This is a genomic window from Sphingomonas montanisoli (assembly GCF_008274695.1).
Classification (GTDB): Bacteria; Pseudomonadota; Alphaproteobacteria; order Sphingomonadales; family Sphingomonadaceae; genus Rhizorhabdus; species Rhizorhabdus montanisoli.
On the sequence record NZ_VTOU01000003.1, the window covers coordinates 388565 to 443829 of the forward strand.

Sequence of the window (55265 nt, forward strand, 5' to 3'; positions counted from 1 at the left end):
GAGCGGCGGCATTTCCGCCCCGGCATCTTCCCGATCAACAGCCGCACCGGCCGACTGGACGATGTCGGCCACTATACCCAGTTGATCTGGCGATCGACCAAGCGCGTCGGTTGCGCCCTGATCCAAGGGCGACATGACGAGTTTCTCGTGTGTCGCTACCTCGAAGGCGGCAACGTGATCGGCGAGTCTCCGGTCTGAAACCCTCCTCAGCAATAGTCCAGAAATAGACTATTGCGACTCGACTGACATGGTTGTAAACGCTGCCTATGCAGTGATTGCACAGGCAGTCGAATGTCCGATCCGTTTTATACCAAGGCTGATTTCGTTCCCGAACGATCGATCGGCTACCTTGTTCACCGGCTGAAGAAGCTGGGAACGGCGCGCGCCGAAACGCTCTTCGCCGATCAGGACATCAACCTGAGCCAGTGGATCGCGATGTTCCACATCCGCTATCGGATGGCGATCACCGCAGCGGAAATCTCCAAATGCCTCGGCCATAATAGCGGCGCGGTGACGCGCATGCTCGACCAGCTCGACGAGCGCGGGTTGATCCTGCGCACCCGTGATCAGGCCGACCGCCGCGTCGTCAAGCTCGAGATGACCGAAGCGGGCCAGACTATGCTCAGCCGGCTGACGCCGGTGATGATGGACCTGTGGAACGAGCATCTTTCGATTTTCACGCGAGACGAAGCCGAAACGCTGATCACCCTGCTTCAGCGTCTGCTCGGCACCCTCGCCGACGGGGAAGACAAGGCATGAAGAGTTTCGTTGGAGGCGCGGCACTCGCCGCCCTGCTGCTGGCGGGCTGTGCGCCGCGCGGGATCACGCCCGCGCTCAAGCCGATCGGTGCACCCGACGTGGGCCTGACGGGCGGCGTCGCGGGCGTGCCCGTGGCGGTCGACTGGTGGAAGGCGCTGGGCGATCCCCAGCTCGACCGGATCATGGCCGATGCACTGTCGGGCAGCCCGACGCTGGCCGGTGCGATGGCGCGGATGCGGATCGCGCAGGCGGGGATCGAGACGGCACGCGCGGGCACTCTGCCCAGCGTATCGGTAAGCGCGCAGGAACAGCGCACGCGCCTTCCCGAAAACTACATCATCCCGCCCCCCTTCGGCGGATCGTCCCAGTGGGTCGGCAATGCCGCTGCCAATGTCAGCTGGTCGCTCGATTTCTTCGGCAGGCAGAAGGCCGCGCTCGATGAGGCGAAGGCGAGTGCCGACGCCGCTTCGCTCGACGCCGCCGCCGCGCGGCTCGCCCTGAGTTCCGCAGTCGCGCAGACCTATGTCGAGCTTGCCCGCGCCGAACAGCAGACCCGCGTCGCCGCCGATTTCGTGACGGCGCGCCAGCGCTCGGTCACGCTGATCCAGTCGCGGATCCGCAACCAGCTTTCGAGCAATTTCGAGGCCCGCGCGGCCGAGACCCTGCTCGCCCAGGCCCGCCAGGCCGAACTGCGTGCACGGGCCCAGCGCGAAACGATCGTCCATGCGCTCGCGGCGCTCGCCGGTCGCGGCGCCGACTATTACGCGACGGTCGGGACGACGGCTCTCGCCTTCGATCGCGCCGTACCGCTGCCCACCGCTTTGCCAGCCGACCTGCTGGGCCGTCGCCCCGACCTGCTGGCGGGACAGGCGCGGATCGCCGCCGCCAGCGCGGGCCGCCAGGTCGCGAAGAAGGCTTTCTACCCGAATATCAATCTGCTCGGCATGTTCGGTTTTCAGGCGCTCGGCCTGGGCAACATCACCGAATGGGGATCGCGCACCTATGGCGCGGGCCCGTCGCTGAGCCTGCCGATCTTCGAGGGCGGGCGGCTGACCGCCGACTATAAGCGCGCCACGGGCCAGGTCGACGTCGCCATTGCCGACTATAACGACTCGGTCGTCCGCGCCATCCGCGACACCGCCGATGCGATCGCGCTCGTCCGCGCCAATCAGGGCGATGCCGCCGAACAGGCCAATGTGTTGACCGGCCTCCAGGATGTCGTCCGCCTCGATCGCACCCGCATCCAGACCGGCCTCGCGTCGCAGCTCGACATCCTCGAATCCGACACCCGGCTGCTCGCCGCGCGGCAGGGACAGATCGATCTGGCCGCCGACGGCGCGATCCGCCGTATCCAACTCGTCGCCGCAATCGGCGGCGACTTCGCCCCCACTCCCGCGCTTGCCGTCGCGACCCAGACCCCCACCGAGGCCCAGCCATGACCGACAACAGCTCCAGCCGCCCCGACGCCGCCGTGGCCGACACCGACGTGCCCGGCGCCACGCCCCCCGCCGCCCCGCCGCCGGTCGACGAGACGCAGGGCAATCAACGCACCCGCAAGCGCGCCTTCCTGATCCTCGGCGTCGTTGTCCTCCTCGGCCTCATCGCCTGGGGCGTCCACGCGCTGTTCTTCGCCGGCGACGTGCAGGAGACCGACGACGCCTATGTCGCCGGCGACGTCGTCGCGATCACGAGCCGCGAACCCGCGACCGTGCTGGCTATCCACGCCGACAATACCGAGGGCGTGAAGGCGGGCGATCCGCTGATCGACCTCGATCCCGCGCAGGCCGACGTCACGCTCGCCCAGGCGGCGGCCGAACTCGCCCGCGCCGTTCGCGCGGTCCGCTCCGACTTCTCCGCAGTCGACGAAGGCCGCGCGTCCGTCGCGCAGGCTTCGGCCGAACTTGCCAAGGCACGCAACGATCTCGGCCGCCGCCAGCGCGCGGCCGCCGACGGCGCGGTATCGGGCGAAGAGGTCGCGCATGCCCGCGACGCAGTCACCACCGCCAATGCAGCGCTCCAGCTCGCGCAAAGCCGACTCGCCCAGGCGCGCACCAGCGTGCAGGGCGCTAGCGTCGAGGCGAACCCCGCCGTCCTCGCGGCGATTGCGCGCTATCGCACCGCCGCCATCTCACGCGGTCACATGCACCTGACCGCGCCGGTCGACGGCGTCATCGCGCAGCGCAGCGTCCAGCTGGGCCAGCAGGTCGCCCCAGGCACCCCGCTGATGGCGGTCGTGCCGCTGGACAAGGTGTGGATCGACGCGAACTTCCGCGAAACCCAGCTGCGCAACATCCGCATCGGCCAGCCCGCCACCGTCACCGCCGACGTCTATGGCGACGATGCGGTCTATCACGGCCATGTGATCGGTCTGGGCGCCGGCACCGGCAACGCCTTCGCGCTGCTGCCCCCGCAAAATGCCAGCGGCAACTGGATCAAGATCGTCCAGCGCCTGCCTGTTCGCATCGCGCTTGATCCCAAGGAGTTGCGTGAGCACCCCTTGCGGATCGGCATGTCTGTGATGGCCGAGGTCGACGTGGCCGATCGTTCGGGTCCGCTTCTCGCCCAGCCCGCCTCGGGCGGTTTCCAGAGCAAACAGAGCGATGCGCTGGGCGCCAGCGTCGAAGCTGATATCCAGCGGATCATCGCCGCCAACCGCGGCACGGGCCGGTAAGATGGCCGGCCCCGCCGCCGCGGGTGGCGCCGAAATCCCGCCGCTTTCCGGCGGGGCCCTCGGCCTCACCGCCTTTGCGCTCGCGCTCGGCACCTTCATGCAGGTGCTCGATTCGACGATCGCGAACGTCTCGCTGCCGACGATTGCCGGCAATCTGGGCGTCAGTTCGGACAACGCGACCTGGGTCATCACCAGCTTCGCGGTCGCGAACGGCGTCGCGGTGCCACTGACCGGGTGGCTGATGGGCCGCTATGGCGTGGTCCGCACCTTCACCGTCTCGGTGATCCTGTTCACGATCGCATCGTTCCTGTGCGGCATCGCCTGGAATCTATCCTCGCTGATCGCCTTCCGCGTCATTCAGGGCGCGGTGTCCGGGCCGATGATCCCTGGCAGCCAGGCGCTGCTGATCTCGATCTTTCCGCCCCATAAGAGGGCGACGGCGCTTGGCATATGGTCGATGACCACGCTGGTCGCACCGATCATGGGGCCGATCCTGGGCGGCTTTATCTCCGACAATTATCACTGGAGCTGGATCTTCCTGATCAACCTGCCGGTCGGCCTGTTCTGCGCCGCCGTGTCCTGGTTCTCGCTGTCGAGCCGCGAGACGCCGACGCGCAAGCTGCCGATCGACTCGGTCGGCCTCGGCCTGCTGGTCGTCTGGGTCGGTGCGCTGCAGATGGTGCTCGATCTCGGCAAGAATGACGACTGGTTCAATTCGCCGCGGATCGTGATCATGACGGTCGTCTGCGCGGTCGGCTTCATCTCCTGGCTGATCTGGGAACTGACCGAGAAGCATCCCGCGATCGACCTGAGCCTGTTCAAGGAACGCAACTTCCTGATCGGCACGATCGCCTTGTGCGCGGGCTATGCCCTGTTCTTCGGCGCGGCACTGCTGCTGCCTTTGTGGCTGCAGACCCAGATGGGCTACACCGCCACCTGGGCCGGGCTGGTTGCGGCGCCGAGCGGTGCCGTGGCCGTGCTCCTCACACCGTTCGCGGCCAAGTTGTCGACCAAGATCGACGTGCGCTGGCTGGCGACGGTGGCGTTCGTAGCCTTCGCCGCATCCTATTTCATGCGCGCAGGCTACACGACCTATGCCGACTTCTACTCGCTGACGCTGCCGATGCTCGTCCAGGGCATATCGATGGGCACCTTCTTCCTGGCGATGGTGACGATCGCGCTCGGCGGCGTCCCGCCCGAAAAGCTGCCGTCGGCGACGGGCATCTCAAACTTCGCGCGCATCACCGCGGGCAGCTTCGCCGCATCGCTGATCACCACATTCTGGGACCGGCGCGAAGCGCTGCACCAGAGCCGGATGGTCGAAGGACTGAACCACCTTGGCGGCGCTTACCCCTATGCCGCCAATGCTTTGGGTGCGCTGGGGCCGAACGAGACCCAGGCGGCGGCGATCGTCACGCGACAGGTCGTGGGCCAGGCCTATCTGCTGAGCCTGACCGACATCTTCTGGGCGTGCGGATGGGCGATGCTGGTCGTCACCATCCTCGTATGGTTCACCAAGCGCCCGCCCGCACCGACCGGGCCGGTGGCGGCGGACTGAGCACAAACAAAAAGGGCGGCCAGTGGCCGCCCTTTCCGTATCGAGACCCGCCCGTTTATTCGGCGGCGAGCTTGTCCGGCGTCGGCGCCTTGCGGCGGCTGAGGTAGAACTGGTCGGTATATTGCCAGTTGCGGCCGAACGGACCGTCGCCGTCGCAGACGAGCGGGCGCGCCAGGCGGCGATAGCCGTCGAGGATCACCTTATCCTCGTCGAACTGCCAGCAGATGTCCTTGATGATCGCGCGGGCAAGGCCGCCCTTCGGCCCTTCGGCTTCTTCCTTGGGCTGAATGAAGCCGTAGAGATACTGGATCTTGTCGCGCTCGATCGGGACGATCGCCGGGATCATGATCGTATCCGAAATGCCCTGGAAGCGGGTGAAGCCCTGCCCCATGCCGACCGACGAGCTCATGATCACACCATCGACGGTGCCCATCGGCGTACCCAGCTTGGCACGCGCGATCGTCGATCGCTTGATGCCGTCATAGCTGAACTCATATTCGGGCACGTTCTGGGTGCGGTGGACATAGCGGAAATGCGCGATGTCGACGCCATTGTCGGCGACATTGTCCATCGCGCCGTAGATGTGCCACTTCGCCTTGGTGAAGCCGGTCCAGTCGGGGTGGCCGAATTCCTCGATCGTGCGCATCTCCCACATCGGGGCGACGCCCTCGGGGTGATACCACATGTAGATATAGCCGTTGGCTTCCTCGATCGTGTAGCTCGGCACGCAATTGTCGCGCTTGGCCTGCGGCGGGATGTTGCGGGCGTAGGGGATTTCCTTGACCGCACCGTTGCCGTCGATCCGCCAGGCGTGGAACGGGCACTGCACATAATTGCCGTGAACCTCGCCACTGCCGAGATGCGCGCCATAATGCGGGCAATAGGCGTCGAGCAGGCGGGCCTTGCCGTCCTCGCCGCGCCACAGGACCATGTCCTTGGCGAAGTAGCGCACCGACTTGACCTCACCCACCGCCAGCTCATCCGACCACATGATGCCGAACCAGCCGAAGGGGAATTCGTCGGGCAGGTTGCGTGCATCGGGATCGCGCCGCTCGACCGACGGCTCGAGCCGCCACGCCGCGCGTTCTTCCTTCGAAAGCAGCTTGAGCCGCTCCCAGGTTGCCGATTTCTCGGTGCGGGTATCCTGCTGCGGTGCGCTTGCGCCCTGGTCCATGACGAATCTCCTGTGCCGACCTCCGCTGCCCTGGAGGTTTCTATAATGCGTTATAGCATATCTGGCGCAGACACAACGGCCCACGCACCTGCGCGCTCAAAATCGCTGCAATGCGTTTTAATTTAGGGCTTCTTGGCGAGAACGTCCAGCGCGGCGCTCGTCATCGCCTCGGTGGCGGTGCCGATCACGGCTTCCGCGTCGGGCGCCCAGTGGGCGCTATGGATCGACGGCAACTTGGTAACATCGCCCTTCGCCGCATCCCATTTCGCCTTCGGCACGCCGCCGACCCAGAATAGCAGCGCCTGCTTCGATTGATCGGCCAGCCAGAATTCGGAGAAATCCTCGCCTCCCATCTGCGGCTTGTCCATCCTCACCCGATCCGCGCCGAACCGCTTGGTAAAGACGTCGCTCATCCGCGCGGTGAGATCATGGGTGTTGAAGGTCGCCGGTGTGTTCTGATCGGCGATCGTGACGACGGGCATCAGATCGTCGGGCAGGCCCGCGGCGATCGCCTCGCCCTTCGCGATCCGGCCGATACCGTCGAGCAGATGCTGCCGCACCTCGGGCTTGTAGCTGCGCACCGTCAGCTGGAGATGGGCATCGGACGGGATGATGTTGTGCTTGGTGCCTGCCTGGAAGCTGCCGACGGTCACCACCGCCGATTCGAGCGGATTGGTCTCCCGCGACACCAAAGTCTGCAGCGTGCCGACGATGCGCGAGGCAAGCACGATCGGATCGTTGGCGAGATGCGGATAGGCGCCGTGCCCGCCGACGCCCTTCACCACGATGTCGACCGAATTGACGTTGGCCATCACATAGCCGTCGACCAGACCGATCGTCCCCGCGGGGAGGGTCGCCGAATCGTGGAAAGCGATCGCGACGTCGGGCTTGGGAAATTTGGTGTAGAGCCCGTCCTTCAGCATCGCGCGTGCGCCCGATCCGATCTCCTCGGCGGGCTGGGCGATCATCACGAGCGTGCCCGACCACTGATCCTTCATCGCCGCCATCCGCCGCGCGACCGCGATCCATGTGGTCATATGGGTGTCGTGGCCGCAGGCGTGCATCACGCCCTTATTCTGGCTGGCATAGGGAACGCCGGTCGCTTCGGTGACGGGCAGCGCGTCCATGTCGGCGCGGAGCAACAGCACCGGGCCGGGGCCGTTCTTCAGCACCGCGACCACCCCGGTCTGGCCGACGCCGCTGGTGACGGTGAAGCCCGCCTTCTTGGCCTCTGCCGCCAGGATCCCCGCGCTACGGGTTTCCTTGAAACTCAGTTCGGGATGGGCGTGCAGATCCTTGTAGATCGTGAGCAGCCCCGGCATGTCCGCCTTGACCGCGTCACCCAGCGGGTCCGCCAGCGCAGGCGTGGCGGCGATCATGGCGACAAAGGCGATCAGCGGAGCAATCTTCATCATCATCCCTTCGGGGTCAGTTCCATTACGTCGATCAGCGATTCCCAGCGCGGATAGGGGAAGGCGATGCGCCAGCGCGCCTGCCCGACCCGTTCGACCACGCCGACCATGTCGCGTTCGGTATCGCGCCCGTAGCGCAGCGGGCGCGTCTCATCCCCCAGCATGAGCGATCCGAGGAAGATCATGCGGGTGCCGTCGTCAGGATAGATGGTGCCGACATGCCGTTGCGATCCGTCGAGCTTGGCGAAACGCAGCACCGCCCCCTCAGCCGAGACCCGGCAGGTAAAGGCGGGATAAGCGGTATAGTTCGGCATCCCCTTGGCCTGCGCGCCCATCTTGATCACGCGGCAGGCATAGTCGCCGGCAGGAAGCGACGGGCCGGGCATCGAAAGATCGGGCTTCATCAGCATGCCCTGCGCCGCGATCGCCTTTGCCTGTCCGGCCGCGCCCGCCTTTTCGAGCCCCGCCATCCACGATTGTCGCCAGCGCGCGAGCCGATCGCGATCGGCGTCGCTGATGATCTCGCGCCAGTCGCTCGGCTGCGGCTTGGGCGGCTTGCTGGCGGCCGGTTGGCTGGCTGGCTGGGGCCGATCTTCGACGCCGTCGCCCCCACACCCCGCCAGGCAGCCGAGCGCGGCGGGGATGATCAGCATGCGGGCGGCAGTCGTCAGCAGGGTCATGGTCTCCGCCTGAGAATTCGGAGAAGAGTGACGCCCGCCTGCCCAAACCGCAAGCCCGTCGTCGCGATCGAATCGGGACGACAGGAAATGGCGCAAATCCGCGACACGCCGTTCACGTGTTCGGACCAATGGAAAGAGTCGCGACGCTGACGGTTATAGCCCTTTCGCGCGCCCGACATCGGCTGCGCTTTCCGGAAAGGGTCGTGGCGATGGCCGACCGAATGAGAACCCTGCTCGTCGAGGATGAAGACGATATCCGCTTCGTCGTCGAACTCGCCCTCGCCCATCGCTCCAATTTCGACCTCACATCCTTCGCCAGCGGCGTCGAAGCGCTCGAGGCGTTGAGCGAAGGAGGACCGTCCTTCGATCTTGCCTTGGTCAACCTCAACCTGCCGGCGATGAGCGGCGCGACCTTCGCGAAGCGGATGGCCAGCTTGCCATGCTGCGCCGATACGCCTGTGATCTTCGTGACCGCATCCTTATACGGGCGGGACGAGGCACAGCTTCGCGGCGGGAACAGCATCGGCGTGATCACCAAGCCGTTCGACGCCGTCGCGCTGCCGGATCAGATCCGCGACATGCTCGAACAGACCAGGGTCTGACCCCTGCGCATCACTGCGCGGTCCAGCCGCCATCGATCGACATGTTGGCGCCGGTGATGCCCGCCGCATCGTCACGACACAGGAACACCGCCATCGCCGCGACCTGCTCCACCGTCACGAACTGCTTGGTCGGCTGACCCGCGAGGAAGACGTCGTTCATCACCTGCTCGCGCGTCATGCCCCGCGCCTTCATCGTGTCGGGAATCTGCTTTTCGACCAGCGGGGTCCACACATAACCCGGCGAGATGCAGTTGGCGGTGATGCCGAACGTCGCGGTTTCCAGCGCGACCGTCTTGGTCAGGCCGGCCAGACCATGCTTGGCCGTCACATAAGCACTCTTGAACGGCGACGCGGTGAGCGAGTGCGCTGACGCCGTCTGGATGATCCGCCCCCACTTTTTCGACTTCATATAGGGCACGGCAAGGCGGGTGGTGTGGAATGCACTGCTCAGGTTCAGCGCGATGATCAGATCCCATTTCTCGACCGGGAACTCCTCGATCGGGGCGACATGCTGCATGCCCGCATTGTTGATCAGGATGTCGACGCCGCCGAAAGCGTCCGCCGCCTCCTTCATCATCGCCTCAATCTGATCGACCTTGGTGAGATCATGTCCGCTGTAGAGCGCCTTCGCGCCGCTCGCGGCCTCGAGCGCGACCCGTTCCTTTTCGATATCGGCCGCATCGCCGAAGCCGTTGATGACGACGTTCGCGCCCTCGGCCGCCAGCGACTTGGCATAAGCCAGGCCGATGCCCGAGGTGGAACCGGTGATCAGCGCGGTCTTGCCCTTCAGGAACATGGGAAGAAATCTCCTCAGCGTTTGGTCAGGTCGAACGCAGCGCTCGTCCCGTCATAGATATTCTGCGCGATGACTTCGGACCTTGTCATCGTTTCGGCAATCGCCTGCCGGCCTGCCTCGATATGCTCGTTCATCGTGCGCGCGGAAAATTCATAGTCGCGCGATCCGCCCTCCCACGCATTGGCGCGGTAGATAAGCTGGACGAGGCTGAGACTGGATTCGCGAGTGAGGTCGCGCAGCTTTTGCGCATCGGGATCCTCGCGCAGTTCGGGCGGCAGTTTGTCGAGCAGCCGGGCGATCATTTCATGCTCGCGCCGCTGGCGGACGAGCATGTTCGAAATCTGGCGCGTGCGGCTGGAAAACTGAATCTCCTTCTGCCGCGACATCACATCCATGATGTTCTTCGGCCGATCATGCGCGGCCGAAAACAGATCGACCTGGAATACCAGCAGATCGCTGTCCTGATTGTCGACGATCCACGACAGCGGCGTGTTCGACACGATGCCGCCGTCCCACCACAATTTGCCGTCGATCTCGACCGGCGGCAGCCCCGGCGGCAGCGCGCCCGACGCCATGATGTGGCGCTTGTCGATCCGTTCGGTCTTGCTGTCGAAGAAGCGGAAGTTGCCGCTCTCCACCTCGACCGCACCCACCGACAGCCGCATCGGTCCATCGTTGAGCAGATCCCAGTCGACCAACTCGTCGAGCGTCTCGGCCAGCGGCCCGCTTTCGTAGAAACTCATCGCGTCGATCGACCCCGACGGCGCGAGAAAAGGCGACAGGAAGCGCGGGCGGAACATGCCCGGCACGCCGAACAGCCCGACCGTGGCCGCAGACAGCTCGTGCAGCATTTCGCGCCCGAAATCGCCCGTCAGCAATGGGAAGCTGGGCATCAGCCCGGTCGCGCGATCCCAGAATTTATGGAGCCGCTCCATGCGCCGCTCGCACGGATTGCCGGCGATGATCGCGGCGTTGATCGCGCCGATCGAAATGCCCGCGACCCAATCGACCTCGATCCGCGCAGCATCGAGCGCCTCATAGACGCCCACCTGAAACGATCCCAGCGCGCCGCCCCCCTGGAGCACCAGCGCGACATTATCGGGCAGCGGCAGGCCGGTCGCGGCCCGTTTGCGCGCGATATGGCGCGGTTCTGCGTCTGCCATCCGATTCCGACTCCGTTGTGCAGCGCATCAAAGGCCGACTGACGACGAAGTTCCAGTGATATTTGCGCACGCACGAAGGCGCATTACGCACTCTGCGTGATACATGTCGCGTAACGAAAAAGGGCCGACCCTAAGGCCGGCCCTCCTCTCGCGAAGCGCGATCGGAAACTTAGTAGGTTCCCGAGAAAGCCCGGTTCAGATTGTGCGGGCCTTCGTTGCGCTCCTCATCCTTCCAGGCCTGCTTGGCCTGCGCGGCGGTGCGGTTGATCGTAACCTTGTCGGCGACCGATACGATCCACGACGATGGGATCGAATGGTGATGGCCGCCGGCATCCTTGTCGGTCTTCGTCAGCAGGATGCGGTCTCCGCGAACATGATCGACGGTGCCGACATGCTGGCCGTCCGAACCGACGACCTCCTGATGCTCCTGCGCCTGATTCAGCGCGTTGCGCTGGCCGGTGCGATTGGTCCGCCACGACGCGAAGTCATCGTTAAAACGCGACTGATTTTCGCGGCGATAATCTTCATAGTCGTTATCGAGTTCGGCGAGCTGACGGCGGCGCCAGTTCGAATAATTGGGGTCGCGACCCCACCCGTCATGGCTCGCGCCGCCGCCGAGTCCCCAGGTGCTGGTCGCACCGGCACCGCGGCCGACGCCATAGGTGTCGCCCTGCAGCCCGAAGCCCGCATCATAAGGCGCGTAGCCGGCATCGTAACCAGTGAAGCCCGTACGGGCACCCGCATAGCTGCCTGCACCATATTGGCGCTCATATTCGCGCTGCTGGAGCCGTTCATCCCAACGACGACGGCGCTCTGCCTCTTCATCGCCGAACCACGAACGGACCTCGTCACCCGCACGGTCGAAGAAGCCGCGATCGTCATAGTCATAGTCACGAGGCGGACGGCCCTGATCGCGCCCGTAATCGCTGCGCTCGCGATAGCCGTAGCTCTCACGGCCATAGCGCGGATCGCGGTCGCGCGGATCGCGATCGAAGCGATTATCGCGGCGGCCGTAGCGTTCGTAACCCATTGCATCCTCCTGCATTTCTGATGGGACGACCGGACGACGGAAAGGGGGGAACCACCGTCCGGTCTATGGATGCAAAACGCATTTTCTGGATGCGCGTTCCTGCAGGACCGGCGAAACGAGGGCAGCGGGCGACGGGCCGTGCGGCATCGGCGCGAAACCAACGCGCGTTCGTCGATTTGTGCTGTTGCATCGCGGATGCGGGCCCGCTAGGGGGAGCGTCCGGCGTGTGCGGGGCTGTAGCTCAGATGGGAGAGCGCTGCAATCGCACTGCAGAGGTCAGGGGTTCGATTCCCCTCAGCTCCACCAGTCGCACCGCCGGACTATCGTCGAGACGCTAGCCCGCCCGATCGGCCTCCTTCGCCAGGAAGCCATCCCAGTCGCGCGCGCGATCGACCAGCAGGTCGGTGATGCCTTCATCGGTCGGCAGCATGAAGCGATCGGCGAGGATCGCGTCGACCACCATCTGCCCCACCACGTCGGGTTCGAGCAGCGGGAAGCCCGCATGCGGCCCGCGCGTCTCGATCGGCGGGCCGAAGGTCTTGAGGCTGCGGGCGATGTTGGTCTTGACCGGGCCGGGGCACAGGCAGGTGACGCCCACGCCCTGCGGCTTCAGATAGAGCCACAAGGCCTCCGACATCTGCACCACCGCCGCCTTGCTGGCCGCATAGGGGATGCGATCGAAGGCGTAGGTGTAGAGGCCGCCGAACGAGGCGGTGTTGACGATATGCCCCGATCCTTGCGCGATCAGATGCGGCACGAACACCAGGTTCGATCGCACGATCGACATGAGGTTGGTGTCGATCACGCGGCGCCATTCGTCGAACGGGATATGATCGGGCAGGCCGCGCGTCAGCACGCCCGCATTGTTCATCACGATATCGACCCGGCCGAAGCGATCGATCGCGGCGGCCTTGAGCCGATCGAACGCATCGTCCTGCGTCACGTCGCACGCAATGCCGATCGCTTCGCCCGTCAGCCCTGCGGCGGCGCGTTCGGCGCCTTCCCCGTCGATGTCGGCAATCACCAGCTTCGCGCCGGCCCGCGACAGCGCGCCTGCCGATCCCAGCCCGATCCCGCTCGCGCCGCCGGTGACGATCGCGACCTTTCCGGCGACCGCGGTCATGCGATCAGCCCTTCGCCGCGCAGCGCCTCGATCGCCGTCACGCGCGCACTGTTGGCGGCGGGGAAGCCGGCATAGCCGCTGGCATGGTAGATCACCTCCTCCACCTCCTCGACAGTGCAGCCATTGGCGACCGCGAGGGGGATGTGGACACGCAACTCGTCATGCGCCCTGAGCGCGATCAGTATGCCCAGCGTGACGAGACTGCGCGATTTCGCGTCGAGCCCCGGCCGCCCCCACAAAGACAGGAAGACGTTGCTGTGGGCCAGCGCGCCCATTTCGCCCGCGAAGCTCGATCCCTGCGCATCGCCGCGCATCTTCGCGATCACCTTGAGCGATGCGAGCCGTTCGACGATGCCCGTGCCGTCCGCCATTATCCTCTCCATTCATTGGTTTGGCGCCAGCCTATTCAGCCAGAACCAAACCGCGAAAAAGAAAAAATGAAGAACCGTTAGTTAAAGACTAGCGCGTGGCGTTATACGCCAGCTGCTCTTCGGTCAGCTGGAAGCCGACGAGCATTTCGAAGTTCGCCTTGAGCACGGCGTCGCGCACGCTCGGTTCGGTCAGCGGGTCGAGCGCGGCATCGGCATCGCCGACCTTGCGCTTGCGGGTGATGCGCTCAAGCACCTCCCGCGGGAGCGTGGCGAGCGCGCGCGAGACCGAGCCGGTCACGCTGGCATGACCGGTGCCGCGGGTCGCCCCGTCGGCGAAGGTCACCACAACCTGCCCGGTCTGCTTCGACTGGATGTCGTTTCCACCCCGGATCAGCGTCGCGAACCAGGGCAGCACCACCTGGCGTGCCGGGCCGGCCGTGGGGCGGGTCGCCTGTACGTCGAAACTGGCGGTGACGCCGATCGGGTCGGTCTCGCCCGTGCAGCTGGTCTGCAGATTGGTGATCGCGGCGGTCACGTCAATCGCGCCGACGGTGCGCTGCGTGGGCGAGGTGAAGGTGGTGACATCCCCCGTGTAAGTCGCGATCGCGACCGCGGGGCAAGCCGAGCGCGCGATCTTCACCCCGCCGGTCTCGTCGAAGTCCATGCTGGACTTGCAACCAGCGAGAGCAATGGCGGCGAGGAGGATCGCTTGAGTCTTCAGCTTCAGCACGGAAAAGGCATCCTTGAATCGAACGTGCCGGATGCCAGGATCCGGTGGGCTTGCGCGCGATCATAGGAAGCGGCTTCCGCGCAGGCAAGCAATCGCGTAAGCGGCCGGGCATGGACGTTGCCACCGCCCCCTCGAAGCCGCCGCTGACGCTGCTGATCGCGGCACCCCGCGGTTTTTGCGCCGGCGTCGACCGCGCGATCCGCATCGTCGAACTGGCGATCGAGAAATATGGCGCGCCGGTCTATGTGCGGCACGAGATCGTCCACAACAAATATGTCGTCGACGATCTGAAGGCCAAGGGTGCGATCTTCGTCGAGGAACTGGACGAGGTGCCCGACGGCGTACCCGTCGTTTTTTCCGCACATGGCGTGCCCAAGGTGGTGCCGGCCAAGGCCGAGGAGCGCGGGCTGAACTATCTCGACGCCACCTGCCCGCTCGTCTCCAAGGTACACCGCCAGGCCGAGCGGCTCGTGTCGAACGGCCACCACATCCTGTTCATCGGCCATCGCGGCCATCCCGAGGTTATCGGCACGTTCGGCCAGGTGCCCGATGGCGTGATGACCCTGATCGAGACGGTCGAGGACGCCGAGGCGATCACGCCGCCCGCCGGCCAGCCGCTTGCCTTCCTGAGCCAGACGACCTTGTCGGTGGACGACACCATCGAGATCATCACCGCGCTGCGCCGCCGTTTCCCCGAGATCGGAGCGCCGCGCAGCGAGGACATCTGTTACGCGACGTCGAACCGGCAAGCCGCCGTCAAGGCGATCACCGAGCGTTGCGACGCGATGCTGGTGATCGGCGCGCCCAACAGCTCGAACTCGCTGCGCCTCGTCGAAGTCGCCGAGCGGCGCGGCACCCGCGCGGTGCTGATCCAACGCGCCGACGAGATCGACTTCGGCTTTCTCGACGGCGTCCGCACATTGGGCATCACTGCGGGCGCTTCGGCCCCCGAACTGCTCGTGCGCGAGGTCGTCGATCGGCTCGCCACGCGCTTCGCGATCGAGGAGCATGAGGTCGAAAGCGCGACCGAGGACATGCTGTTCAAGCTGCCCCGCAGCCTGGTCGCGTAACCGACATGGCCGTCTATACGCAGGTTTCCACCGAGGAAATGGCTGCCTTCCTCAACCGCTATGATTGCGGCACTTTGCTGTCGGCCAAGGGGATTGCCGAGGGTGTCGAGAACAGCAACTTCCTGGTCGACACGACCAAGGGCCGCTTCATCCTGACGCTGTACGAGAAGCGCGTCGACGCAGGCGACCTGCCCTTTTTCCTCGCGCTGACCGATCATCTGGCGGCCAAGGGGCTGAACATTCCGCGCGCGTTGCGCGACCGGCGTGGCGAGCAGTTGCAGGAACTCTGCGGTCGCCCCGCCTGCCTGATCGAATTCCTGCAGGGCGTCTCGGTGAGCCATCCGACGCCCGCGCAGGCCAAGGCCGCAGGCGGCGCGCTGGGCGACATGCACAAGGCACTGGGCGACTTCCGCCTGAGCCGCCCCAACACGCTGGGCCTCGACGGCTGGCACGCGCTGGCCGACAGATGCGGCAACCAGCTCGACCAGATCGAGGCGGGCCTGGGCGACCGCGTGGCGCGCGAACTCGCCTTCCTCGACGCCGAATGGCCGCGCCACCTGCCGACCTCGGTCGTCCATGCCGACATGTTCCCCGACAATGTCCTGATGCTGGGCGATACCGTCGGAGGGGTGATCGATTTCTACTTCGCCTGCACCGAAATTCGCGCGTGGGACGTGGCGGTGACGCATTCGGCGTGGTGCTTCTCGAGCGACGGGCGCACCTATCGGCCCGAACTCGGCCGCGCGCTGATCGCCGGCTATGATCAGCAATTCGGCCTGTCCGACCTCGAGCGCGCCGCCTTCCCGGTCCTCGCGCGCGGTTCGGCGCTGCGCTTCCTCCTGACGCGCGCATGGGACTGGCTCAACACGCCCGCCGATGCGCTGGTGACGCGCAAGGATCCGCTGGCTTTCAAACGCCGGCTCGATTTCTACGCCGAGGCCGATCCGGCGACGTTGATATGAGCGATCTGCCCCTGGTCGAGATCGCGACCGACGGCGCGTGCAAGGGCAATCCCGGGCCGGGCGGCTGGGGCGCGCTGCTGCGTTTCGGCACGACCGAGAAGGAATTGTCGGGCGCCGAAAACCCGAGCACCAACAACCGCATGGAGCTGATGGCGGCGATCAGCGCGCTGGAAGCACTGAAGAAGCCGTGCCGGGTCAAGCTGTCGACCGACAGCCGCTACGTCATGGACGGCCTGACCAAGTGGATCCACGGCTGGCGCAAGAATGGCTGGAAGACCGCCGACAAGAAGCCGGTCAAGAATGCCGAACTGTGGCAACGCCTGCTCGCCGCCGCGGCCCCGCACCGGATCGAATGGCTGTGGGTGAAGGGCCATGCCGGCCATCCCGACAACGAACGCGCCGATAAGCTCGCGAGCGACGCGGCCATCGGACGGATCGGCACGGACACATAACATTACCGCTACGTAACAAGACTGTCATCGATACGCAGTCGCGGTTTCATCCACCCCGCCTAGGGCGCCCGCAGACAATAAGTCGCTCTGGGGGAAAACATGAAGCCGACCACGTTCGGGCGGGCGCTGCGCGCTGCCGCCCTCTCCACTGTTGCATTCACCGTGTTCGGTGCCGCCGCCCACGCACAGGACGTCGCTGACAGCGCTGCTGCGGAAGGTGACGCGATCGTCGTCACCGGCGCACGCCCGATCGCCGAATCCGAAGCCGCAGCGTTGCAGATCCAGCGCAATTCGGACTCGCTGGTCGCGGTCGCCGCGTCCGACTCGGTCGGCCGTCTGCCGGACCAGAACATCGCTGCCGCCGTCGGCCGCCTGCCCGGCATCAGCGTCGAGCGCGATCAGGGCCAAGCCCGCTACGTCAACCTGCGCGGTGCGCCCAAGACCTGGACCACGCTGTCGTTCGACGGCATCAACGTGGTGAGCCCGGAAGGCCGCGACGCACGCTTCGATTCGATCCCCTCGGCGATCGCGGGCAAGATCATCGTGTCGAAGGCGGTGACGCCCGACATGCCGGGTGAAACCGTCGCCGGCAACGTCAACGTCATCACCCGCTCGGCCTTCGACTATTCGGGCTTCCACACCGCCGGCAAGCTGGGCGGCGGTGTCGCCGAGCTGGGCGATCGGCGCGAATATGAAGCCAATGCCGTCATCTCCAACCGCTTCAAGGCGGGCGAAGGCGAGATCGGCGTGCTGGTTTCGGGCAGCTATTACGAACGCAACATGATCACCGACAATTTCGAGGTCGATTATGAACCCGTTTCTCGCGATCAGCGTCCCGGCAACGCCACCCGCTTCTGGGCGCACGAAGCCGAGAACAAACTCTATCGCCTGACCCGCAAGAACTGGTCGGTTTCGGGCCGTCTCGATTGGCGCCCCGACGACGACAATCAGATCTCGCTGCGGTCGGTCTATACGATCTTCACCGACGACGAGGCGCGCGACAATTACCGCTTCGACCTTGACGACCGCGAATCCGATCTGTCGAACAGCAGCGCCGCCTGCACCCCAACCGTGAACGCCACGCCGACCACGTCGGGCTATGCCGACGTCTGCATCGGCAACACCCCGCAGAAGGGCACAGTGTACGGCATCGACATCCGCCAGCGTTCGACACTGCGCGCCTTCCGCCAGTCGGTGTTCACCAATACCTTGGCGGGCGATCACAAATTCGGTGACGGCGCGTGGACGCTCGCCTGGGTCGCCAATTACACCGAATCGAAGGATGATCGTTCGGTCGTCGGCGAAACGACGTGGGACAGCCCCAGCACGCGCAACCTGCGTCCGACCGTTGCTTACGACTTCTCGAACCCGAACCGCTCGAGCGTGAGCCTGTTCCGCACCAACCAGCTGTCGGGGCCGACCCGCTTTTCGGCTGGTGATCGCGTAGTCGGTGTCGATGCCTTCACCAAGCCGCTGTCATCGTTCAACGTGCTCGACGCTGTCGACACGACCAAGGCCTATACCGGCAAGCTGGTGCTGGGCCACACGGCCGAAATGCTGGGCGGCGAGACGACCTTTAAGATCGGCGCGCAATATGACCAGCGCACCAAGATGGCCGACGAGAAGAACATCAACCTGACGACTGCAGCGCAGTTTGCTCAGGCGGGCCTGCCGACCGACTACAACCAGTTCTCGCTGGACAAGAAGTTCCTCGGCAAAGTCCCGATGGATTACACCTTCCGCTATTTCGATCTCACGAAGATGCGCGCCGCTTCGGACGCGGCGAAGGCCGCCTTCCCCTTCGTTCCCGCTACGGCCAACAATTATGACGTGCGCGAACAGGTGCTCGCCGGCTTCGTGATGGGCACGGTGAAGTACGATTGGGGTTCGGTGATCGGCGGCGTTCGCGTCGAGCATATCAAGAACCGCGGCAAGGCGTTCGCGACGGTGGGCACCGTAACCGGTCCCGTAGAAGCCAACGCCGAACAGACGCTTGCCTTCCCCAGCCTGCACATCAACTACAATGTCGACGACACCAAGAAGCTGCGTCTGTCGTTCAACAGCGGTGCAGCCCGCGCCGATTATGATCAGCTGCGTCCGAACGTCGTGATCAACGACATCGCGCAGACGATTTCCGGCGGCAATCCGGCGGTGAAGCCTGAGCGGGCTTATGGCGTCGATGGCTACTTCGAATGGTATATGAAGCCGCAGGGCTATTTGATGGTCGGTGTTTTCTACAAGAAGATCAAGGACGTGCTGTACAACCAGTCGCGCACGTTCAATTCGAGCGCGCTCGACGCGAACGGCTTCGATCGTTCGACCTATGTCTTCTCGGGCATCACCAACGGCGGCGACGGACGCCTGTACGGTATGGAAGCCGCAGCCCAGCTACAGCTCGAACCGTGGACCGAAAATCTGGGCCTGCCCGATTTCATGGGCGGTTTCGGCGTGTCGGCCAACCTGACGCTTAACAACAGCCGCATCTCCAAGCCGGCATCGGGCGCCATCCCGGCGCGCCGCGTTCGCCTGCCCGGCACGTCGGACTTCGTTTACAACATCGGCGCCTATTACGAGAAGTACGGCCTGTCGCTGCGCCTGCAGTATCAGAACCGTGGCAAGTGGCTCGACTCGATCGCCGACACGCTGGTCGATGCGGGCGATACCTATTGGGCTTCGGACGACGAACTCGATTTCTCGGCACGCTATGCGGTCACCAAGAATTTCGAGGTCTATTTCGACGCTTCGAACCTGCTGAACCACCCGGGCCGCCGCTTCTCCGATCCGGGCAACCTGCTGACCGCAACGGGCATCCCGACCAAGAGCAGCAGTGCGCAGACGATCGAGTGGGAGCGGTTCGGTCGCCGCTACACCGGCGGCATCCGGTTCAACTTCTGATGAACCATCTGTCCGTGACGACCGCGTGGTCGGCGATGCTTCTGCTTGCCGGCTGCGCGACCAGCCGGCAAGCGATCCCGACCTCGGCGGCCACCACCGCCGAGGTTCTCGCGTCCGGAGAAACCGAAGCCGTCGGCACCGCAAATGCCGATGCGGCCGACGATCCCGCAATCTGGCGCAACCCGCGCCGGCCCGCCGACAGCCTGATCATCGGCACCGACAAGAAGGCCGGGCTCTATGTCTATGGCCTCGACGGCAAGCGCCGTGATTTCGTCGATGCGGGCCGCGTCAACAATGTCGACCTGCGCGACGGTGTGGCCGTTGCGGGCAAGCCCGGCATCCTCGTCGCCGCGAGCGACCGCAACGATGTCGCGCATGCCAAAATCGCTTTGTTCCGGCTCGATCCGACCACCGCAAAGCTGACGTCGCTCGGCACCGTGGCGGCGGGCGACGGCGAGGCTTATGGCATCTGCCTGACCCGCGTGAAGGGCGCCGCCCACGCCTTCGTCGTGATGAAGGACGGCACGATCAACCAGGTCGCGCTCGACCTCGCGGCCGCGACGCCGGCGGGCAGGATCGTTCGCACGATGAAGCTCGGCACCCAGTCCGAAGGCTGCGCGGTCGATGATCGCACGGCCAAGCTCTACGTCGCCGAGGAGGATGTCGGCCTGTGGCGCTTCGACGCGCGCGCCAGCGGCCCCGTCGAGCCGACGTCGATCGCCAAGGTCGACGGCACCCGCCTCGTCGCCGATGCCGAAGGCGTTGCGATCGCGCCGATGGGTCGCAGCGGTGGCTATGTGCTGGTGTCGAGCCAGGGCGACAATGCCTATGCGGCGTGGCGCCTGTCGGACGGCGGCTATGCCGGCCGCTTCCGCATCGCGCAGGGTAAGTTCGGCAGCACCGAGGAAACCGACGGCATCGACCTGATGCTCGGCAATTTCGGCCGCGACTATCCGACCGGCATCTTCGTCGCGCAGGACGGGCACACCCCGGACGGCGCCCAGAACTTCAAGCTGGTCCGCTGGGACGCGATCGCCAAGCTGATCAAGTAACTTTGAAATCCTCCCCCGCCAGGGGGAGGTGTCAGCGCAAGCTGACGGAGGGGGAGGATGCGGCCAACTCGTTTTGAGCCGCCGCCCTCCCCCTCCGTCGCCTTCGGCGCCACCTCCCCCTGGCGGGGGAGGATGTAAGTGGTCAGCCCAGCATACCGCCCAACCGCTTCGCGATGATCGCTTCGGCGTCGCGCATGATGCCGCTGATCAGCTCGTCACAGGTGGGGATGTCGTTGATCAGGCCCTGGACCATCCCGGTCCAGACGAGGCCAGCCTCGATATTGCCGGTCTCGAGCGCCTCGCGGCCCTTGGCGCCGGCGACGTAGGGGCGGATATCCTCGAACACCGAGCCTTCCTGCGCAGAGATTTCGACCACCTTGTCCGACACCGGCGTCTTGCCGACGCGGCCGGTGTTGTGGAATTTGCGCAGGATCAGGTTGGTCCCGCGCTCGTCGCTGTCGACGATGAACTGCTTGATATTCTCGTGGATCGGGGCTTCCTTGGTCGCGCAGAAGCGCGTGCCCATGTTGATGCCTTCCGCACCCAGCGCCAGCGCCGCGACGAGGCCGCGCCCGTCGCCGATACCGCCCGACGCGAGCATCGGAATGTCGATCTTGTCGGCTGCGGCCGGGATCAGGACGAGGCCGCCAATGTCGTCCTCACCCGGATGGCCGGCGCATTCGAAGCCGTCGATCGAGATGATGTCGACACCCATCCGCACCGACGACAGCGCGTGGCGGACCGAGGTGCACTTGTGGATGACCGTCAGGCCGTGCGCCTTGAAATCCTCGACATGCTCCTGCGGCTTGTTGCCGGCTGTCTCGACGATCTTGATGCCCGATTCGATGATCGCCTTGCGATATTCGGGATAAGGCGGCGCGTTCATCGACGGCAGCAGGGTGACGTTCACGCCGAACGGCTTGTCGGTCATGGTGCGGCAGCGTTCGATTTCGCGGCGCAGATCGTCGGGCGTCGGCTGGGTCAGCGCGGTCAGGATGCCCAGGCCACCAGCATTCGAGACCGCCGCCGCCAGTTCGGCGCGGCCGACCCACATCATGCCGCCCTGGACGATCGGATGCTCGATCCCCAGCATTTCGGTGACGCGCGTGCGGATGGCCATCGATTCCCTTTCCAGAAAGATATAACTCTATTGCGCGACGCCAAAGCGTGAAGGCGTGGCGCGGTCAAGCGTAAAGCAGCGCGGACGGAGAGGACAAGCGTGTGAGCAAGACAATCGTCGTGAAGGGCGGGCTGGTCGCCGACGGCACCGGCGGTGAACTGTACGAAGCCGATGTGGCCATCAAGGACGGCCGCATAGCCGCGATCGGCCAGGGGCTGAACGGCGATGAGGAACTCGACGCGCGCGGGCAGATCGTCGCGCCGGGCTTCATCGACATGCACACCCATTATGACGCGCAACTGTTCTGGGATCCCGATTGCACCCCGTCGAGCTGGCAGGGGGTCACGTCGGTCGTCATCGGCAATTGCGGGTTCGCGCTGGCGCCGTGCCGGCCGGAGAATCGCGAGACTCTGGTGCAGATGCTCGTCGAGCTGGAGGACATGCCGGCCAAGGTGCTGAATGCGGGCATCCAATGGTCGTTCACCGATTTCGCGGGCTATATGGCGAGCGTCGAGGCGCTTCGCCCCACGCTGAACATCGCGGCCTATGTCGGCCATTCGCCGGTGCGCGTCGATGTGATGGGCGCCGACGCTTATGATCGCGCCGCGACCGATGAAGAGATTGCGCGGATGGCGGCGATCGTGGGCCAGGCGATGGACGCGGGCGCGATCGGCTTCGCATCGTCGAGCGCGCCGACCGGGCGGCGATCGGCGACGGGCAAGGCCGATGCGCGCGAATTGCTGGCGCTGGGCAAGGCGATGGCGAAGGACGGGCGCGGCGTGATGGCGATGGTGCCGGGCGGCCAGCACCTGTCGCGCGAGGCGATGTACGACATGCAGGCCGATATCGGCCGCCCCTTCACCTGGACCGCATTGATGCAGACCGCCGATGGCGGGCATCGCGCGTCGGCCGCGCTGCACGCCGAACGCTATGCGAAGGGCGCTAGGGTGCATCCGCAGGTGTCGTGCCGGCCGATCGTGTCGATGACCACGCTGCGCACCGCCTTTGCGATGCGCGCGGCGTCGATGCTGGCACTCGAAGGCAAATCGGATGCCGAGCGGATCGCCGCCTTCCGCGATCCGGCGTGGCGCGCGACGGTGAAGACCGAACTGGCCAATTATGCCTTCACGATCAGCTGGGATCGCTGGACGATATCCGAATCGCCGACGTCGCCCGAACTGGAGGGGATGACGATCGAGGCGCTGGCGAAGCGGCTGGGCGTCGACGGGCTGGATGCCGCGATCGACCTGGCGCTGGCCGATGGGCTGGCGACGCGGTTCACCGTGGTGCAGGTCAATTATGAGGAGGACGAGGTCGCCAAGCTGCTGCGGATCGACGGCGCGGTGCTGGGTCTGGCGGACTCGGGCGCGCACCCCGATCAGATTTGCGACGCGATCCTGCCGACCGATCTGCTGGGCAAATGGGTGCGCGATAAGAAAGTCCTCCCCATCGAAACCGCGGTGCGCAAGCTGACCGGCGAACTGGCCGATCTGTTCGGGCTCGATCGCGGCTATCTGAAGATCGCCGCGCCCGCCGATATTACCGTGTTCGATCCCGCGACGATCGGGCCGGGGCCGGTACGGCGCGTCTATGACCAGCCGGCGGGCGGCGAGCGGCTGATCGCCGACCGCGCGACCGGGCTGACGCACATGCTGGTCAACGGCGTGCCGATCCGGCGCGACGGCGCGGCGCTGGCGCGCGGTGCCGCGGGCGGGCCGGGTCGGATGTTGCGGGGGTAACTTGATCCTCCCCCGGAGGGGGAGGGGGACCGCCCGAAGGGTGGTGGAGGGGTAAGCGTCGCAAGGAGTGCGCTGGAGACGATAAGTACCGTTGCCGGCCAATACCCCTCCACCGCTGCGCGGTCCCCCTCCCCCTCCGGGGGAGGATCTGAAGAGGACGCACCTGTGGCGTAGAATCAGGACAGGGATCGGTCGGCGCGTCCTTCCGCGGGCATCCGGGTTGGACATGTCGTGTGTTCAGGGCCGGCTTTCATGGGGTCCGGGGGCGGAGCAAGCCCCGCGTGCGGAATCGAAAGCCGATTGTCAGGCGGCTTTCCCGATATCGGTGGCGTCCGGTGGTCGGATCGGGGCTACCCGGGATACGCCCGAAGACGCAGTGGATCGGCCCTGTCTTTTCTTCGCACCATAGCCGCCGCGATCGGCGGACAGTCCCAAGCCGGCCGGATGTTGCGAAGCTTCGGCTGAACCGGATGACTTCGCGCCGACCGTTCGGCCCGGTGCGGAGCAAGCGCTAAGCTCCGGGCCGGTCCTGCATCCCGTTCGCTTGTACCGAGCGACAGGATGAGCGTGTAAATAACCCATTAGGTTCTTTTTGTCAAGAGATCGTTCCTTAAATGTTCCAGGACAATCGGGAAGGATTGAGGTGGGGGCAAGCGGAGCCTAAAGGTCCGCCCCATGAAGACGATCCTCCTCGCGCTGGCCGCAACCGTCGCCGCGCCCGCCCTCGCCCAGAACACCGACCCTGCCCGCATCGAACAGACGGTGCGCACATTGGCGTCCGACATTTTCGAAGGGCGCGCGCCGGGGACGGCGGGCGAGGAGCGGACGATCGGCTATCTGATCGCGCGTTTCCAGGATCTGGGGCTGGAGCCGGCGGGGCCGGACGGGCAGTGGACGCAGACGGTGCCGTTGCTCCACACTAAGCTGGGTACGGGGCTGGGCGCGGGCGCGATGCGGTTCGACAGCCCCAAGGGCGTGGTTCCGGCCGAGCAGCTGAAGGACGTCTATGTTTCGACGATCCGCCCCGACGATGCCGCGAAGATTGCGGGTGCGCCGGTGGTGTTCATCGGCCACGGCGTGAAGGCGCCCGAGCGCAAGTGGGACGATTTCAAGGGCGCGAACCTGAAGGGCAAGGTCGTGATCTTCCTGGTCAACGACCCCGATTTCGCGGCGCAGCCGGGCGAGCCGGTGGCGGGCAAGTTCGGCGGGCGGACGATGACCTATTATGGCCGCTGGACCTACAAGTTCGAGGAAGCGGCGCGGCAGGGCGCGGTCGGCGCGCTGATCGTCCATGAGAGCGCGGGTGCGGGCTATGGCTGGAACGTGGTGGTCAGCAGCGGGGGCGAGAATTACGACATCGTCCGCGCACCCGACAAACTCAGCAGCCTCGCTTTGCAAGGATGGATCACGGGCGATGCGGCGACGAAATTGTTCGCATCGGCGGGCCTTGACCTCGCCAAACTGCAGGTCGCGGCGCGCAAGGCGAACTTCAAGCCGGTGCCGCTGCCGGGCGTGACCTTCACCGCCGACGTGCCCGTCGCCCATGAGGAGGTCGCGAGCCGCAATGTGCTGGCGAAAATCCCCGGCACGACCAAGGCCGACGAGGTGGTGATGATCGGCGCGCATTGGGACGCTTATGGCCGTGGCAAACCCGATGCGCAGGGCCGCGTGTTCCGCAGCGGCGCCAACGACGACGCGCTCGGCATCGCGGGCATGTTCGAGATTGCGCGCGCAATGAAGGCGAGGCCGGCGCCGAAGCGCAGCGTCGTCTTCGCCGCGTGGACGGCGGAGGAGCGCGGGCTGCTGGGATCCGAATATTATGCCGCGAACCCGACGGTGCCGGCGGCGAAGACCGTCGCCAACCTCGCGATCGACATCCTGCAGACCGCGGGGCCGGCGAATGACGTCGTGCTGGTCGGCAAGGGCCAGAACAGCCTGGAGGACGACATGGCGCGCGTCGCCGCGACCCAGGGCCGCCGGGTGACGCCCGAAAGCCTGCCCGAGCGCGGCCTGTTCTACCGCGCCGACCATTTCAGCTTCGCCAAGCGCGGGGTGCCCACCCTGCTGCTGATGGGCATTGCGGGCGCATCCGACCTGAAGACCGGCGGCGTCGCAGGCGGGCAGGCGTGGATCGATGCCTATACCGGCCAATGCTATCATCAGGCGTGCGATGCGTGGAGCCCCGAATGGAATCTGGCGGGCGCGGTGCAGGACATCGATCTGGTCGGCACGATCGGCGCCGAGCTGGCCAATTCGGATAAGTGGCCGACGTGGAAGGCGGGGTCCGAATTCAAGGCGATCCGCGACAAAAGCCTGAGCGCGACGGCCAAGTGAGGATGCGGGCGGCGATCATCGCGGCGCTGGCGATCGGGGCGCTGGCGACGCCGCTGCATGCCGCGCCGAAGCGCATCGTCTCGCTCAACCTGTGCGCCGACCAGCTGATCCTGACGCTGGCCGATCGATCACAGATTGCGGGGCTGACGCGCAACGCCGCCAAGGCGAACATGTCGGCCGAGGCGGCGCGGACCAAGGGGCTGCGCATTCTCGGCACGTCAGCGGAGGAGATATTGGAGATCGATCCCGATCTCGTCGTCGGCATCCCCGCGCGGCGCAACGCGATCCTGCGCGCGCTCAAGATGCGGAAATATCCTGCGGTCGACCTGAAAAGCGCCGACACGCTGGAGGATATCTACGCATCGATCCGCACCGTATCGGAGGCGGTGGGCCATCCCGATCGCGGCGAGGCCATGATCGCGCAGATGGAGCGCGATCTGGCCGGCACGCCCGGGATCGGGCGACATCGGGTCGCAGCTTATTATCAGCGCCGGGGCTATATGACCGGCGCGGGCACGCTGGTCGACGACCTGATGACACGGATCGGGCTGGTCAATCTTGCGACGAAGCTCGGCAAGCCCGCGCTCTCCCAGCTGAGCCTGGAGGAAATGGTGGCGGCGCGGCCCGATTTCCTGATCGTCGAAAGCGCGACCGACAAGATCACCGATCAGGGCACCGAGATGCTGCACCACCCCGCACTCAACGCCATCCCGCGCCTGCACATTCCCGAGGCGTGGACGGTGTGCGGCGGGCCAGCCTACACCAAGGCGGTTCGCACCCTGACCGAGCAACTCCGGCGCTACCGCTGAAGCGTGCGCCGCGCGCGCCGGATTGACGCAGCGCACCCAAAGGCGTAGTCGCCGCGCCGCGACAGGTTCCCCCTTAAGACGGGGATGAAAAGGGAACGGGGTTCAAGACCCCGGCTGCCCCTGCAACTGTGAGCGGCGAGCTATCGCGCCATCAAGCCATTGGGACTTCGGTTCTGAGAAGGCGGCGCGAAACGGCGATGACCCGCAAGCCAGGAGACCTGCCCGTCGCGGTCGTCTTTCGTGCGGACAGGGTGTGCCGGGCGGACGGGGGTTAACCCGAGTGACGACAGATCCGGACCGTGTTCGCGCGGGGGATAGGTCGTGCCCTGCCCCCGAACGAACGCGATCCCTTTGTCTTGGGGCTAGACGTTCGATGTTGAAATATTCGTTTCTAATCTCCCTCCTGCTCTCCACCACGGCCTATGCCGAGGAGCAGCAGGCGGCGCAGCCCGACGCGGCAGCGGAGGCCGACGCCTCCGACATCCTGGTCACCGCGACCCGCATTGCCACGCCCGCCGAAAAAGTGCCCGTTTCGGTCACCGTGCTCGACAAGGCGGCGATCGACCGCAACCAGGATATGGGCGTGACCGAGCTGCTGCAGCGCACGCCGGGCGTCAGCATGTCGCGCAACGGCGGCTATGGCACCGCCACCTCGCTGCGCATCCGTGGCGCCGAAGCCGACCAGACCGTGGTGGTGATCGACGGCGTGAAGCTGAACGATCCTTCGTCGGCGGGCGGCGGCTACAACTTCGCCAATCTGCTGGTGGGCGATGCGTCGCGGATCGAGGTGCTGCGCGGGCCGCAGTCGATCCTCTGGGGCAGCCAGGCGATTGGCGGCGTCGTGAACGTCGTCACCGCGCTGCCGCAAAAGGAGCTCGAAGGCAGCTTCGACGTCGAGGCCGGATCGCGCCAGACCGCAAGCGCACGCGCCGCAGTGGGCGGCAAGCAAGGCGCGCTGACGTGGCGCCTGGGCGGGCAGGCCTTCTCGACCGACGGCATCTCCGCGATCGCCCCGGCCTTCGGCGGACGCGAGAAGGACGGTTACACCAACCGCAACCTGTCCGGCCGCGTCGAAGTGGCTATCACCGAGAACGTCACCGCCGACTTTCGCGGTTATTTCTCCAAGGGCCGCACCGACATCGACTCGACCACTGCCGACAACCCGACCTATGCGCTGAGCCGCGAGTTCGTGGGCTATGCGGGGTTGAAGATCGACCTGCTCGACAAGCGCCTGCGCAACCGCATCGCTTATGGCTACACCGACACCAACCGCGACAATTTCGATCCGCGCAACCAGCGCACCAAGACGTTCGACAGCGCGGGCCGGAACAAGCGTTTGGAGTATCAGGGCGCCTTCGCGATCGCCGATGGCTGGACGGCGCTGTTCGGCGCGGAGAATGAACGCTCGCGCTTCCGCAGCGTTTCTCCGCCCGCTTCGCTCGCTACGCCCATCCCCGCAGCGGCGCGCGGCAAGGCCGAGATCACGAGCTTCTACGGCCAGCTGCTCGCCGAGCCGATCGCGGGGCTGAGCCTCAACGTCGGCGTGCGCAACGACGATCATAGCCGCGCGGGCAACAAGACGCTGTTCTCGGCGGGTGGCGCGTGGTCGCTGCCGACCGGCACGATCATTCGCGCGGCCTATGGCGAGGGCTTCAAGGCGCCGACGCTCTACCAGCTCTTCTCCGAATTCGGGAACGAAGCGCTCGCTCCCGAAGAGGCCGACGGCTGGGAAGCGGGGGCCGAGCAGAAGCTGCTCGACGGCAAGCTGAGCTTCGGTGCGACCTATTTCGAGCGCACGACGACCAACCAGATCGTGTTCAACAGCTGCTCGGCGACGTCGACCCTGGCGCTGTGTCGCCAGCCCGGCACGACGATCCGTCGCTCGGGCTATTACCTCAACGTCGCGCGCGCCGAAGCGCATGGGATCGAGGCGCAGGCTTCGCTTCAGCCGATCGAAGGCCTGATCGTCGACGGCAACTATAGCTGGACGGTCGCGGAGGATCGATCGAAGGGCACGACGACGTTCGGCAAGTGGCTGCCGCGCCGCCCACGCAACCAGGCGAACGGATCGATCAGCTATCGCTGGCCGGTGGGCCTGACGACGGGCGGTGCGATCCGCTGGTCGGGCCACAGCTTCGACAACGCGTCCAACGCCCAGCGGCTCGACAGCTATACGCTGGTCGATCTGCGCGCCGAACTGGAGCTGTCCGAACAGTTCCGCCTGTTCGCCCGCGTCGAGAACCTGTTCGACAAGGACTATATGACCGCGTTCCGCTATGGCACGCTGGGCCGCAGCATATACGCCGGCTTCCGGGGCCGCTTCTGATGCCCGCGCTCGCTGTCGATCGGCCGATCGAGAAGCGGGTGACCAAGGTGGACGGCCGGACCGAGGAGGTCTGGCCGCTTCCCCTCGATCGCGACTGGCTGTTCGCCATGTTCTCCGAACTGTTCGACGATCATTGGGACAAGCTGACCTGGGGTCCGCTGATCCCGGGCGCCGCCTATGAGCTGAAATGCCCGGGCAAGCCGGAGAAGATCACCCTCTCCAAGCTCGGCTATTTCACCGTTCACTGGGGCGCGAAGGGGCATTTCCACCTGTGCCTGGGCGCGGGCCCGGCGATGGCGCCCGAGGATGCAATCAAGCGCAGCCCCGCGCGGGTCGAACTGGTCCGCCGGCTCGATGCCGACGAGATGCCGATCTCGTGGAGCATCCGCATGTTCAACGGGGCGGGCGATCCGCAAATCTCGATCTACCTGCCCAACCCCTTCCTGCGCCCCGAAGACCGGATCGCCGACGAACCCGACTGGGATCGCCTGACGCTCTGGGACGACCTGTTTCCCCGCCTGACCGGCCAGCCGACCGACGGCCGTGACCGGATGGGCAAGGGCTATGTCAAAACCACGACCAACTGAAAGGACCGAGACTATGACGACGACGCTCTCCAAATCCGGCGCCTCGATGCTCTGGATCCTGTTGCTGACCGCCGCGAGCACGGTGACCACCCTGGTGCTCGCCTGTGCGACGCCCTTCCCTTCGCTCGCGGCGCTCGCCGCCGTCCACATGCGCCGCCGCGACGGCATCGCGACGATGCTGCTCGCCTGGGCGGCAAGCCAGGCGGTGGGATTCGGCCTGCTCAACTATGCGCACAAGGCGACGACCTTCGCCTGGGGCGGCGCGCTCGCGATCGGCGCGGTCGCTTCGGTGCTGGCGGCGCGCGTGCCGCTGCCCCGCTTCGCACAGGCACCGGTCTGGGCGCGACTCGCGATCGCTTATGTCGCGGGGTTCCTGGGCTTCAAGCTGGTGATGCTCGCCTCGGCGCTCGTCCTGGGCGGGGTGCACACGGCGGTCGATCCGATGATCATGGCCAACCAGTTCGTGCGCAACGCCGCGATCCTGGCAGGGCTCTATGCGCTCTATCGCGGTCTGCTGGCGCTCGGGGTCCCGGCCCCGGTCGCCGCGACCGCGTGAACCTGGACTCGCGGGCTCTGCGTGAGATCGAAAGGCTGGAAGACGAAAATCGCCGGTTGCGCGACCTCGTCTCGACACTGCAAAGCGATCTCGCGCAGTTGCGCGAACTGAAGCGACGGGAGGGCGGGCGATGCTCCGGCCAGTGAAGAACGGCCCGGCGGTGGTGGCATGCAACACATGCCGCCATTCGGCCGAATCCCGCGACGACGGCGAAGGCGTGCGCGGCGGCGCGCGCCTGGCCGCCGCGCTCCATGCGGTGAAAGCCAGCGACGATCTCTATGCGGGGGTCGAGGTGCAGGAAATGGCCTGCCTGTTCGCGTGCAGCGACTATTGCACCGTCCACCTGCGCGCACCCGGCAAGGTGAGCTATATCCTCGGCCGCTTCACACCCGATGAGGAGGCTGCCCGCGCCATCCTCGATTATGCCGTCCATTATGCGGCGAGCGAGCATGGCCGCGTGCCCTTTTCGCAATGGCCGGCGGGAGTGAAGGGCCATTTCATCACGAGGTCGCCCCCCGAAGGGTTCGTCGCCGAATGAGCTTTGCGAGCATCGACACCTTCGAAAGCGCGCTGGCCAGCCTGACGCGGCCGGACGGTGCGGCGATTGCAGCGGCGCAGGCGCGACAGGCGCAGCTGACCAAGCCGGCAGGGTCGCTCGCCCGGCTGGAGGAGATAGCGATCTTCTTCGCGGGCTGGCAGGGGCGCGAACGGCCGCGTATCGATCGCGGTCGCGTCGCGGTGTTCGCGGGCAATCATGGCATCACCGTCCACGGCGTGAGCGCCTTTCCGGCCGACGTGACCGTGCAGATGGTCGCCAACTTCCGCGCCGGGGGCGCCGCGATCAACGCGCTGGCGAAGGCGGCGGACCTTGAGCTGATCATCGTTCCGATCGATCTCGACACACCGACGGCAGATTTCACCGTGGCGCCGGCGATGAGCGAGGCGGAATGCCTCGCGGCGCTGTCCGCAGGGGCCGAGGCGGTCGAACCCGGCCTCGACCTGATCGTGGTGGGCGAGATGGGGATCGGCAATTCGACGGCAGCCGCCGCGCTGGCCACGCGCAGCTTTGGCGGCGCGGTGGCCGATTGGACCGGGCCGGGCACGGGCCTCGACGGAGCAGGAATCGCGCGCAAGATCGACGTGATCGAACGCGCCTTGCAGCACCACGGATCGGCGCCGATGACGCCTTTCGAAACTTTGCGCCGCGTGGGTGGGCGCGAGATTGGGGCGATTGCGGGCGCGATCCTGCGCGCGCGGCAATTGGGCATTCCGGTGGTGCTCGACGGCTTCATAACGACGTCCGCGATTGCGCCGCTGGCGGTCGCCAATCCGGACATCACCGCGCATTGCATCGCCGGCCATTGTTCTGCCGAGCCGGGGCATCAGAAATTGCTGGATCAGCTTGGCCTCGCCCCCCTGCTCCGCCTCGACATGCGGCTGGGCGAAGCGAGCGGCGGCGCGGTGGCGGTGAACATCATCCGATCGGCGCTGGCCGCGCACGCACAGATGGCGACCTTTGCCGAAGCGGCCGTATCCGGCAGGGAATGACCGACTTCGCCCTCTATCTGCTCCGGCACGGCGCGCCCGAGACGCCCGGATTGCTGATGGGGCGCAGCGACGGCCTGCCGACGCCCGCCGGGATCGCCGCGTGCCTCGACCAGGCGGACGGGCTCGACTTCGCGACGCTGATCGCGTCCGATCTTGCGCGATCGAGGCTGGCCGCCGAAGCGATCGGGGCGAGGCGCGATATTGCCCCAGTCATCGATCCACGTTGGCGCGAACTCGATTTCGGCGATTGGGACGGGCAACCGGCGTCGGCGGTCCCGCCCGATGCGCTGGCGCAATTCTGGGGCGATCCGGACACAAATCCGCCCCCCAATGGCGAGCGCTGGTCGACGCTGCTGACGCGCGTGGGCGCCGCGATCGAGGCAATCGACCCGCGGCCGACCCTGATCGTCACACATGGCGGCGCGATGCGAGCCGCGCTTTCCTATCTGTGCGGCTTCGATCAACGCCAGATCTGGAGCTTCGAACTGGGCTATGCAGCGCTGATTTCGCTGCGCATCTGGCCAGGCGAGCGACGCTCGGCGCAGATCGTCGGGCTTTGGCCGTGAAGGGGCTGATCGTCGCGATCCAGTTCCTCACGCGCCTGCCGACGCCACGCATTGCCGTGTCGGATGCAGAGTTCGCGGGATCGATGCGCTGGTTTCCAGCCGTCGGCCTGATCGTCGGCGCGATTCTGGCGGGTGGCGCCTGGGTGGGCGCGTGGATCGATCCGTGGGTCGGCGCGCTGGCAGCACTGCTGCTGTGGATCGGCATGACGGGGGCGTTGCACCTCGACGGGCTGGGCGACATTGCGGACGCATCGGGCGCGGCGCACAAGGATCGCGCGCGGATGATCGCGGTGATGTCCGACCCGCACGTCGGCAGCTTCGGCGTCGTGGCGATCGCGCTGCAGATCGCGGCGAAGCTGGTGCTGCTGCACGGTGCCGTCGCGGAGCAACTGTGGTGGGCGATTGCGCTGATCCCGTTCGCCGCGCGGATCGGGCCGCTGCTGTGGACCCGTATGCTGCCGCCACTGCACGCGGGGCTGGCGGCGCGCTTCGCGCATGTGATCCGGCCGGTGCACCTCGCCATCTGGGCGGGGGTGTTGCTGATCGCCTGCTGGTTCGCGCCCTCTCTGGTGGCCGCGCCGGTGGCGATGCTGGCATGGACGTCGTGGCTGCGACGGCGGATCGGGGGAATTTCTGGTGACGGGCACGGCGCGGGGATCGAACTGACCGAAAGCACTCTGCTGCTCGCCGCGCTGATCGTGGCGCGGATGGCATGAGCGATCGGTGGACCTGGCATGGCGGCGGCCTTGCCGCAGCGCGCGCGCATTATGGCGATGGCGACTGGATCGACCTTTCGACGGGGATCAACCCGCATCCTTGGCCGGGCGTCGATGCACTGGCAGTCGACTGGCGGCGCCTCCCGGACGAGGCGGATCTGCGCGCGCTGGAAACTGCGGCAGCGGCGCATTTCGGGGCCAACCCGACGCATGTCTGCGCGGTGCCGGGGAGCGAGATCGGGCTGCGGCTTACCGGGCATCTGCTGGACGAGAAGGGATTGTGGTGCGAACCTGCCTATCGCACGCATGGAGACATGCTGATTGATGCACAGCCCCTGTCCTTCGATCGAGCGGGCGAGGCCGACGGGCGCACATTGATCCTCGCCAATCCGAACAATCCCGACGGGCGGCTGATCGATCGCGATGCGATGCGCGACCTGCTGGCGCGGCGCGGCGACGGATGGCTGCTGGTCGACGAAGCCTTTGGCGATGCGCATCCCGAGTGCAGCATTGCGAGCGAGGTCGGCGAACGGCGGCTGATCGTGTTCCGTTCGTTCGGCAAATTTTTCGGGCTGGCCGGAGTGCGGCTCGGCTTCGTGATCGGGCCGCGCGCGATCGTCGATCGACTGCGCAACCTGATCGGCGCGTGGCCGCTGTCGGCGGCGGCGGTGGCGATCGGGACGGCGGCCTATCGCGATCGGGCGTGGGTCGCGCAGACCGGCGGTCTGCTGCGCAGCGACGCGGCCGCGCTCGACACGTTGCTGCGCCAGCGCGGTTTTGCGCCGCACGGCGCCTGCCCGCTGTTCCGGCTGATCGAAACCGCTGACGCGCGCCGCCTGTTCGAACGGCTCGCTGCCGCCAGAATCCTGACGCGACCGTTCGACGAGAATCCGCGCTGGCTGCGCATCGGCCTGCCCGGCAACGCCGACGAATTCGCGCGGCTCGACGCGGCGCTGGACGGTGTTTGAGCCCCTCGCGCTCGGCGCGCTGATCCTCGATGCGGGGATCGGGTGGCCGGCGGGGCTTTATCGCCGGATCGGTCATCCGGTCGGCGCGTTCGCCGCGATCATCGGGGTGTGCGAGCGGCACTGGAACCGGCCGGATATCAGCGAAAGCGGGCGACGGGTGGCCGGCGTGGCGACGGTGTTGCTGCTGATCGCCGTCGCGGGCGGCGCAGGCTGGGCGTTGCAGGCGCTGGCGATGCGGCTACCCTTCGGCTGGGTGATCGTGGCGCTGCTGGCCTTTCCCGCGCTGGCGCAGCGCAGCCTGTTCGATCATGTCCGGCCCGTCGCGAGGGCGCTGGCGGCGGGCGATCTGGAGGGGGCGAGGCGCGCGGTCGGCATGATCGTGGGGCGCGACACCGCGCAACTCGACGAAGCGGGCGTGGCGCGGGCGGGGATCGAGAGTCTGGCCGAAAGCTTCTGCGACGGAATCGCCGCACCCTTGTTCTGGCTGCTGCTGCTCGGGCTGCCGGGCGTGTGGGCGTATAAGGCGATCAACACCGCCGACAGCCTGATCGGGCACAAGGAGGAGCGCTGGCGGGCCTTCGGCTGGGCGGCGGCGCGGACCGACGATGTGCTGAACCTTATCCCGGCGCGGATCGCGGGGGTGATGATCTGCCTTGCCGGACCCGGCGGGTGGCGCGTGATGCTGCGCGATGCGGGCAAGCATGCCTCGCCCAATGCGGGGTGGCCCGAGGCGGCGATGGCGGGCGTGCTGGGGGTGCGTCTCGCCGGCCCGATCGCCTATGACAATGTGGTGGTGGACAAGGCTTGGATCGGTAACGGGCGGGCGGATGCGAATGCGGACGATCTGCACCGCGCACTCGCCATCTATGTCCGGGCGTGCCTGATGCTGTGGGTGATCGCGGGGGTTTGCGCATGAGTTCGTTGCTGGTTCTGGGTGGAGCACGATCGGGCAAGAGCCGCCACGCGCAGGCGCGCGCCGAGGCGATCGCGGGCGAGCTGGTATTCGTCGCGACGGCGCAGGCGTTCGACGATGAGATGCGCGACCGGATCGCGCATCACATCGCCGATCGCGGCCCGCGCTGGCGCACGATAGAGGAGCCGATCAATGTGGTCGGCGTGATCGATCGCGAGGCCGCGCCGGGGCGCGTGCTGCTGATCGACTGTCTGACCCTGTGGACGTCCAACCTGATGTTCGCCGAGCGCGATATCGCGACGGAGGCGAAGGCGCTGGCCGACGCAATCGGGCGCGCTGCGGGGCCGGTGATCCTCGTCGCGAACGAAGTCGGCTTGGGCATCGTGCCCGACAATGCGCTCGCCCGCCGCTTCCGCGACGCCGCCGGGACCATCAATCAGGCGGTCGCGTCGGCGGTGGACGAGGCGTTGTTCATGGCTGCCGGCCTGCCCCTGAAGCTGAAGTAATTACTTCTTCTCCTGCTTCTGGAGCAGCTTCGCGCGTTCGGCGACATAGGCGCGCAGATCCTCGGCATCGGCGGGGGTCAGATATTTGCCGAAGCCGATCATGCCGCGTTCCTTGAGCGCACCGTCGATCACCACCGATTTCCAAGCGGCCGCATCGGTCAGCGCACCCGAGCGGCGCAGATCGGGGACCACTCCGCTCGAGATCGCACCGGGGCCGTGGCACACCCAGCAGTCGCGCTCGAACAAGTGGCGGCCATGTGTCATCTGCGCATCGCTGAACTTTTCGGCGGGCGGGTTGGCGGGTGCCCAGGGGATGTGGTCGATCTTCGGCAGAGCGGCCTTGGCGCCGAGCCGGAAGACGTAGATCCGCCCGTTCGGCCGCACGATCGGATTGTCGTTGAAGGCCGAGGTCAGCGCATAGGCACCGCCATAGCCGCCCGCGACCGCGATATAGTGCGCGCCGTCCAGTTCGAAGGCGATCGGCGCGGCCATGATCGGCATGCCGAGGTTCATCGTCCACAGCACCTTGCCGCTATCGGCCGCGAAGGCGCGCAGATTGCCCTTTGTATCGCCCTGGAAGACGAGGTTGCCTGCGGTGGTCAGCAGACCGCTATTCCACGGCTCCGAATAATCGAAGCCCCACGCCTCGCGCTGGCGGATCGGATCCCACGCGATCAGGCGACCGCCGAGCAACTTGCGGGTCGCCGCGAACGTTGCCGGGTCGTCGGGTGGCGAGGTGTCGTCGGTCTTGAGGCCTAGGTTCCAGCGGCCGGGACGGATCGCGAAGTTCGCGTCGTCCTGATAGCCGAACAGGGCCTTGTTGCCCGGGATATAGGCGAGGCCCGTCTGCGGGCTGAAGGCCATCGGCTGCCAATTGTGCGCGCCCAGCGCGCCGGGGGTGACGACCACCGCCTTGCCGCCTTGGTAGCGCGCCTCCGGATTTTCGATCGGGCGGCCGGTCTTGAGATCATAGCTGGTGGCCCAGTTCACATCGACATAGTTCTTGGCCGAGATCAGCTTGCCGTCGGTGCGATCGATCACGAAGAAGAAGCCGTTCTTCGGCGCCTGCATCAGCACCTTGCGCGGCTTGCCGTCGATCGTCAGCGTCGCGAGCGTGATCGTCTGGGTATGGGTGTAATCCCAGCTTTCGCCGGGCGTGCCCTGATAATGCCAGCGATATTCGCCGGTATCGGGATCGAGCGCGACGATCGACGAGAGGAACAGATTGTCGCCCTTCCCGTCGCTGCGCAGCTTGTGATTCCACGGACTCCCGTTGCCGACGCCCAGATAAAGCTGGTCGAGTTCGGCATCGTAAACGATCGAATCCCAGACGGTGCCGCCGCCACCATTCTTCCAATATCGGCCGAACCACGTCTGGCCCGCCTTTTCGGCGAACACCTTGTCCGACGCGGCATGATCGGGGCCGTCGGCGGGGTTGCCGGGGACGGTGTAGAAGCGCCACGCCTGCTTGCCCGTCTGCGCATCATAAGCGGTAACGTAGCCGCGCGCGCCCAGCTCCGCGCCGCCATTGCCGATGACGACCCGGCCCTTCACGATGCGCGGCGCGCCGGTGATCGTATAGGTCTTCGTCTGATCGACCGTGACGACCGACCAGACCACCTTGCCCGTCTTGATATCGAGCGCGACGAGCCGGCCGTCGAACGTGCCGACATAGAGCTTGCCGTCGTAGAGCGCGGCGCCGCGATTGCCGACGTCGCAGCATCCCTTGGCGCCATATTCGCCGGGCACCTTGGGATCATAGAACCAGAGCTGCTTTCCGGTCCTGGCATCGAGGGCATAGACCTTCGACCAGGCGGTCGTGACGTAGAGGACGCCCTGATATTCGAGCGGGGTCGATTCCTGCGCGCGGTTGGTATCGAACTCGTGGGACCAGGCGAAGCCGAGGCCGCTCACGGTCTTGTCGTTGATCGCGGTCAGCCGGCTGAACCGCTGTTCGTCAAAAGTGCCGCCATAGGTAACCCAGTCGCCCGGATTCTGCGTCGCCGCGAGCAGGCCGGACCAGGCATTGTCGACTTTGGGCGGAGGAGCGTTCGAACAGCCCGAGATCAAGGCGGTCGTCATCACAGCGGCGATCGCCGCCAGCCACGCTGCGCGCATTCAAAGCTCTCCCTCGTCCCGTCGGCCGGTCATGCGCCGGCTTTTCCGATACTAGATCGGAAAAGCGGCAAGCCTTCAAGACGTGGTGAGTATCTGCCCACTCAATCCTCCCCCGCCAGGGGGAGGTGTCAGCGCAAGCTGACGGAGGGGGAGGATGCGATGATCCAAAGTTGGCTGCCGCCCTCCCCCTCCGTCGCCTTCGGCGCCACCTCCCCCTGGCGGGGGAGGATTAGAGGGTTGCTTAGTGGTCAGCGGGGCTGTGGACGCCGATGCCGGTTTCGGAACGGACACGCTGCAGCGGATAGCCGGCCTTGTCGATAGCCGCGCGGGGCGAGCGATCGAGCAGCGAGATCAGCCAGATACCGAGGAACCCGGCAGGGACCGAGAACAGAGCCGGCGAGCTATAGGGGAAGATCGCCTCCGCATAGCCGAACACCGCGACCCAGATGACCGGCGACAACACCGTGAGCACGAAGGCGGTGAGCAGGCCGATCGCCCCGCCCCACGCCGCGCCCTTGGTCGTGCAATCCTTCCACAGCAGCGACATCACCAGCACCGGGAAATTGCCCGAAGCGGCGAGCGCGAAGGCGAGGCTGACCATGAAGGCGACGTTCTGTTTCTGGAATACGATGCCGAGAATGATCGCAGTGATACCGAGCAGAATCGTGGTGATGCGCGAGACGCGCAGTTCCTTGACCGGATCGGCGTCGCCCTTTCGGATGACGCTGGCATAGATGTCGTGCGAGATCGCCGAAGCTGCCGACAAGGTGAGGCCCGCCACGACCGCGAGGATCGTCGCAAAGGCGACCGCCGAGATGAAGCCGAGGAACAGGTTGCCGCCGATCGCGTGGGCCAAATGCATCACCGCCATATTGCCGCCGCCGCGCAGCGCCCCGGTCGCGACGTCGACATAATCGGGGTTGAAGGAGATCAGCACGATCGCGCCGAAGCCGAGGATGAAGGTGAGCGCGTAGAAATAGCCGATCCACACCGTCGCCCACAGGATCGACTTGCGCGCCTCGCGGGCATCGGGAACGGTGAAGAAGCGCATCAGGATATGCGGCAGGCCGGCCGTGCCGAGCATCAGCGCGAAGCCGAACGACAAGGCCGAGATCGGATCCTTGATGAACCCGCCCGGCCCCATGATCGCGCGGCCCTTCGCCGCCGCTTCGTCTGGGGAAAGGCCATTGTCGAGCGCGACCTTGGTCTTCACCTCGACCGCTTTCGAGAACAAGGCTTCGAACGAGAAGCCGACATGCGCCATCACACCGACGACGAGGAACGTGGCACCCAACAGCAGCATCACCGCCTTGATGATCTGCACCCATGATGTCGCGCGCATCCCGCCGAACAGGACATAGACCATCATAAGCCCGCCCACGACGGTGATCGCGTAGAGATAGGGCAGGCCGAACAGCAGCTGGATAAGTTGCCCCGCGCCGACCATCTGCGCGATCAGGTAGAAGGCGACGACCAGCAATGTGCTGACCGCCGCGAAGCTGCGCACCGGCCCCTGCAGGAAGCGGTAGGAGGCGACGTCGGCGAAGGTGAAGCGGCCGAGGTTTCGCAGCTTCTCCCCTATCAGGAAGAGCACGATCGGCCAGCCGACGAGGAAGCCGATCGCGTAGATCAGCCCGTCATAACCGTCGTTGAAGATCTGCGACGTGATGCCGAGGAAGGAGGCGGCCGAGCAATAGTCGCCCGCCATCGCCAACCCGTTCTGAAAGCCGGTGATGCCCCCGCCGGTGTAAAAATCCGAAACCGTGCGCGTGCGCCGCGCGGCCGTAGCGGTGATCCAAAGCGTCGCCGCGACGAACCCTGCGAACATCAGGATCGCGGTCCAGTTGGTCGGTTGCTGGACGATCGTGCCGTGGATCCCGGCGTGGGCCGCGGTGGCTCCGCCCAGCAGAGCGACCAGCGCAATTGCGATGCGGATCATGCGTCGATTCCGGCGAGCAGTTCGGCGACCCGCGCATCGTAACGGCCATTGGCGCGGTGGACGTAGATCGCGCAGATCGCGACCGTGCCGATGAGCATCGCGATACCCAGAACGACCGCGAGGCTCGTCGCACCACCCGCGATCGACTGCGCCATGAACGGCTTGTCGAACGCGATCAGCGAGATGAACCCGCTATAGACCAGCACCGTGATCGCGGTGAGCGTCCAGGAGAAACGCTGCCGCTCGCGAACGAGCGCGGTGTAGCGCGGATCGGCGGCGATGCGCGCTTCGACGGTGCCATCGGCGGTGCTGGGTGTGGACATCCCCCCTCATCGTCGAGGACGCGGCCGATGGCAACTCGTCTGCGATAAGGCACGAAGCGTGTTTCGGCTCAGGAGCATTCGCGGTAGGCGTGGGCTGTCAGCACCGACATATGTGGAAAGGACGCCGCGCATCGTGTTTCCGTTCGCCGGTTTCCGCCTCATGCTGCCCGCCATCATGCCGTCGTGGCGTTTCTTCGATGGCGTGAGCGCCAGCCCCCGCGTCGACTATGCGCTGCTGCGCGACCCCGAAGCGGCGGCCGACCACTGGCAGGAATTCCGCCCTCGCCCCGCCGAACTGACTCTGCGCGCGATGCTGTTGCGGCTGGTTTGGAACCCGCAGTGGAACGAGAACCTGTTTCTGGTCAGCCTTGCCGAGCGATTGATCCGCGCCGACAGCGCGGAAACGGTGGCACACAGCCAGCACGAATTGCTGCTGCGCGTGGCCCGGCATCTCGATCGCGATGGGGGCTGCGATCGTAGCGCCTGCCTGCAGATCCGCCTGCGCCTCGTCCGCCGCGTCGGGCCGCGCGAGGATGTCGAGAGCGAGATCGCGTTTCTCTCGGGCGCCCAGCCGATCGCCGATCTGGTGACGCGATGACGTTCGAAGAAGCCCTGCAGCTGACATCCGCCATAACGGCACTGGCCTTCGTCCAGCAGAGCCTGGAGCATCTGCGCCCCGCCGTGCGCCTGCACGAACGCCTGCTGTTCGCGCCGCGCCTGATCCTGTCGTTGCTGCTGGGTACGGCCAGCCTGAGCGCGCCGTCGCTCGGCCTTTCACCCGGCGTCCTGACGCTCGCGCTGGTGGTGAACCACCTCCTGATCCTGCCCTTCTTCAACGGCCCCTATAATGGTGGGGCGGATCGGATGAGCTTGCTCATCCTGCTATGCCTGGCGGGTGCCTATAATCTGCCAGAACCGGCATGGCGCGAACTGGCGTTCGGCTATCTCGGGATGCAGTTGCTGCTGAGCTATTTCATGGCGGGCTGGGTCAAGATCGCGAACCCGGACTGGCGAACGGGCCGCGCCCTGCGCGACGTTTTCCTGTTTTCGGCTTATCCGGCCGGGGAGAATATCCGGCGATGGGCCGCCCATCCCCGCCTGCTGCTGGGTGCGGGATGGGCAGTGATCGGGTTCGAACTCGCCTTCCCGCTGACCTTCCTGTCGCGCCCCGCGCTGCTGGTGGGGCTGGCGATCGCGGCATTGTTCCACGGTGCCAACGCCTGCCTGTTCGGCCTCAATCGCTTCTTCTGGATCTGGATCTGCGCCTATCCGTCGATCCTGTGGCTCCACGATCGCGTGATAGGCTGACCGACGGGTGCAGACGGAATTTCGGGGCTCCTGCCGAAGCAGGAGGACCCCGAAATCCAGATGTCACTAAGGACAGGGTGGTGCAGCTATCAGTCCTTCGCAAACCCGTCTCCGCAGGTAGTTTCCCGTTAGAACGTGAAAATAACGCGAAACGCTGCCTTCTCCGGGGTCGAATGAAGAGTTTCGCCTACCACAAAGAGCAGAAAACCGGGGCTCTTGATCGCGCGTTCCCGTACTGAGCGAAACGGGAAAATCATTTGTCTCAACGGGCATCGTCCGACCGCAGTCGGGTATTCCGGTTCGCATCAGAAGAGCAGAAGCCGGCCAGCGCTTTTACGCATAAACCGCTGCCAGATTTCAATTTTTGACTAGCTTCAGCTGCTCAACCGTTCAGGGTGTTCCTTGAAAATTCCGGCAATATAAATGGACTCCCTTGTCCGCAGGGAGTGCAATCCATGGCCGATCTCGCGACCCAAATCGTTTCGTTTACACGGCGTATCACCGACAAATTGCCCAACCGCAATTCAGCCTTTCGCAGCCATTTTTGTTGTAATAAATGGATGCCCTCTTTCACCGAGGGCGACCGCCGATGACACCGCTTCAGATCATTTACCGCCAGCCACAGATGCTGTCGGAGCATGGCCGCAACGCACGTCGACACAGCACAAAACAGATCGATCGGCTGAAGTCTTCCATCCGCTCGTTCGGTTTCAACGCCCCTGTCGTGATCAACGAACAGGGTGAGATTCTTGCCGGTCATGGCCGGGTCCGCGCTGCGATCGAATTGAAGCTTGGTGAGATTCCGACTGTGACGCTCAATCACCTGAGCCCTGCGCAGGCGCGCGCCTTCATGCTCGCAGACAATCGGATCGCCGAACTGTCGACCTGGGACGAAGCCCTGCTGGCGGAGGAACTCGAGGAGTTATCTGCCACTGACGAGCCGTTCGAGATTACCGACACCGGCTTCGAGCTGGCCCGGATCGATGTTTTGATCGAGGAGCGTCACAAACCAAAATCAGACGCGGATCCGGCCGACGCGCCAGTAGATCCGGGCGCTGTGGAAACCGTGTCGCGACCGGGCGACCTGTGGCTGCTCGGTAAGCATCGCCTGCTTGTCGGCAATGCGCTCGACCCGCTCAGCTACCGCGTTCTGCTCGGTGAGGAGCGCGCTCAGATGGTTTTCATCGACTCGCCCTACAACGTGCCGATCGATGGCCACGTGTCCGGCAAGGGTAAGGTTCGCCATAGCGAATTCGTGATGGGCTCGGGCGAGATGAGCGATACCGAATTCGAGGCTTTCCTGCGAACAACTTTCGAGCGCCTTATCGATGCCAGCATCGATGGTGCCATCCACTATTCCTGCATGGACTGGCGCGGGCTCAGCGCAATGCTGTCGGCGGGGTCGATATATTCCGAGCTAAAGAACATATGCTGCTGGGTCAAAAGCCAAGGCGGAATGGGTTCGCTCTACCGTTCGCAGCACGAGCTGATTGCGGTCTTCAAATCGGGTACGGCGCCGCACATCAACAATGTCGCGCTCGGCAAACACGGCCGGAACCGCACCAATGTTTGGGCCATGCCCGGCATGAACAGTTTTCAACGCGGGCGGGCCGCCAAGCTGGCGATGCATCCGACGGTGAAGCCGGTCGCGCTGGTCGCAGATGCCATGCTCGACTGCTCGCACCGCGGCGGGCTGGTGCTCGATGTTTTCTCAGGCTCAGGCACGACAATGATCGCGGCCGAGCGCACCGGCCGCATTGCCGCTGCGATGGAACTCGATCCGCATTATGCAGACGTGTCGCTCCGCCGTTTCTGCGATGTGACGGGCATCGAACCGGTGAATGCCTGGACAGGACAAATCGTTCGGCGCCGGGAACCGACGGGGGGCGGCCGATGAGCGACGATTATGAAGTCGGCCGCGGCAAACCTCCGCGCGAACATCAGTTCAAGGCCGGCAATCAGGCAGCACGCGGACGCAAAAAGCGCCAGTCGATCTCACTGCCGGAGATGCTGGAAAAGGCCTTTAACCGGCGACGCCAGATCAAACGCGGTGGCGAGATCGTGTCGATGAGGGCGGGCGAGATCATGATCGAGCGCTTCGTCCAGATGATGACGACTGGTTCGCCGCGTGAGTTGGTTATGATGTTCAGTCTCATCGAAAAGCATGCACCGAAGTTTCTCGAGCAGCATGCCGCCGAGATCGCGATCACATATCAGGCTGCCGAGGGGACCAATATCGATCTGCCGCCTTCCGATCTGTGGGAGACAGACAAATGATCACGGTCAATCTGCCGGCTTGGGCGCAGTGGCTCGATGTGCCGCTTGCCCCTGATCGACTGCCCGTGCGCCATAGGGTGCTGCTCGGCGGACGCGGTGGTGGTAAGTCGTGGACGATCGCGCACAAGCTCGTCGAACGCGCCATTCGCAATCCCGAGCGAATTCTGTGCACGCGCGAGTATCAGAACTCGATCCGAGACAGCTCCAAGCGCCTGATCGAAGATGTGATCGACCGCATGCAACTGGGTGCGCGTGGCTCAGGCTTCTTCACCGTTACCGACAAGGAGATACGCGGCCAAAACGGCTCGCGCTTTGTGTTCATGGGTCTCAACGGCAAGGACAGCGCGATCAAGTCACTCGAAGGCTTCACGCTGGTCTGGGTCGAGGAAGCCGCTGCAGTCGCGCAAGCCTCGATCGAGGCACTAGTGCCGACGATCCGCCGGGAGCGGTCCGAGATATGGTGGAGCTATAATCCGCGCTACCGACACGATCCGGTCGATATGATGTTCCGGGGCGGCACGATCCAGCCGCCAGGTTCGATCGTGCAGATCGTTAAATGGTCGGACAACCCATGGTTCCCCATAGTGCTGCACCGCGAGATGGAGTTCGACCGGCAGCGCGATCCTGAAAAGCACATGCATGTCTGGGAAGGTCAATATGTCGAGCGCAGCGAAGCGCGCGTCTTTCACCGCTGGAAAGTCCATGCATTCGACGAGCCGGACGACGCTCTGCATCGTTTCGGCGCCGACTGGGGTTTTGCAAAAGATCCGACAGTGTTGGTGCGCTGTTTCATCGGCCGTTGGGCGGGTGAACCTTACAATAGCGATATCATCGCCGATCAGAAGGGCGATCATCTCTTCGTCGATGACGAGGCTTACAAGGTCGGCTGTGCCATAGACGAGACCCCCGCCTTGTTCGCCGGCTTCGATCACCTGCGGCCAGCGCGTTGGCAGAATGGCTTTCTACACCCAGGGATCACCGGCGCCGCAAGTTACCAGATTACAGCTGACAGCGCTCGGCCCGAGACAATCGACTTCATGCGCAAGCGCGGCTTCAATATAAGCCCCGCGATCAAAGGGCCGGGGTCAGTCGAAGACGGCATCGCTTTCCTCAAGAGTTTCGATATCGTCGTCCACCCCAGATGCCGGCATCTCATCGACGAACTCGTTCTCTACAGCTGGGCGTCCGACCGACACACGGGCGAAATCCTCAACAAGCTATCCGACAAAAACAATCATGTAATCGACGCGCTTCGCTACGCGCTCGAGGGAGCACGCAAAGCGAGCCGGCCCGACTTTCAAGGCTACAGCACTGGTCGCAGCATTATGTTCGATATCCCGGGGTATCTTCCCAGTCGCTGGTCAGAGGTGCATCCAGACTTGCGGGCCCATAGATCGGTGATTGGAGATCTGTTCCGATAACGGATCGCCGACGATGGCCAGCTCAGAAATGATCGCGGCGACGAGCGTTTTCGAGACGAAAGCGCGCCAACGCGCCAGCTGCGCGCGCGAGCGCAACCTCGGCTGCGTGAATATCTGCCGCAAGAATGACGTCGTTCCGGTTGATCAACATGAGTACGAGCATTGCAACCTCGTTGGAGTTTCGCGCCAACTCGATCAAATTTGCGCCTCTCGGCGGCGTCTCTCCGTGTATCCAAGCGCGGGCGCAGCGATCGCTCACCCCTGTCCATCGCATGACGATCTTTGCTGCGTGCCCGCTCGTGCCCAGTTCAGCGCGTAGAGCTCGCCCGACCAACTCACTCAACTGCCCATCGGTGAGCAACTTTTCTGACTTTGGAAGCTTACTGCCGGTTTTCGGAAGCATGCTGCCAGTCCTTCCGCGCTAAAGCTCCATCTAATAACCAGATCTGGGTGTCAGCGATGGTGATCCGTTGGAGCGACGATAAATCGGTTCAAAACAGCGTGCCACGGCGCGCCGCGGAATATGTCCGCATGTCGACCGACCATCAGCAATATTCGACCGAGAACCAGTCAGCAGCGATCCGCAGCTATGCCGAAGCCCGTGGTTTCGCGATCAAAGCAACCTACGCGGACGAAGGAAAAAGTGGCCTAAACATCGGCGGAAGGGCCGCGCTTCAACGCCTAATCAGCGATATCGAGACCGGTCATGCCGACTTCGAAGCTGTCATCGTTTATGACGTCAGTCGCTTTGGGCGTTTCCAAGATCCTGATGAGGCCGCGTCTTACGAACTACGCTGCCGACGCGCCGGAGTCGCCGTCCACTACTGCGCCGAGCAGTTCGAAAATGACGGAACGATCGGTTCGTCGATCATCAAAACCGTCAAACGAGCCATGGCTGGCGAATATAGCCGAGAGCTTTCGGTCAAGGTCTTCGCAGGCCAAGCTCATTTGATCAGGTTGGGATATCGGCAAGGCGGGCCGCCCGGGTTTGGCCTGCGACGTCTACTTGTCGATCAGGAGGGGCTACCCAAAGCTGAGCTGTCACGCGGAGAGCACAAAAGCATTGCGACGGATCGGGTAGTTCTGACGCCCGGACCATCTGACGAGATCGCGATCGTTCTCGAGGTATATCGTCGATTCGTCGCTGGTGAGGGCGAGCCGCAAATTGCAGACGACCTCAACAAACGCGGGATAGTAACCGATCTTGGGCGAGCGTGGACCCGCGGGACGATCCATCAGCTCCTCATCAATGAAAAATATCGCGGCCACAATGTGTGGGCGCGCACCTCTTTCAAGCTTAAACAACGCCACACCACCAACACGCCAGGCGAATGGATCCGCGCCGACGATGCGTTTCAGGCGATCGTTCCACTCGAACTTTTTACCGAATCGCAGAAAATTATCGCGGCGCGCTCGGACCGTCTCAGTGATGATGCCATGCTCGAACGGCTCCGCGCGATCTTCAGTACTGCCGGTCGCCTCTCGGGTCTGATTATCGACGAAGAAGACGGCCCTTCCAGTGGTTCTTATCGCTCTCGTTTTGGCAGCCTATTGCGAGCCTATGCCTTGGTCGGCTTCGCTCCCAGCCACGACTATCGATATCTGGAAATCAATCGACGCCTGCGGGCGCTGCATCCGGACCAGCTGACAACGATCGTTGAGGGTCTTCGCGATGCCGGAGGGACGGTTACGCACGATCCCGCGACAGATATCCTCCATATCAATCAAGAGTTTCGGGCGTCCGTTACAATTTCGCGCTGCCTCCCAACAGCGGCAGGCACACTCAGGTGGAAAGTTCGGTTAGACAGCGCCCTTTGTCCCGACGTCACGCTGGTCGTCCGCATGGGTCCCGAAAACACCGCTGTCCTCGACTACTATCTGCTTCCTCGCTTTGACATGCGCGAAGCCATGCTGCGCTTGGCAGAGTGTAATGGCCTGTCGCTCGACGCCTATCGGATCGACACGCTAGCGCCCTTCTTCCAGATGGCTGCCCGGAACACGCGATGGAAAATAGCGGCATAAGCGCTCGTCCTGCCCAACGGGTCGAGTGGATCCCCATCAACCGCATCAGCGTGGTCAACCCGCGCGCGCGCAATAAGAAGGTCTTCAGAGAGATCGTCGACAACATCGCTCAGATTGGGCTGAAACGTCCCATCACCGTAACCCGGCGCGCCGAAGCGGACGGCCCCTTTTATGATCTGGTTTGCGGACAAGGACGATTAGATGCCTATTGCGCGCTGGGGCAGGACGAGGTCCCCGCCCTCGTCGTGTCTGCCGATCCCGAAGATTGCCTCATCGCCAGCCTGGTCGAGAATTGTGCACGTCGACAGCATAATGCGATCGATCTGCTGCAAGACATTGGTGGTATGCGGCAGCGCGGTCACGACTTTTCCGATATCGCGCGCAAGACTGGCCTGTCGATCGACTATGTGATGGGCGTCTCGAACCTGCTCGAGCGCGGAGAGCAGCGATTGCTGCGATCCGTGGAATCGCGGGTCATTCCATTGAGCGTCGCGGTAGAGATCGCCGAAGCCGATGATCATGGCGTTCAGCGGGCTCTCTAAGACGCATATGAACGCGGCGAGCTGCGCGGAAAACGATTGTTGGCGGCCAAAAAGCTCATTGAGACACGGCGACGTCGCGGGAAAGGTTTGGAGTCTCGGATTACGCGGAATCATGAGCGCGTTTCGTCAGCCGATCTCGTCAAGGCTTATCAGGAGGATACGGCGCGTAAGCGCGACATGATCCGTCGGGCCAACAACGCCAATGATCGCCTCATTCTTGTTGTCGAGGCGCTTCGCCGGCTGCGCGCTGACGCCAGCTTCGTCGCCATCCTCGAGGAGGTAGGACTTGATGACATTCCCGACAATCTTGCCAGACGTTTCGAGCTGCAGGGCAGCGCATCATGACACAGCCGCGCGTGAAGCTTGGGTTCGAAGAGGCCAGCCTGCGGATTCCGCTGAACGCGATACAACCGCTACGTGAAGTTTCAGAACGGGTCCGACAATCGGTGAAGTATCAGCAGATCGCCGCCTCGATCGACGAAGTTGGAATTATTGAACCGCCCGTGGTGATCCGCGACACCGTCGATCATGGTCGCTTCCACCTGCTCGATGGCCACCTGCGTGTCGCGATCACGCGCGAGCGCGGTGCGACGGAAATGGTCTGTTTGGTCGCGATCGACGACGAGGCCTTCACATATAATCGCCGCACGAACCGGATTGCGAGCATTCAGGAACACCGCATGATCCTGAACGCCGTGCGCAAAGGAGCATCAGAAGACCGGTTGGCACGGGCGCTCAACGTCAACATTGCCAATATCCGCGCAAAACGGAACCTGCTCGTCGGAATCTGTCCGGAGGTGGCTGCGCTATTGGCGGACAAGCACGTGCCACTGAACAGCTTCACTGAGCTTCGCTTCATGAAGCCGGTACGTCAGGTGGCGGCCGCCCAGCTCATGATCGCGATGAACAAATATTCGGTTTCGTACGCCAAATCTTTGGTCGCAGCGACGCCCGACGATCAGCTGGTTACGACACGCAAACGACGCCCGCGCGGGCTTACTGACGAACAAATTGCTCTGATGCAGCGCGAATCGGAGGATCTCGATCGAGACTTCCACAAGATTGAGGCGCGTTATGGTGCCGACAATCTCGATCTGGTGCTGGCAATTGGATTGGTGAGCCGATTATTGGCTAACGCCCGCGTGGTACGCCACCTCGCTACGCACCATCCGCATATTCTGCAGCAGTTTCAAAAGCTGGAAACGGCACAGTCCGAAGCCGCGTGATCGTTCCCTATATGTTCTGTCCTACACTTGTCAGGTTAGGTAAAGCGAACCCCATAAGGAGTCGCTCTATGGACACGCTCGATCCCTCCGTTCTTCTGGCCATCGCTACCATTATCACTAGCCTGTCAGGCCTTGTTTGGTCGTTTCGCCGCAAATCCTAAGCGCTGCCCGCGGTCAGAAAGGATGTCGCTGATCAATGCGGCAGTGACGAGGTGGGCATTGTCGCGGAGCTCACAAGCGAAGTGGCCCGGCTTGCAAGCTAACCCCAATCCGACGCGCGCGCGCGATCAACACAATATCGAAAACCATAATCGGGCCTCGACACATCGCTGTTTCGTGGCACATCTCCATTATGGACCAGACCGGAGCTGACAACCTCACCGATCGCCAGAAGGAATGCCTTCGGCTTGCGGCCCGACCGATGACCTCCAAAGAGATTGCGCGTGAGCTGGGGCTGTCGCCGCGCACGGTAGACTGGCATCTCGACCGGGCCGTGCTGGTGCTTGGGGCATCGGGCCGCTTCGATGCCGCGCGGCGTCTGGTCCAGTCGGAGGACAGTCCCCCGAGATCGATGCCATCTGAACCCCCGTATAATTTACTAGGCCCATCGGGGCCGCTTGCCGGACCGCTCGAACCCGCCATTTTGGAGCGGTCAGAGCGACAGCGGTCACAGCTGGACATTCGGGTGAGTGAAATGAGCGAAACCCAGGCCGTTTACCGGGCTGGCCCACAACACCGAATAAGGCGTGTGCCCCTGCCGTTTGCGACGCGGGAGGAACCGGAGAATGAACTGAGCGGAATGGAGCGTATGGCCTGGGTGCTGGTCCTCGGCGTTGTCGAGCTGGTGGCCTTCGGAGCCTGCCTTGGCGGCCTGACGGCCCTCAACCATCTGCTCTAGCCGCACCGGCTTCTCACATTGTGATGAACGTGGTGCGCCGATGCTGTCGGCGCAAACAGGGGAGTAGTATCAAATGTTCTTGCGCAATCTGATCCGTGACCGTGCCCAAGCCGCCCAGACCGTGGTCGATCGCCTCATGGCAGCGGAAATTGCGACCGACGAGGCTTTGAGCCGCACCGCCGAATTGATGGGAGCCTTGCCGCAGGCGCGCATCGATGGCCGCGTGGCGGCCGAGGAAGGGCATCAGGCGCTCGTTCACGCTACGACGTTCTGGAACAACCTGATCTCAGCGCGCGGCGCGGTGATCGCAACCCATCAGGCGCTTGCGGAAACCAAAGACCGGATCGGACTGCGTACCGTCGCTCTTGGCGGCGTGATTGGAAAGGAACATGCAAGCGACACCAATGCCGTCACCGCAGACATCGTGCCGCTGAACGCGCCGGCCAGCGCGGCCGCCTGAAGGATTTGAACGGCACGTCTTGACCCGTCCGCGCCAGCGTGTTCGGGTCGAAACGTGCCGATCATCCTCCTTCAATATGCCTATTCATTCGCGGTGCTGGCGACTTTGGCTTATGCCATTTGGCGCGGCGGAGTGCCCGAGATTGCGGGCGCGGTTATCATGGCGATGGGATCGTTTCTGACGCCTATTGCGGTCGGCTCGCTCTATCCCAAGTGGAACTCGGCCGAGCCGGCCATCGCGCTTGTCGACCTCGTAGCCTTTGCCGCGTTCGCCATCCTCGCGCTAAAGAGCGATCGGTTTTGGCCCATATGGACCACGTCATTTCTCGTACCCGTGCTGGCGATCCACATTGTGAAGCTGCTGGGCCATACGACCACCGGAGCGGCACTCTCCAACAGCCAGGTTTTCTGGGCCTATCTTATGATCGTCAGCATCATATTTGGTGTGCGCTCGCACGTTGGCAGCGGGCGAGCACCAGCCATACAGACACGGCGCGAGCGTCGTTAGTTTTACGGCCACTCCCCCCATCGGAGGGAGAAGGTCAGTGACGCCGCGCTATGAACTTGCCCACCAGTTTTTCGCAATGCGCCGCTACCGTGACGAGCTGCTTGGGGCGGAGCTGTTTTCTGATCCGGCGTGGGACATCTTACTCGATTTGTACCGCGCCGAGGCGGGCGAGCATGCCGTTAAAGTATCGAGCGCGGGTCTATCCTCGGTGGCGCCCACCACGGCTCTGCGCTGGCTGAAGATCATGCAGGACCGTGGGTTGATCAGTCGTCGTGACGATCCCAGCGACAGGCGACGCGTATATGTCGAACTCACCGCACAAGGCCGCGCTCAGATCGCGGCGATCATTGGCTATTTTGATGGCCTGTCGGCTTCTCCTCGCGCCAGTTCGAGTGCCATCGACAAATGAGCTGCCGCAAATCCAAGCCCAATGAGATCGAGTTCTGTCAGCGCCTCGTCCATCAACTGAATCGTCGAGGCGAGCCGTGCCTCACGTTCCGCAGGATCGGTCCATTCACCGTTCAATCGATGCTCTCCATATGCCTGACGGGCTGGCTGTGCCCGCTCAGTCGGGTTTGATATATTTGATATCCCAAGCCCGATAACCGGTCTGCTCGTAGTGCCGTCGTGCGGCCTGTAGCTGGAGCAACAATTCGCGTCCCGCCTTGTCACGCGCTGCTCGCATGTCAGCGACCGTGCGCACTGCCGAATCGGCTTCCATCACGGACGCCAGCGCTACGACCAGCGATTGCCGGATTATGTCGGGATCGATAGCGACAGGCAGCATGCCACCCTGTTCATTCGCGTGCACGTCGAGAATATGATCAAGGATCGCTACGGCGAGCACGTTTCGGCGGTCAGGGATGGCTGTCATCGGCAAAACGTATCGCTTGGCGATGGCTCAGGAAAGTCGCGCTTGCACACAGCCCTGCGTCGGGAGCCGAGAAGCACTTCAATCGTACTGTTGGATCCGGATCGACAGGCGATGCGGGCAAGATCGCGTTCGATCAAAGAGACGAACGCTGTCGCTGTCGTGGGTCGCTGGCGGCCGGGACTGACGAAATCATTCCCGGCCAATCCAGTTCAAGGGCATTTGGTAAACTGGCCCTTCTTTGGACCGGTCGAGTAACGGCACTTGCCGTTTGCATCCTTCGAAACCTTGGCCATCGTGCTGGTGTTGGTCACTTGTGCGCATTTGATAAACTGGCCCTTGTCGTTTCGGCAGGCCGCTTTCTGTGTGGTCGATGTAGCGCTGGTGACCTTGCCGTTAGCGGTCGTCACCCTCGACGTGGACTTGGTGGCAGCCGCCGTCTGCGCCATGGCGGGTGTCCCCGCCAGCAGGATCATTATGGCGGTCGCGCCGAACAGTTTCTTCATGGCATCTCTCCCACGCCGTGATCGGCGCTCCTAGCCAACGCGCGCGGCGGGAAGCGGTTTCCAATCGAACGAAGCGCGCTGGAAATGGGGTTTTCTTATTGAAGGCTAGCCTCGCCTCGCTCTTCAAGGGTGGTGAGCAGGCCAAAATGCGCGACCACACCTGGCCGCCTTGATGGTTACCCTCGTCGAACAGCGCATCGGCCCGTTGGCTGGCATGAAACCAGGCGTCCCCGCCATGGACGCGGATGATCTGCAAGGCGCACGCCCATATCTCACGGTCGTCGATCATGACCACATTTCTGAGCGACCGACCGCAACGGGGCCATATTTTCCCGCCTGATCGATATCGCCCTCCACGATCATTTCTCTTCGCCGCGATCGCGGCCGAATGCGTCCGACATCAATTCGGGAAAGCGTCGCGTTCAAAGAGGAAACCGGCGGCGATAATCGCATCGGCAAGCGGTGCGAAATAGCGCATCTCGACAGCGACCGCGTCACCGACCCACTGCGCAGAATCCGCAAGGTGGGTGTGAAGCCATGCGCTGGCGTTTGGCGTCAGCGGCGTGATCATTGCGAGGCCGCCCGACCGTTCGGCGCGAAATGCCGCCCCGGCTTGGGATGGCGCTGTGAACCGCGCTAATGGATTAGCCATTGCTAACTGACTCCTGAGCAGAGGGTCACAATGCCCGGTACGATCATAGCTGCATAGCCGCACGCAGGCCATGGGCGCGAGACGGCTCGTGCGGTTCGATATTGGATCTTATGTTAAATTACACGGCGCCCATCGCGGCAATATTGCGGCTCAACAAAATGCAAACACGATCCGTCGCGGTCTGCCGAATATAACTTGCATTAGTGCACGTTGACACTGAGCTTGGTGATGGAGCCCTTCGTATCAGCGCCACACTACTGGCGGCCGGGAAGGACGCGAGGGGCCTCACCTGCAAAGGCGAGCGCGACCTGGCATCCCCCTGCCCTAAAATCTCGGCCGGGTGGTGATCTCGTCCCCACCAAGGAGAGCCGCCAGCCCGCCCCTGACAGCCTCGTTTATCAATAATATCAAAATCATTACAGCCAAAACCGAGACAAATTGATTTGAAAAGGATGCCACCGGAATGGCGATTTCGGATGCAAGCTCACTTCAAAAAGGCAATCCTATCGATTAATCTTCTCAGAATCTCCTCTCCGACTGTCACGGACGAGGCATGGTTTCAGTGGTATTCGCTTTCATCCATTGAGGAAGGGATATGCGAATGCTCCGCTGGCTTCTTTTAGTGCTTGGCCTCAGCATTGCTGTTTCGCCACTGCACGCTCAGGAACAGGTCCAGCCCGACGAGCGTGTCGTGCGAAACGTCGTGGTTCGCAGCGGCCCAAGCACCGATACACCCGCAATCGAAGCGCTCGTTCCGGGCGAAACTCTGCCTGTTAGCGGCGACGTACCCCTCTGGTATCGGGTGCAGCTCGACGACGGTAGAACCGGCTATGTCAGCAAAGCCTGGACCGTGCCGGTTGTCGGCCCAGCCGGCATCTATCGCGTGCACTCAATCGACGTCGGCACCGGCCTCGCGCTCTTTGTCGAAGGCCCTGGCTTCACCTTACTCTATGACGCTGGCACGCAGGACGACACCCGGCGCGGAGCCCATAACCGGGTCGTAAATTATCTCCGCAAAATCCGCCCCGATCTCACGACGATCGACCATCTGATCCTCAGCCATGCGCACAAAGATCACCTCTATCTGATGCCGGATATCTTCGCGGCCTACGCAATCCGAAATGTCTGGGACAGCGGCCGTCTTTATGACAGCTGCGGCTATCGCGACTTTCTCGACCGGGTCTCGAAGGAAACCGGCGTGGCTTATCACAACGGGATTGGCAGCGATCGCGAACATGAATTCTCGTTCGCCAATTGTCAGTCGGAGCCGAAAAAAGTGTCGGTCCGGCTTGGATCGGCGCTCGAGCTAAAATCGGTGCCATTGGGCACCAATGCCAGCATGCGCTTCCTCTATCTCGACACGGCGCTGCATGAAGATCCCAACGAGAACAGTTTGGTGGTTCGGCTCGATTTGGGGGGCAAGCGTGTTCTCCTCATGGGCGATGCCGAAGCCGGGCAACGCAACGACCCAGCCTCAGCCCCCGATGCCGGCTCTATCGAGGCGAACCTTCTCTCGTGCTGCGCGAGCGACCTACGCGCCGACGTGCTCGTCGCTGGTCATCATGGCAGCAAGACGTCGTCGCGCACGGCATTCCTGGATGCGGTCAAGGCGAGCACTTATGTCATTTCATCCGGCCCGTACCTCTATAGCGGTACGGGCCTTCCCGATCATGAAGTCGTCGCTGAGTTTGAACGCCGTGGTACATTATTTCGAACCGATCGGGACGACGGAGCCTGCAAGGTCAACCCCGCCAAAATAGGCGCCGACAATGATGGCAAAGTCGGCGGTTGCGACAATATCCTCATCGAGCTGTCATCGGCCATGCCCGTGCGAGCCCGTTATCTCCAAATCGCGGATTGAGGGTTGATGATGGCAAGAAACCTTGTGGTATTGCTCGACGGCACAAGCAACCAGGTCGAAGGCGACCTCACCAACGTTCTCAAACTATACCGCATGGCCGTGAAGGATGATGAGCAGCTCGTCTTCTATCATCCGGGCGTCGGAACCGTCGGCTTGGTCAGCAGCTGGGGGCGGATCAAGCAGAAGTTCAACGCCATTTTGGGTTTGGCGACAGGCTGGGGCCTCGATGATAATATCCTCAAGGCCTATTGCTTCTTGTGCGAACAATATCGCGAAGGCGACCGCATCTATCTGTTCGGCTTCAGCCGCGGCGCTTACACGGCACGCGCGCTGGCCGGGATGATTTATCTGTTGGGATTGCTTCGCCCCGAACAGCTCAATCTCGCGCCGTATGCGCTCACCGCCTATAAGCGGGCCAGCAGCCAGAACAGCCTGCCGATCGCGTGGAATTTCCGTCGCATCATTGAAGGGCGACGCGTCCCGATTGCGTTTGTTGGCGTATGGGACACGGTCGCCTCGGTTCTCGTTCCACGCCCCGATCGCCTGTGGATCCCGACAATGGAATTTCTGCCATACACCAAGCAGAATCCTGCCGTCGTCGTGTTCCGTCATGCCGCCGCAATCGATGAAAAGCGACGCATGTTTCGGCTCTATTCGTGGGCTCCAGATCAGGACTTTCAGCCTGATCCTTTTGCCGAGCCGCAGGGGAAACAGGATCAGCAAACCGTCTGGTTTGCCGGCGACCATTCCGACGTCGGCGGTGGGCATCCCGAAGCGGAAAGCCAGCCAGCAAAATTCCCGTTGCTCTGGATGGTCGCGGAGGCAGGTGCACATGGTCTGCAAACCCTGCCGGACATGATCGCGCATCTCGGTGAAGGAAAACCTCTACCGGGTGGCCGGCATCAATATGTTGCGCCCGATGCAACGGCCCCGATCCACAATTCGATGAAAGGCTTCTGGCCACTGCTCGAATGGCTGCCGAAAAATCTGAAATGGCGACGTTGGCCAACCAAGAGCGATAAGCGCGGATACTATCTCCCGCGATCGGAGCCACGGAAAATTGAGGTTGACGCTTTCATTCACCGGTCCGTGGATGTACGTCGCGAAGCCACTCGCTACGCTCCCAGAAACCTGCCGCAGGACCCG

Annotated in this window: 56 protein-coding genes, 1 tRNA gene and 1 riboswitch (2 of these 58 running past the window's edge); of the genes, 40 read left to right on the forward strand and 17 right to left on the reverse strand. The window is 64.2% G+C overall.

What is annotated here, in order from left to right; genetic code table 11:
- The 5 genes from FYJ91_RS13095 to FYJ91_RS13115 form a co-directional block, all read left to right on the forward strand.
- On the forward strand, positions 1–198 hold the final stretch of the coding sequence (locus FYJ91_RS13095) for a CAP domain-containing protein (protein ID WP_149522720.1). Its footprint begins 333 nt before the window's first position; the window shows 198 of its 531 coding nt (coding positions 334–531); its start codon lies off the left edge, out of view; its stop codon occupies positions 196–198.
- A gap of 93 nt (positions 199–291) precedes the next feature.
- Positions 292–759, forward strand: coding sequence for a MarR family winged helix-turn-helix transcriptional regulator (locus FYJ91_RS13100; RefSeq protein WP_149522721.1), 468 nt, complete (start codon positions 292–294; stop codon positions 757–759).
- Positions 756–2198, forward strand: coding sequence for an efflux transporter outer membrane subunit (locus FYJ91_RS13105; protein ID WP_149522722.1), 1443 nt, complete (start codon positions 756–758; stop codon positions 2196–2198). Before FYJ91_RS13100 ends, FYJ91_RS13105 begins: the two co-directional genes overlap by 4 nt.
- Positions 2195–3430, forward strand: coding sequence for an HlyD/EmrA/EmrK family protein (locus FYJ91_RS13110; RefSeq protein WP_149522723.1), 1236 nt, complete (start codon positions 2195–2197; stop codon positions 3428–3430). Before FYJ91_RS13105 ends, FYJ91_RS13110 begins: the two co-directional genes overlap by 4 nt.
- 1 nt (position 3431) lies before the next feature.
- A complete protein-coding gene (locus FYJ91_RS13115) occupies positions 3432–4988 on the forward strand; it encodes a DHA2 family efflux MFS transporter permease subunit (RefSeq protein ID WP_149522724.1) in 1557 nt (518 codons plus the stop codon).
- 55 nt (positions 4989–5043) lie between these two features.
- Here FYJ91_RS13115 and FYJ91_RS13120 read toward each other — a convergent pair whose 3' ends face one another.
- The 3 genes from FYJ91_RS13120 to FYJ91_RS13130 all read right to left on the reverse strand — a co-directional run bounded on the left by FYJ91_RS13120 (position 5044) and on the right by FYJ91_RS13130 (position 8254).
- Positions 5044–6162: a Rieske 2Fe-2S domain-containing protein gene (locus FYJ91_RS13120; protein WP_149522725.1), complete on the reverse strand. Its 1119-nt coding sequence runs from the start codon at positions 6160–6162 to the stop codon at positions 5044–5046.
- A 122-nt stretch (positions 6163–6284) separates the two neighbouring features.
- Positions 6285–7574 (reverse strand): M20 metallopeptidase family protein, encoded by a 1290-nt coding sequence (locus FYJ91_RS13125; protein ID WP_425474049.1) that lies wholly within the window; start codon positions 7572–7574, stop codon positions 6285–6287.
- A gap of 2 nt (positions 7575–7576) precedes the next feature.
- A complete protein-coding gene (locus FYJ91_RS13130) occupies positions 7577–8254 on the reverse strand; it encodes a DUF4893 domain-containing protein (RefSeq protein ID WP_246152620.1) in 678 nt (225 codons plus the stop codon).
- A gap of 209 nt (positions 8255–8463) precedes the next feature.
- Here FYJ91_RS13130 and FYJ91_RS13135 point away from each other — a divergent pair, with 209 nt between their 5' ends.
- Positions 8464–8856, forward strand: coding sequence for a response regulator (locus tag FYJ91_RS13135; RefSeq protein WP_181008503.1), 393 nt, complete (start codon positions 8464–8466; stop codon positions 8854–8856).
- A 10-nt stretch (positions 8857–8866) separates the two neighbouring features.
- On the opposite strand, the gene FYJ91_RS13140 is transcribed toward FYJ91_RS13135, so the two are convergent.
- The 3 genes from FYJ91_RS13140 to FYJ91_RS13150 all read right to left on the reverse strand — a co-directional run bounded on the left by FYJ91_RS13140 (position 8867) and on the right by FYJ91_RS13150 (position 11845).
- Positions 8867–9652 (reverse strand): 3-hydroxybutyrate dehydrogenase, encoded by a 786-nt coding sequence (locus FYJ91_RS13140; protein ID WP_149522728.1) that lies wholly within the window; start codon positions 9650–9652, stop codon positions 8867–8869.
- A gap of 14 nt (positions 9653–9666) precedes the next feature.
- Positions 9667–10815, reverse strand: coding sequence for a patatin-like phospholipase family protein (locus FYJ91_RS13145; RefSeq protein ID WP_149522729.1), 1149 nt, complete (start codon positions 10813–10815; stop codon positions 9667–9669).
- 169 nt (positions 10816–10984) lie between these two features.
- The gene (locus FYJ91_RS13150; RefSeq protein ID WP_149522730.1) at positions 10985–11845 is read right to left on the reverse strand and encodes a DUF2171 domain-containing protein; all 861 of its coding nucleotides are present in this window, start codon (positions 11843–11845) and stop codon (positions 10985–10987) included.
- A 230-nt stretch (positions 11846–12075) separates the two neighbouring features.
- Here FYJ91_RS13150 and FYJ91_RS13155 point away from each other — a divergent pair.
- Positions 12076–12151 (forward strand) — tRNA-Ala (locus tag FYJ91_RS13155).
- A 28-nt stretch (positions 12152–12179) separates the two neighbouring features.
- Here FYJ91_RS13155 and FYJ91_RS13160 read toward each other — a convergent pair.
- The 3 genes from FYJ91_RS13160 to FYJ91_RS13170 all read right to left on the reverse strand — a co-directional run bounded on the left by FYJ91_RS13160 (position 12180) and on the right by FYJ91_RS13170 (position 14069).
- Positions 12180–12968 carry an SDR family oxidoreductase gene (locus tag FYJ91_RS13160; protein WP_149522731.1) on the reverse strand — a complete coding sequence of 263 codons (789 nt, stop codon included), beginning with the start codon at positions 12966–12968 and terminating at the stop codon, positions 12180–12182.
- A complete protein-coding gene (locus FYJ91_RS13165; protein ID WP_149522732.1) occupies positions 12965–13339 on the reverse strand; it encodes a carboxymuconolactone decarboxylase family protein in 375 nt (124 codons plus the stop codon). Before FYJ91_RS13165 ends, FYJ91_RS13160 begins: the two co-directional genes overlap by 4 nt.
- Before the next feature lie 88 nt (positions 13340–13427).
- Complete coding sequence (locus FYJ91_RS13170) at positions 13428–14069, reverse strand: hypothetical protein (protein WP_149522733.1); 642 nt, start codon at positions 14067–14069, stop codon at positions 13428–13430.
- Positions 14070–14179: 110 nt separating this feature from the next.
- On the opposite strand from FYJ91_RS13170, the gene ispH reads away from it, so the two are divergent.
- From ispH to FYJ91_RS13195, 5 genes are all read left to right on the forward strand, one after another.
- Positions 14180–15139, forward strand: coding sequence for a 4-hydroxy-3-methylbut-2-enyl diphosphate reductase (ispH, locus tag FYJ91_RS13175; RefSeq protein ID WP_149522734.1), 960 nt, complete (start codon positions 14180–14182; stop codon positions 15137–15139).
- Positions 15140–15144: 5 nt separating this feature from the next.
- Positions 15145–16101, forward strand: a complete 957-nt coding sequence (gene thrB / locus FYJ91_RS13180) for a homoserine kinase (RefSeq protein ID WP_149522735.1) — start codon at positions 15145–15147, stop codon at positions 16099–16101.
- Positions 16098–16553: a ribonuclease HI gene (gene rnhA, locus FYJ91_RS13185; RefSeq protein WP_149522736.1), complete on the forward strand. Its 456-nt coding sequence runs from the start codon at positions 16098–16100 to the stop codon at positions 16551–16553. Before thrB ends, rnhA begins: the two co-directional genes overlap by 4 nt.
- 99 nt (positions 16554–16652) lie before the next feature.
- On the forward strand, positions 16653–19448 hold the full coding sequence (locus FYJ91_RS13190; RefSeq protein ID WP_149522737.1) for a TonB-dependent receptor: 2796 nt from the start codon (positions 16653–16655) through the stop codon (positions 19446–19448).
- Positions 19448–20500, forward strand: coding sequence for a phytase (locus FYJ91_RS13195; protein ID WP_149522738.1), 1053 nt, complete (start codon positions 19448–19450; stop codon positions 20498–20500). Before FYJ91_RS13190 ends, FYJ91_RS13195 begins: the two co-directional genes overlap by 1 nt.
- Positions 20501–20642: 142 nt before the next feature.
- Here FYJ91_RS13195 and FYJ91_RS13200 read toward each other — a convergent pair whose 3' ends face one another.
- Positions 20643–21620: an NAD(P)H-dependent flavin oxidoreductase gene (locus FYJ91_RS13200; protein ID WP_149522739.1), complete on the reverse strand. Its 978-nt coding sequence runs from the start codon at positions 21618–21620 to the stop codon at positions 20643–20645.
- 101 nt (positions 21621–21721) lie between these two features.
- Here FYJ91_RS13200 and FYJ91_RS13205 point away from each other — a divergent pair, with 101 nt between their 5' ends.
- The 13 genes from FYJ91_RS13205 (at position 21722) to cobU (ending at position 35188) form a co-directional block, all read left to right on the forward strand.
- A complete protein-coding gene (locus FYJ91_RS13205) occupies positions 21722–23359 on the forward strand; it encodes an N-acyl-D-amino-acid deacylase family protein (RefSeq protein ID WP_149522740.1) in 1638 nt (545 codons plus the stop codon).
- A gap of 675 nt (positions 23360–24034) precedes the next feature.
- Complete coding sequence (locus FYJ91_RS13210) at positions 24035–25693, forward strand: M28 family metallopeptidase (RefSeq protein WP_149522741.1); 1659 nt, start codon at positions 24035–24037, stop codon at positions 25691–25693.
- A gap of 2 nt (positions 25694–25695) precedes the next feature.
- Positions 25696–26502, forward strand: a complete 807-nt coding sequence (locus tag FYJ91_RS13215; protein ID WP_149522742.1) for an ABC transporter substrate-binding protein — start codon at positions 25696–25698, stop codon at positions 26500–26502.
- A 46-nt stretch (positions 26503–26548) separates the two neighbouring features.
- Positions 26549–26742: riboswitch (cobalamin riboswitch) on the forward strand.
- 133 nt (positions 26743–26875) lie between these two features.
- Complete coding sequence (locus tag FYJ91_RS13220; RefSeq protein WP_149522743.1) at positions 26876–28828, forward strand: TonB-dependent receptor; 1953 nt, start codon at positions 26876–26878, stop codon at positions 28826–28828.
- Positions 28828–29415, forward strand: coding sequence for a DUF7676 family protein (locus FYJ91_RS13225; protein ID WP_149522744.1), 588 nt, complete (start codon positions 28828–28830; stop codon positions 29413–29415). Before FYJ91_RS13220 ends, FYJ91_RS13225 begins: the two co-directional genes overlap by 1 nt.
- Positions 29416–29428: 13 nt before the next feature.
- Positions 29429–29971, forward strand: coding sequence for a hypothetical protein (locus tag FYJ91_RS13230; RefSeq protein WP_149522745.1), 543 nt, complete (start codon positions 29429–29431; stop codon positions 29969–29971).
- 130 nt (positions 29972–30101) lie between these two features.
- On the forward strand, positions 30102–30509 hold the full coding sequence (locus FYJ91_RS13235) for a DUF1636 domain-containing protein (RefSeq protein ID WP_149522746.1): 408 nt from the start codon (positions 30102–30104) through the stop codon (positions 30507–30509).
- Complete coding sequence (gene cobT / locus FYJ91_RS13240; RefSeq protein ID WP_149522747.1) at positions 30506–31519, forward strand: nicotinate-nucleotide--dimethylbenzimidazole phosphoribosyltransferase; 1014 nt, start codon at positions 30506–30508, stop codon at positions 31517–31519. The genes FYJ91_RS13235 and cobT overlap by 4 nt, the downstream gene beginning before the upstream one ends.
- Positions 31516–32085 (forward strand): histidine phosphatase family protein, encoded by a 570-nt coding sequence (locus tag FYJ91_RS13245; protein ID WP_149522748.1) that lies wholly within the window; start codon positions 31516–31518, stop codon positions 32083–32085. Before cobT ends, FYJ91_RS13245 begins: the two co-directional genes overlap by 4 nt.
- Positions 32082–32801 (forward strand): adenosylcobinamide-GDP ribazoletransferase, encoded by a 720-nt coding sequence (cobS, locus tag FYJ91_RS13250; protein ID WP_149522749.1) that lies wholly within the window; start codon positions 32082–32084, stop codon positions 32799–32801. Before FYJ91_RS13245 ends, cobS begins: the two co-directional genes overlap by 4 nt.
- Entirely contained in the window at positions 32798–33769 is a 972-nt protein-coding gene (locus tag FYJ91_RS13255) for a threonine-phosphate decarboxylase (protein WP_149522750.1), read from the forward strand. The genes cobS and FYJ91_RS13255 overlap by 4 nt, the downstream gene beginning before the upstream one ends.
- The gene (cbiB, locus tag FYJ91_RS13260; protein ID WP_149522751.1) at positions 33762–34685 is read left to right on the forward strand and encodes an adenosylcobinamide-phosphate synthase CbiB; all 924 of its coding nucleotides are present in this window, start codon (positions 33762–33764) and stop codon (positions 34683–34685) included. Before FYJ91_RS13255 ends, cbiB begins: the two co-directional genes overlap by 8 nt.
- Complete coding sequence (cobU, locus tag FYJ91_RS13265) at positions 34682–35188, forward strand: bifunctional adenosylcobinamide kinase/adenosylcobinamide-phosphate guanylyltransferase (protein WP_149522752.1); 507 nt, start codon at positions 34682–34684, stop codon at positions 35186–35188. The genes cbiB and cobU overlap by 4 nt, the downstream gene beginning before the upstream one ends.
- Here the strand turns inward: cobU and FYJ91_RS13270 are convergent, their stop codons facing one another.
- From FYJ91_RS13270 to FYJ91_RS13280, 3 genes are all read right to left on the reverse strand, one after another.
- Complete coding sequence (locus FYJ91_RS13270; protein ID WP_149522753.1) at positions 35189–37306, reverse strand: PQQ-dependent dehydrogenase, methanol/ethanol family; 2118 nt, start codon at positions 37304–37306, stop codon at positions 35189–35191.
- Between the two features lie 241 nt (positions 37307–37547).
- Positions 37548–39245 carry a cation acetate symporter gene (locus FYJ91_RS13275; protein ID WP_149522754.1) on the reverse strand — a complete coding sequence of 566 codons (1698 nt, stop codon included), beginning with the start codon at positions 39243–39245 and terminating at the stop codon, positions 37548–37550.
- On the reverse strand, positions 39242–39568 hold the full coding sequence (locus FYJ91_RS13280; protein ID WP_149522755.1) for a DUF485 domain-containing protein: 327 nt from the start codon (positions 39566–39568) through the stop codon (positions 39242–39244). Before FYJ91_RS13280 ends, FYJ91_RS13275 begins: the two co-directional genes overlap by 4 nt.
- A gap of 133 nt (positions 39569–39701) precedes the next feature.
- Here FYJ91_RS13280 and FYJ91_RS13285 point away from each other — a divergent pair, with 133 nt between their 5' ends.
- The 5 genes from FYJ91_RS13285 (at position 39702) to FYJ91_RS13305 (ending at position 44574) form a co-directional block, all read left to right on the forward strand.
- Positions 39702–40166: a hypothetical protein gene (locus FYJ91_RS13285; RefSeq protein ID WP_149522756.1), complete on the forward strand. Its 465-nt coding sequence runs from the start codon at positions 39702–39704 to the stop codon at positions 40164–40166.
- Positions 40163–40876, forward strand: a complete 714-nt coding sequence (locus FYJ91_RS13290; RefSeq protein WP_149522757.1) for an HTTM domain-containing protein — start codon at positions 40163–40165, stop codon at positions 40874–40876. Before FYJ91_RS13285 ends, FYJ91_RS13290 begins: the two co-directional genes overlap by 4 nt.
- A gap of 589 nt (positions 40877–41465) precedes the next feature.
- A complete protein-coding gene (locus FYJ91_RS13295) occupies positions 41466–42773 on the forward strand; it encodes a site-specific DNA-methyltransferase (protein ID WP_181008504.1) in 1308 nt (435 codons plus the stop codon).
- Positions 42770–43153: a DUF5681 domain-containing protein gene (locus FYJ91_RS13300; protein ID WP_149522759.1), complete on the forward strand. Its 384-nt coding sequence runs from the start codon at positions 42770–42772 to the stop codon at positions 43151–43153. Before FYJ91_RS13295 ends, FYJ91_RS13300 begins: the two co-directional genes overlap by 4 nt.
- The gene (locus tag FYJ91_RS13305; protein ID WP_149522760.1) at positions 43150–44574 is read left to right on the forward strand and encodes a PBSX family phage terminase large subunit; all 1425 of its coding nucleotides are present in this window, start codon (positions 43150–43152) and stop codon (positions 44572–44574) included. The genes FYJ91_RS13300 and FYJ91_RS13305 overlap by 4 nt, the downstream gene beginning before the upstream one ends.
- Positions 44575–44596: 22 nt before the next feature.
- Here FYJ91_RS13305 and FYJ91_RS13310 read toward each other — a convergent pair whose 3' ends face one another.
- Complete coding sequence (locus FYJ91_RS13310; RefSeq protein WP_149522761.1) at positions 44597–44977, reverse strand: hypothetical protein; 381 nt, start codon at positions 44975–44977, stop codon at positions 44597–44599.
- A 56-nt stretch (positions 44978–45033) separates the two neighbouring features.
- On the opposite strand from FYJ91_RS13310, the gene FYJ91_RS13315 reads away from it, so the two are divergent.
- From FYJ91_RS13315 to FYJ91_RS13345, 8 genes are all read left to right on the forward strand, one after another.
- On the forward strand, positions 45034–46596 hold the full coding sequence (locus FYJ91_RS13315) for a recombinase family protein (RefSeq protein ID WP_219822600.1): 1563 nt from the start codon (positions 45034–45036) through the stop codon (positions 46594–46596).
- Positions 46578–47138, forward strand: a complete 561-nt coding sequence (locus tag FYJ91_RS20935; RefSeq protein ID WP_246152621.1) for a plasmid partitioning protein RepB C-terminal domain-containing protein — start codon at positions 46578–46580, stop codon at positions 47136–47138. Before FYJ91_RS13315 ends, FYJ91_RS20935 begins: the two co-directional genes overlap by 19 nt.
- 39 nt (positions 47139–47177) lie before the next feature.
- A complete protein-coding gene (locus FYJ91_RS20940; protein ID WP_246152622.1) occupies positions 47178–47483 on the forward strand; it encodes a hypothetical protein in 306 nt (101 codons plus the stop codon).
- Positions 47480–48364 (forward strand): plasmid partitioning protein RepB C-terminal domain-containing protein, encoded by an 885-nt coding sequence (locus FYJ91_RS13325; protein ID WP_149522762.1) that lies wholly within the window; start codon positions 47480–47482, stop codon positions 48362–48364. Before FYJ91_RS20940 ends, FYJ91_RS13325 begins: the two co-directional genes overlap by 4 nt.
- 352 nt (positions 48365–48716) lie before the next feature.
- A complete protein-coding gene (locus FYJ91_RS13330) occupies positions 48717–49262 on the forward strand; it encodes a helix-turn-helix domain-containing protein (RefSeq protein WP_149522763.1) in 546 nt (181 codons plus the stop codon).
- Between the two features lie 79 nt (positions 49263–49341).
- On the forward strand, positions 49342–49722 hold the full coding sequence (locus FYJ91_RS13335; protein WP_149522764.1) for a hypothetical protein: 381 nt from the start codon (positions 49342–49344) through the stop codon (positions 49720–49722).
- Positions 49723–49776: 54 nt separating this feature from the next.
- Positions 49777–50229 carry a hypothetical protein gene (locus FYJ91_RS13340; RefSeq protein WP_149522765.1) on the forward strand — a complete coding sequence of 151 codons (453 nt, stop codon included), beginning with the start codon at positions 49777–49779 and terminating at the stop codon, positions 50227–50229.
- 37 nt (positions 50230–50266) lie between these two features.
- Positions 50267–50638: a MarR family transcriptional regulator gene (locus tag FYJ91_RS13345; protein WP_149522766.1), complete on the forward strand. Its 372-nt coding sequence runs from the start codon at positions 50267–50269 to the stop codon at positions 50636–50638.
- Positions 50639–50794: 156 nt separating this feature from the next.
- Here the strand turns inward: FYJ91_RS13345 and FYJ91_RS13350 are convergent, their stop codons facing one another.
- The 3 genes from FYJ91_RS13350 to FYJ91_RS20680 all read right to left on the reverse strand — a co-directional run bounded on the left by FYJ91_RS13350 (position 50795) and on the right by FYJ91_RS20680 (position 52177).
- A complete protein-coding gene (locus FYJ91_RS13350) occupies positions 50795–51103 on the reverse strand; it encodes a hypothetical protein (RefSeq protein ID WP_181008505.1) in 309 nt (102 codons plus the stop codon).
- Positions 51104–51312: 209 nt separating this feature from the next.
- A complete protein-coding gene (locus tag FYJ91_RS13355; RefSeq protein WP_149522768.1) occupies positions 51313–51606 on the reverse strand; it encodes a hypothetical protein in 294 nt (97 codons plus the stop codon).
- Positions 51607–52006: 400 nt separating this feature from the next.
- Positions 52007–52177: a hypothetical protein gene (locus FYJ91_RS20680; RefSeq protein WP_181008506.1), complete on the reverse strand. Its 171-nt coding sequence runs from the start codon at positions 52175–52177 to the stop codon at positions 52007–52009.
- Positions 52178–52859: 682 nt separating this feature from the next.
- Here FYJ91_RS20680 and FYJ91_RS13360 point away from each other — a divergent pair.
- Both FYJ91_RS13360 and FYJ91_RS13365 read left to right on the forward strand, forming a co-directional pair.
- A complete protein-coding gene (locus FYJ91_RS13360; protein WP_181008507.1) occupies positions 52860–54119 on the forward strand; it encodes an MBL fold metallo-hydrolase in 1260 nt (419 codons plus the stop codon).
- Between the two features lie 6 nt (positions 54120–54125).
- A protein-coding gene (locus tag FYJ91_RS13365) for a DUF2235 domain-containing protein (RefSeq protein ID WP_219822601.1) crosses the window boundary here: on the forward strand, positions 54126–55265 show its 5' portion. 15 nt of this gene lie beyond the right edge of the window; 1140 of the gene's 1155 nt are visible here — the first part of the coding sequence; its start codon is at positions 54126–54128; its stop codon lies beyond the right edge, outside the window.

Excerpts from the sequence above, each read along its gene's own strand:
- FYJ91_RS13100 (WP_149522721.1), top strand. The coding sequence starts at position 292 with ATGTCCGATCCGTTTTATACCAAGGCTGATTTCGTTCCCGAACGATCG.
- FYJ91_RS13105 (WP_149522722.1), top strand. The coding sequence starts at position 756 with ATGAAGAGTTTCGTTGGAGGCGCGGCACTCGCCGCCCTGCTGCTGGCG.
- FYJ91_RS13110 (WP_149522723.1), top strand. The coding sequence starts at position 2,195 with ATGACCGACAACAGCTCCAGCCGCCCCGACGCCGCCGTGGCCGACACC.
- FYJ91_RS13115 (WP_149522724.1), top strand. The coding sequence starts at position 3,432 with ATGGCCGGCCCCGCCGCCGCGGGTGGCGCCGAAATCCCGCCGCTTTCC.
- FYJ91_RS13120 (WP_149522725.1), bottom strand. The coding sequence starts at position 6,162 with ATGGACCAGGGCGCAAGCGCACCGCAGCAGGATACCCGCACCGAGAAA.
- FYJ91_RS13125 (WP_425474049.1), bottom strand. The coding sequence starts at position 7,574 with ATGAAGATTGCTCCGCTGATCGCCTTTGTCGCCATGATCGCCGCCACG.
- FYJ91_RS13130 (WP_246152620.1), bottom strand. The coding sequence starts at position 8,254 with ATGACCCTGCTGACGACTGCCGCCCGCATGCTGATCATCCCCGCCGCG.
- FYJ91_RS13135 (WP_181008503.1), top strand. The coding sequence starts at position 8,464 with ATGGCCGACCGAATGAGAACCCTGCTCGTCGAGGATGAAGACGATATC.
- FYJ91_RS13140 (WP_149522728.1), bottom strand. The coding sequence starts at position 9,652 with ATGTTCCTGAAGGGCAAGACCGCGCTGATCACCGGTTCCACCTCGGGC.
- FYJ91_RS13145 (WP_149522729.1), bottom strand. The coding sequence starts at position 10,815 with ATGGCAGACGCAGAACCGCGCCATATCGCGCGCAAACGGGCCGCGACC.
- FYJ91_RS13150 (WP_149522730.1), bottom strand. The coding sequence starts at position 11,845 with ATGGGTTACGAACGCTACGGCCGCCGCGATAATCGCTTCGATCGCGAT.
- FYJ91_RS13160 (WP_149522731.1), bottom strand. The coding sequence starts at position 12,968 with ATGACCGCGGTCGCCGGAAAGGTCGCGATCGTCACCGGCGGCGCGAGC.
- FYJ91_RS13165 (WP_149522732.1), bottom strand. The coding sequence starts at position 13,339 with ATGGCGGACGGCACGGGCATCGTCGAACGGCTCGCATCGCTCAAGGTG.
- ispH (WP_149522734.1), top strand. The coding sequence starts at position 14,180 with ATGGACGTTGCCACCGCCCCCTCGAAGCCGCCGCTGACGCTGCTGATC.
- thrB (WP_149522735.1), top strand. The coding sequence starts at position 15,145 with ATGGCCGTCTATACGCAGGTTTCCACCGAGGAAATGGCTGCCTTCCTC.
- rnhA (WP_149522736.1), top strand. The coding sequence starts at position 16,098 with ATGAGCGATCTGCCCCTGGTCGAGATCGCGACCGACGGCGCGTGCAAG.
- FYJ91_RS13190 (WP_149522737.1), top strand. The coding sequence starts at position 16,653 with ATGAAGCCGACCACGTTCGGGCGGGCGCTGCGCGCTGCCGCCCTCTCC.
- FYJ91_RS13195 (WP_149522738.1), top strand. The coding sequence starts at position 19,448 with ATGAACCATCTGTCCGTGACGACCGCGTGGTCGGCGATGCTTCTGCTT.
- FYJ91_RS13200 (WP_149522739.1), bottom strand. The coding sequence starts at position 21,620 with ATGGCCATCCGCACGCGCGTCACCGAAATGCTGGGGATCGAGCATCCG.
- FYJ91_RS13210 (WP_149522741.1), top strand. The coding sequence starts at position 24,035 with ATGAAGACGATCCTCCTCGCGCTGGCCGCAACCGTCGCCGCGCCCGCC.
- FYJ91_RS13215 (WP_149522742.1), top strand. The coding sequence starts at position 25,696 with ATGCGGGCGGCGATCATCGCGGCGCTGGCGATCGGGGCGCTGGCGACG.
- FYJ91_RS13220 (WP_149522743.1), top strand. The coding sequence starts at position 26,876 with ATGTTGAAATATTCGTTTCTAATCTCCCTCCTGCTCTCCACCACGGCC.
- FYJ91_RS13225 (WP_149522744.1), top strand. The coding sequence starts at position 28,828 with ATGCCCGCGCTCGCTGTCGATCGGCCGATCGAGAAGCGGGTGACCAAG.
- FYJ91_RS13230 (WP_149522745.1), top strand. The coding sequence starts at position 29,429 with ATGACGACGACGCTCTCCAAATCCGGCGCCTCGATGCTCTGGATCCTG.
- FYJ91_RS13235 (WP_149522746.1), top strand. The coding sequence starts at position 30,102 with ATGCTCCGGCCAGTGAAGAACGGCCCGGCGGTGGTGGCATGCAACACA.
- cobT (WP_149522747.1), top strand. The coding sequence starts at position 30,506 with ATGAGCTTTGCGAGCATCGACACCTTCGAAAGCGCGCTGGCCAGCCTG.
- FYJ91_RS13245 (WP_149522748.1), top strand. The coding sequence starts at position 31,516 with ATGACCGACTTCGCCCTCTATCTGCTCCGGCACGGCGCGCCCGAGACG.
- FYJ91_RS13255 (WP_149522750.1), top strand. The coding sequence starts at position 32,798 with ATGAGCGATCGGTGGACCTGGCATGGCGGCGGCCTTGCCGCAGCGCGC.
- cobU (WP_149522752.1), top strand. The coding sequence starts at position 34,682 with ATGAGTTCGTTGCTGGTTCTGGGTGGAGCACGATCGGGCAAGAGCCGC.
- FYJ91_RS13270 (WP_149522753.1), bottom strand. The coding sequence starts at position 37,306 with ATGCGCGCAGCGTGGCTGGCGGCGATCGCCGCTGTGATGACGACCGCC.
- FYJ91_RS13275 (WP_149522754.1), bottom strand. The coding sequence starts at position 39,245 with ATGATCCGCATCGCAATTGCGCTGGTCGCTCTGCTGGGCGGAGCCACC.
- FYJ91_RS13280 (WP_149522755.1), bottom strand. The coding sequence starts at position 39,568 with ATGTCCACACCCAGCACCGCCGATGGCACCGTCGAAGCGCGCATCGCC.
- FYJ91_RS13290 (WP_149522757.1), top strand. The coding sequence starts at position 40,163 with ATGACGTTCGAAGAAGCCCTGCAGCTGACATCCGCCATAACGGCACTG.
- FYJ91_RS13295 (WP_181008504.1), top strand. The coding sequence starts at position 41,466 with ATGACACCGCTTCAGATCATTTACCGCCAGCCACAGATGCTGTCGGAG.
- FYJ91_RS13300 (WP_149522759.1), top strand. The coding sequence starts at position 42,770 with ATGAGCGACGATTATGAAGTCGGCCGCGGCAAACCTCCGCGCGAACAT.
- FYJ91_RS13305 (WP_149522760.1), top strand. The coding sequence starts at position 43,150 with ATGATCACGGTCAATCTGCCGGCTTGGGCGCAGTGGCTCGATGTGCCG.
- FYJ91_RS13310 (WP_149522761.1), bottom strand. The coding sequence starts at position 44,977 with ATGCTTCCGAAAACCGGCAGTAAGCTTCCAAAGTCAGAAAAGTTGCTC.
- FYJ91_RS13315 (WP_219822600.1), top strand. The coding sequence starts at position 45,034 with ATGGTGATCCGTTGGAGCGACGATAAATCGGTTCAAAACAGCGTGCCA.
- FYJ91_RS20935 (WP_246152621.1), top strand. The coding sequence starts at position 46,578 with ATGGAAAATAGCGGCATAAGCGCTCGTCCTGCCCAACGGGTCGAGTGG.
- FYJ91_RS13325 (WP_149522762.1), top strand. The coding sequence starts at position 47,480 with ATGACACAGCCGCGCGTGAAGCTTGGGTTCGAAGAGGCCAGCCTGCGG.
- FYJ91_RS13330 (WP_149522763.1), top strand. The coding sequence starts at position 48,717 with ATGGACCAGACCGGAGCTGACAACCTCACCGATCGCCAGAAGGAATGC.
- FYJ91_RS13350 (WP_181008505.1), bottom strand. The coding sequence starts at position 51,103 with ATGACAGCCATCCCTGACCGCCGAAACGTGCTCGCCGTAGCGATCCTT.
- FYJ91_RS13355 (WP_149522768.1), bottom strand. The coding sequence starts at position 51,606 with ATGAAGAAACTGTTCGGCGCGACCGCCATAATGATCCTGCTGGCGGGG.
- FYJ91_RS20680 (WP_181008506.1), bottom strand. The coding sequence starts at position 52,177 with ATGATCACGCCGCTGACGCCAAACGCCAGCGCATGGCTTCACACCCAC.
- FYJ91_RS13360 (WP_181008507.1), top strand. The coding sequence starts at position 52,860 with ATGCTCCGCTGGCTTCTTTTAGTGCTTGGCCTCAGCATTGCTGTTTCG.